Source organism: Cryobacterium glucosi (genome assembly GCF_004402235.1).
GTDB lineage: Bacteria > Actinomycetota > Actinomycetes > Actinomycetales > Microbacteriaceae > Cryobacterium > Cryobacterium glucosi.
Genome location: NZ_SOFS01000018.1, coordinates 112890 through 170560 on the forward strand (window position 1 = coordinate 112890; position 57671 = coordinate 170560).

A 57671-nucleotide genomic window follows, 5' to 3' on the forward strand; every position below is an offset into this window, starting at 1 on the left:
TCGGTCGGCGTCGTCGTCATCGATACCGTCCTCAAGTATCAGAGCGCCGAAGCGGCCGGCACCGGAATCGTGCTCACCTCGAACGGTGAGATCCTGACCAACAACCACGTCATCGACGGCGCGACGAGCATCAGCGTGACGGTCGTCTCGACCGGCGTGAGCTATGTGGCGGATGTCGTCGGTACGGACTCCTCGCAGGACATCGCCGTTCTGAAACTCGAGAATGCCTCCGGGCTGGTCCCCGCCACTCTGGACACGACCTCGACCGTCGCGGCGGGGGACGCGGTCACGGGGGTCGGCAACGCCGGCGGAACGAGCACCCTCACCGCGGCGGCCGGCACCGTCACGAGCGTCGACCAGACCATCACCGCGTCGAGCGAGGATGCCACGGACGCCGAAACCCTGACCGGCCTGATCCAGGTTGACGCGGACATCCAGTCCGGCGACTCCGGCGGGCCCCTCTACGACGCCGACGGGGAGGTCATCGGCATTGACACGGCGGCGTCCTCAGGGACCGCGACGATCAGTGGCTTCGCGATCACGATCGACGCGGCCCTCGAGGTCGTCACCCTGATCCACACCGGCGTCGAAACGAGCTCTGTCACGATCGGCTACCCGGCGTTCCTCGGGGTCGCGGTCGGTTCGGGCGCCGCCACCTCGACGGACACGGGCTCTGTCAACGGCCGCAGCTACCGCGGCAGCCTCGGCGCGGCATCCGGCACCACCGGATCGACGGCCACGACCGGTGACTCGGCCGTGATCACGGCGGTCGTCGCCGGTTCGGCCGCCGCCACCGCCGGGATCGTCGCGGGCGACACCATCACCGCCGTCGACGGCACGTCGATCACCTCGGCCGCCGCCCTCACCTCGACCCTCACGGCGTACAACCCCGGCGACTCGGTCACCCTCACCTGGACGGACACCGCCGGGGCAACCCACACCGCGTCCGCAACCCTCACCGCCGGTCCCGCCGACTGACCCGCGCGCGTCTCCTCTCCGCGAGAGCGTAATTTTGGCCCTTAAACCGCCGGTTTAAGGGCCAAAATTACGCTCTCGCGAGGTGGGTGGACGCGTCGACGTGACGGGACGGAGCGGGAAGGGGCGGCATACTGTCGGCATGACCCGGAACTGGACCCCGCTCGCCCTCGTGTACCTCGGCTTGAGCATTGCCGGCCTGATCGGCACCTGGACGTACAACATCCTCTCGATCAGCCAGGCGCGCGACTACCTCGGCGACTGGACCGGAAGCGGCCCCTCGGTGTCATCGCTCACCGTCGACCTGCTTGTGACAGCCGTGGCCGGCAGTATCCTGATCATCGTCGAAGCCCGCCGGCTCGGCATGAAACGGGCCTGGCTCTACGTCGTCCTCGCGTTCGTTCTCGCCTTCGCGTTCAACTTTCCGCTGTTCCTCGCGATGCGCGAGCGTCAGCTGGAGGCGACACGGATGCTGCCGGATCTTCCGCCAGAACAGCTGTCGAAGCCGTGACCCCTGTCGCATGCCCCGCCCGGCTCACGGAGATCGCCGCGGCAGCGAGGCCCGCGATGACGACGGCGATTCCGAGCACGTACCCGGCGACGCTCCCATACCCGCCGGGTCCGGTCGGGTCGAGGAACGGGTAGGTGTAGAACCCGGTGACGGCGCCGCGGATCACGGCGTAGACGACCCACACGGTCGGATACAGGAGGGCGAAGCCCAGGGCCTTCCAGGCGAGGGCCGGCCGCCCAGGGGCGAGGAGCCAATCGACCAGGATGAAGATCGGCGCCCAGACGTGCAGGACCTCGTTCGGCCAGGCGATCCCGGTGAAACCGTCGGACACCACGTTGCGCAACAGTGCGTTGTAGACGACCGCGGTCACGATCGCGTAGCAGAGCCCCGACATCCTGATCCGGGTGAAAAGCTCCGGGTCTGCCCGGAACCGGAGGGCGAGGGAACCGCCCCAGAGCAGCACGACCGCGTTGACCAGGCTCGACTGCACCGTGAAGTACCCGAAGTACTCCGTCGGCACGAAGGCGTCGTGCACAGCCTGGTCGACGACTTGAGTGAGCACACTCGCGAGGAGGAGCATCCCGATCGCGAGGCGGAAGACCCCGAAGACGCGTCGTTGCGTGGTCACCGCTGCTGTTGCCATGGCATCACGATAGCGGTGCGGACGGGCGGTATCGACGGACCGGGCGGGCGCGTTCAGAACGGGTTGAGCAGGCGGTGCAGGAACTGCCGGGTGCGTTCCTCGCGCGGGTTCCGGAGCACCTGCCTGGGGTCGCCGTGTTCGACGATCGTGCCGCCGTCGACGAAGGCGATCTCGCTCGCGACCTCCCGGGCGAACTCCAGTTCGTGGGTGACGATCACCATGGTCCACCCCTCGATCGCGAGTTCCTTGATCAGGCGCAACACGTCCCCGACCAACTCAGGATCGAGCGAGGACGTCGGCTCGTCGAAGAGCAGGAGCTGGGGGCGGAGTGCGAGCGCCCGCACGATCCCGACCCGCTGCTGCTGACCGCCGGAGAGTTCGAACGGAAACGCATCCGTCTTGTCGGCCAGACCCACCCGGGCGAGGAGAGCGAGCGCCTCCGCGGTGACCTCCGCCTTCGGGCGGCGCTGCACGACGACAGGACCCTCGAGCACGTTCTCGAGCACCGTCTTGTGCGGGAACAGGTTGTAGTTCTGGAACACCATCGCCGACCGGTCGCGGAGGGCCGCGAGGCTCTTGTCGCTCGGGCCCTTGACGGCGCCGAAGTCGACCGTGATCGCGGTTCCGGCGAGTGAGGGGTCCCCGGGCGTGGCGGCGACCTGCGTGGCGTCTGCGACCTCGGCGGTGATCGTGATCGTGCCCCCGTCCGCGGTTTCGAGCCCGTTCAGGCACCGCAGAATGGTGGTCTTCCCCGAGCCGGAGGGGCCGATCAGGGCGAGCACCTGGCCCCGGGCGACGGTGAGGTCGATGGACTCGAGCACGCTGGTCGAGCCGAAGCTCTTGCGCAGCCCCCGAACGGTGAGCAGGGCGGCGGATGCCGCGGGCTCTGTCCCTTCGCCGTGCTGCGGCTCGGTCGGCGGGTCGAGCGGGGTATCAATGGGCGACATAACGGTCCAATCGCTTTTCGAGCCTGCCCTGCACGGTCGAGAGCACGAGGCAGATCACCCAGTACACGAGCGCGGCCTCGAGGTAGAGCAGCATGAATTCCTGGCTGAACGCCGCGACCTTCTGGGCCTGCCGGAAGAGTTCGGTGACAAGGATCAGCGAGGCGAGGGAGGTGTCCTTGACGAGGCTGATGAACGTGTTCGACAGCGGGGGGACCGAGACGCGGGCGGCCTGCGGCAGGATGATCCGGGTCAGTGCCTTGCGGCGGGACATTCCGACCATCCAGGCCGCCTCCCACTGGCCCTGGGGCACGGAGAGGATCGCGGCGCGGATGACCTCTGCGGCATACCCGCCGACATTGATCGAGAAGGCGATCACGGCGCTCGGCCACGGGTCGATCAGAAGCCCGAGCGAGGGAAGCCCGTAGAAGATAACGAAGAGCTGCACGAGCAGCGGCGTTCCCCGCACGATCGAGATGAACACCCGGGCGATCGCGGACAACCAGCGCTGCCGGGACAACCTCATGAGCGCGAGGACGAGCGCGAGCACGAGACCGAGCGCGAAGGAGACGAGCGCGAGCGGAATCGTGCCCTGGATGGCGCCCATCAGGATCGGACCCAGTGCGCTGAGGGCGAGGTCCCAGTTCGACTGAGTCATCTGCTGGTTACTTCGAGACGTCGGCCCCGAAGTACTTCTCCGAGATCGAGGTCAGGGTGCCGTCCGAGGCAAGATCGGCGAGGGCGGTGTCGACGGCGGTTGCGAGGGCGGTGCTGCCGCCGGCGAACGCGAGGGCGCTCTCCGACTTGTCGGTCGTGGTCGCGGCGACTTTGAGCCCCGAAGCGTCGTTGTTCTTCTTGTAGTCGAGGAAGGTCAGGTTGTCGTTGATCGTGGCGTCGACCCGGCCCTGCTCGACGAGGGCGACGGACTGCGCCCAGCCCTCGACGGCCTGCACGTTGGCGCCGCTCTGGGTAGCGAGAGTGTTCCAGTTGCTCGTGAGCGACTGGGCGGTGGTCTTCCCGGAGAGGCTCTCGAACGAGGTGATCGAGGTGTTGTCCGACTTCACGACGATCACGCCCGTCGAGTACGTGTACGGGGTGGAGAAGGTGTACTTGGCGGTGCGCTCAGGGGTGATCGAGACCTGGTTGGCGATCGCGTCGAACCGGCCGGCCTCGAGCCCGGCGAAGATGCCGTCCCACTGGGTCTCCTGGAAGGTCGCGGTGACTCCGAGCTTGGCGGCGACGGCCTTGACCACGTCGACGTCGTATCCGGTGATGTCTCCGGCGCCGTTCTCGTGGAACGAGAACGGGCGGTATGTTCCCTCTGTCCCGACCGTGAGTGTTCCCGCCTTCTGCACCTTGGTGAGGGAATCGTCGGCGGTCGTTGCGCCGCTCGTGCTTCCGGCCGTGCCGCCGGTGGCGCACGCGGTGAGGGACAGTGCTGCGAGGGTGACGATGGCTCCCGCGACGAGCGCGGAGCGGAACGTGAGCTTCATGGGAATGCCTAACGCGAATGCAGGGAATCGAACCGCCGGTTTGACGCTTCGGAAGGTGAAAGACCAGGGTGGCGGTCCTTCACGCGAGGGAGTCTCCGGGCCGGGTGTGTTCACCGGGGACTTCCGAAGAATAACAAGGTGCAGGCTTCCCCGACTATTCCCGTGACGCACGATGACGCCCACGCCGGTCGTTCTTGGCCATCGCGAATGCGCGCCACGGGAGGGGGCTGCCGCCTTGTCGGCCGTGCCGCCGGGACGTATGCTGCGCGCATTCGATGTCGTTGCTCCTGCCACGGAGGTCGCCGTGCTCACACCCGAACAGCATGATCGGTCCGGCGCTGTTTTGCTGGGGCTCGCCGCCGGGGATGCCCTCGCGTCCGGCGGTGACTTCGAGTGGTCCGAGCGGACGGCCGCGGCCGTGGACCTCGCGCTGCTCACGGCCGACGGCCTCGACCCCAGGGAGGCCGCGGTGCGGGAAGACCCCGGCCCGGCCGCGGAACCCGACGTCGGCGATCCGGATGCGGCCGGGCTCGCGGCCGGGCGGTGCCTGCTCCGGACGGCCCCCGTCGCCCTCGCCCTGCTCGACGACCCCGTGGCGCTCGCCGAGGCCGCGCGGTTGGTGTCGTCCGTGCGCGGCACCGCGCTGAACCGCACCGCACCGACCGACTCGGGACGCCCCGACGCCGACCCGGGCGCCGGCGACGCGGGCGTCCTCTTCGCGCTCTCACTCCGCGTGGCGGTCCTCGAGGGGCGCCTCGATCCCCGGGCCGGGTTCGAGACCCTGCCCGCAGAGGCGCGTGCCGCCTGGGAGGCCCACCTCGCCGCGGCCGGGCGGGGCCGCACCGTCGACGTGCAGCGTGTGGGTCCGGTCGGCTGGATTCTGCAGGGCGCGTGGGCGATCCTCGGCGACGCGGGCGCCGTGGATGCTTCCCGCGTCGAACCGGTCATCTCCGCTGCCGCGCACAGCGGTGCCGATCCCGCCAGCGTGGCCGCCGCCGGCGCGCTGCTCGCGGGACGGTGGGGACTCGAGGCGGTGCCGGCCACCTGGCGCCGCCGCCTGCATGGACGGCCTGACCTGTTCGGCATCGACCTCGTGCGTCTCGGGATGCTGTCCGCCCGGAGCGAGGTGCCGCACGATCCCGACGACCCGGCCCGGATGGACGTGCTGCGCTGAGGTTCGGTAGCGCTGAGGGTCTGAAGCGCCCGGGGTTTTGTAGACTCGACTGGGCCCCGCTCGCCGAATTCCCTGGGCGTCCCTCGAGAGGACAGCAGTAATGAGCCTGATCAGGCTGAATGACGTCAGTGTTCGATTCGAGAAGACGCAGATCCTGCGCGACGCCTTCTTCCGGCTGGAGCCGGGCGACCGGGTCGGCCTGATCGGCAAGAACGGGTCGGGAAAGACCACGATCCTCAAGCTCATCCTCGACCAGGTGGCACCGGACTCCGGCACCGTCACGCTCGAGAGCGGTGTCTCGATCGGGTACTTCTCGCAGTTCTCCGAACTGGACGGCTCCTCCACCATCACCGAGGTCCTGCACGGCCTCTTCGCTCCGATCAAGGCCATCGAAGCCGAACTCGCGTCGATCGACGCGGCCATCGCCGTGGCCACGGACTTCGACGCCCTCCTGCACCGCCAGGCCGAACTGTTCGAGGACATGGACCGGCTCGGCGGCTGGGATTACCCGCGCCGGATCGACACGGCACTCAGCACCCTCGGTTTCAACGAGGCCCACCGCGTCTGCGCGATCGACGAGCTCTCCGGCGGCTGGCGCAACCGGGCGGCGCTTGCCAAGATCCTGCTCGAGGACCCCGACGTCCTGCTCCTCGACGAGCCCACCAACTACCTCGACGTCGCCGGCGTCGAATGGCTCGAGGCCTGGTTCCGGGACTTCCACGGCGCGGCGATCATCGTCTCGCACGACCGGAAATTCCTCGACGCCGTCGTCACCCGGATCATCGAGGTCGAGAACTTCCACCTGCACGAGTACCCCGGCAACTTCGGCGAATACGTCATCCAGAAGCAGTTCCGGCTCAAGACGCTCGAGCAGCAGTTCGTGCACGAGTCCGAGCTCCTCGCGTTCGAGTCCGAGGGGATCTCCGACCGCAGGGAGGCGGCGAAGGCGGCGAGCCGCACCCTCGACGGCCAGCTGGCGCAGATCAAGAAGGCGAGGGCGCCGCGCCCGGTCGACCAGATCATCACGGAGATCTATCGTGGCCTGCACGTGAAGGACGTGCTCTGCCGGGTCGAGGGCCTCAGCAAGTCCTATGGCGACAAGGCCCTGTTCTCCGACCTGAGCTTCGAGGTCCGGCGCGGGAACAGGATCGTGGTGCTCGGCGCCAACGGCAGCGGCAAGACGACCCTGCTGCGGGTTCTCGACGGCGAGGAGAAGGCCGACTCCGGGTCCGTGACCTGGGCGGGCGGCATCGCGCCGGTCTCCTACAACCAGGTCCTCGCCGAGCTCGACGAGAAGGACACCGTCACGCACGCGGTGAACGCCATGCCCGGCAGCCTCGCGTTCACCGCGACCCGCAAGTCGGTGAACCGCTTCCTCGCGATGTTCCAGTTCTCAGAAGCCGACCTCAAACAGACGATCGGCAACCTGTCCGGCGGGCAGAAGGCGCGCGTCGCCATGGCGCAGTGCCTGCTCTCCGGGGCTTCGGTGCTTCTGCTCGACGAACCGACCAACCACCTCGACCTGTCGAGCACCCAGGTGATGGAGCGGGCCCTCGTGCACTTCCCCGGCGCTGTCGTCGTGGTCAGCCATGACCGGTTCTTCACCGACAAGATCGCCAACCGGTTCCTGGTCTTCGGCAGTGAGGCCGCGGAGCCGGGCGAGATCGAGGTCAGGGTCGCCTGACCCCGCCGGAAACGACCCGCTTACATCAGGCCGAGCGCCCCGAGGGCGAAGCGGATGGCCGGGGCGATGTGGGTCGAATACGCAGGAGTCATGTGCACGGTGTCGTACTTGGTCGGAATCGTGCCCGCGAACGCCGGGCAGGCGCCGTTGTAACAGCTGAACGGCAGCGAGGACACGAAGAAGCTGCCGGATCCGTTTAACGCACTGGTCGCCGCCGCGAAGTCCTGCCAGGCCTGGTCGATGCCCGTGTTGCAGTTCTGCGGGCTCGACACCGGCGAATAGCACTGGCCGAGGCTGGCCCCGAGGGGCGGCGGTGCGAGGTAAACGATCCGGCCGGCGGCGTTGTACACGGCCGCCTCCGCGGCCGTCGACGCGACGAGGGTCTCCGCGGAGAGGGCGGTCCGGTCGGGCGTCTTGCCGAGCGCGTATGCGTTCGAAATCACGACGAGCCGCGGGTTGTCGGCCACGATGCGCTGGGCGACGTCCTGTTTGCGCTGGGGGCAGGCATCCATCACGCCGGCGCCGTCGTTCTGCACGGGCACGGCCGTGAACCGGCAGCCGTACAGGCCGATCGTGGTGATCTTCCACTGCCCGTTGCTGCCCTCCGCGATCACCTTGAACGCGGGGGCATAGGCAAGGGCCGTCGAGTCGCCCACGAGGTACATGTGATTCGGGGCGTCCGAACTGCCCCAGGTGCAGCCGTCGAAGCTCGGCGTGCTTCCGACATCGAAGCAGCCCCTGGCCGGGTTGTTCTTCGACGTCGTCGCGATCGCGTCGTCGAGGGTGGGGGAGAGGTTCCCCGGCCACTCGGTTGACGAGGCAGCCGCGCCGAGATCCGCCTGCAGCTGGGCTGTCGGGTCCTCCACCGGGCCGGGCGCCGCGATGGGTGCTGCCGGGGAACTCGTGCCGTGCAGGGTGACCTGGGCGCTGACACCGATCACGGTCGCGATCACGAACAGGCTCAGCCCGGCAAGAATGAACTGGGAGCCGAACTTCTCCCGCCAGGTGCGCCAGGCGAGGCGGCTGGATTCCGCTGAATCGCCGAACCGGTGCAGCCACGGTGACCGGTGCAGTGGCTGCTCGATGAGGTAGTACGACACGATCGAGAGTGCGAGGATCATGCCGAGGATGACCTGCACGCTGAGTGTGGGGTCGGCCATCAGCAGGAACACCATCACCGGGAAGTGCCAGAGATACAGCGAGTACGAGAGGTCGCCGATCCAGACGCTGAGCGGGTTCGTGAGCGGGAACAGGTAGTGCTGCGGGCCGGTGATGCCGCCGATGATCACGAGGGCGGTCGCGGCGACGGGGACGGCTGCCCAGGGCCCTGGAAAGGCGAGGGCGTCGTCGATCAGGAAGAAGCCGGCCAGGATCCCGAGCAGTCCAGCCCAGCCGAGGAGCCCGCGCAGGGCGACGGGGATCCGGGGGAAGACCGGGGCGGCCGCGGCGAGCAGGGCGCCGACGCCGAGCTCCCACACCCGGGAGAACGTGGACAGGTAGGCGGCGGACGGCGTGGTCGCGCTCTCACCGAGGGCATGACAAAAGGACACGACAATGACGACGACCATCACCAGGCCGAGGACCACCCTGCCGCGGCGGGCGCTCCGCAGGCGCTTCGCGCCCACGGTGAGCACGAGGAGCACCACGATCGGCCAGACGAGATAGAACTGCTCCTCGACCGAGAGCGACCAGTACGGCTGCAGCGGCGAGGCCGGGTCGGTCGCATGGAAGTAGTCCGTGCCGATGGCCGTGAAGTGCCAGTTCGCCGCGAAGACGAAGGCCCAGGCGGCATCCCAGAGCGTGGAGAGCGCCCGCGTGGTGTTGAACAGGAAGTGGGCGAGGACCGCCGTGGCGACCAGTACGGTCACCGCGGCCGGAGCGATCCGCCGGATGCGCCTGGCGTAGAAACGCCGGAGCGAAATCGTGCCCGTCGTCTCATGGTCGCGGAGCAGGATCCCGGTGATCAGGAATCCCGAGATGACGAAGAAGATGTCCACGCCGATGAAACCGCCGGTCGGCCACATGATCACGTGGTTGAGCACGACCGCGACGATGGCGACGGCCCGCAGCCCCTGGATATCCCGGCGCACGGTGGTTTCGCGTGGCGGCGCCGGAGCAGGTCGCTCGGTCTTGAGTGTCGATGTCACGGGTCTCCCTGGTTCTGAATGCCCGGGGAGTTTACCGGAAGGATGTGTCATCGCGGATGCGTGCGCGGCTCCCGGAACGCGCGCGGACTCAGGAACGCAGCGCCAGGGCGAACGGGAGCACCGCAGAGGTGCCCGCCCGGCGCAGCAGCCGCCCGGCGACGGTGAGGGTCCACCGGCTGTCGGCGAGGTCGTCGATCAGCAGGACCGGCTTGCCGGCGAAGGGCGCCAGGGACGCGGCGAGTTCGGGCCCGACCTCGAAACGGTTCCACACCGCGGCGAGGCGATAGGCGCTGTTCCCGCCGCTGCCGCCTTCGGGCCCGCCGCCGACGAGGTCCAGGGAGCCGAGCCAGGGCAGGCGCCCGGCCTCCGACAGGGTGCGGGCGACCGAGGCGACGAGAAGCGGATGCCGCCGCGACGGCATGCTGATCACCGCGGCCGGTCGTTCGTCCCAGTTCCAGTCGGCGAGCACCCGTACGCAGGCGCTTGTCATCGCGGCGGTCGCAGTGGCATCCGCCGCCTGGACGGCGAAGAGGTCACGGAGGGGTCCGCCCCAGCCGAGGTCGGTGAGCCGGGCGAGGGCGCGGCCCGGGGCGAGACGCTCGCCAACCGGGATGTTGCCGCGCACGTCGACCCCGAGGCTCGCGACCCCGGTCGGCCACTGGGCGCGGGGTTCGAGTTCCACGCCGACCCGGTCGAGCGAGGCGGCGGCTGCCGAGGCCGCCGCCACGGCGACGTCGGACGGATACCACGCGGTCGTGCAGGTGTCGCACCGGCCGCAGGGCACCGCGGTGTCGTCGTCGAGGGCGCGCTGCAGGAACTCCATCCGGCAGCCGGTCGTGCGTTCGTAGTCGATCATCGACTGCTGTTCGGCGAGCCGGGCGGCCGCGATGCGCTCGTAGCGCACCTGGTCGTAGACCCAGGGCTGCCCGGTCGACACCCAGCCGCCGGTGACCCTGCGCACGGCGCCGTCGACGTCGAGGACCTTGAGCAGCAGTTCGAGGGGGGACCGCTTGAGGTCGACGCGCGCCTCGAGCGCCGGCGTCGAGAGAGGGCGACCACCCGCGTCGCCGAGGGCGCCGAGCACGGCCTCAGCCTTATGCTCGCTCGGCATCGACGAGGTCGCGAAGTACTGCCAGATCGCCTCGTCCTCGATACCGGGGAGCAGGAGCACGTCGGCGTTCTCGGTCGCGCGCCCCGCGCGACCGACCTGCTGGTAGTACGCGACGGGGGAGGAGGGGGCGCCCAGGTGCAGCACGAAGCCGAGGTCCGGCTTGTCGAAGCCCATGCCGAGGGCACTTGTGGCGACGAGGGCCTTGACCTCGTTGCGCTTGAGCATCCCCTCAGACTCCTCGCGTTCCGCGGTGTCGGTCTGGCCGGTGTACGCGCGCACGGCATGGCCGGCCTCGCGCAACAGGCGCGCGGTGTCCTCGGCCGCTGAGACGGTGAGGGTGTAGATGATGCCGCTGCCGGGCAGCTCGTCGATGTGGCTGAGCAGCCAGGCGAGCCGGGCTCGCGAGTCGGGCAGCCGAAGCACGCCGAGCCGCAGGGAGGCTCGGGCGAGCGGCCCGCGGATGGTGACGACGCCGGGCCCCGCTGCCTGGCCTGTTGCCGGCGCCGCGGGTGCGAGCTGTTCCGCGACGTCCGTCACGACGCGGCTGTTCGCCGTTGCGGTCGTCGCGAGGACCGGCACCCCGGCCGGCATCGTCGCGATGAGGTCGCGCAGCCGCCGGTAGTCCGGACGGAAGTCGTGGCCCCAGTCGGAGATGCAGTGCGCTTCGTCGACGACGAGCAGGCCGACGCGACTGATGAGCGCGGGCAGCTGCTCGTCGCGGAAGGAGGGGTTGTTCAGCCGCTCGGGGGAGACCAGAAGCACGTCGACCTCATCCCTCCGCAGCTGTTCGAGTACCCCGGCCCACTCGTGCGCGTTCGAGGAGTTGATCGACACGGCACGCACGCCGGCGCGCGCCGCCGCGGCGACCTGGTCCCGCATGAGGGCGAGCAGCGGCGAGACGAGGATGGTGGGGCCTGCGCCCTGGCGGCGCAGCAGCAGGGTCGCGACGAAGTACACCGCGGACTTTCCCCAGCCGGTGCGCTGCACGACGAGCGCGCGGCGGCGGTCGTCGACGAGGGTGGAGATGGCCTCGAACTGCCCCTCGTGGAAGTCGGCGTCGTCGCGCCCGACCAGGGTGCGGAGAATCTCACGGGCGGATGCGCGGGTATCGGTCCGGGTGTCGGTCATCGTCCCAGCTTCGCAGGTGCCGCTGACAGTTCTGCGGGGACGCTCGGTAGGCTCGCAACGTGAAGGTCACCCAGGAACTCGAATCCCGCATGCACCCCGACGCGATCGCCGGCTTCCGGCTCATGCTCGCCGAGGCCCGCGTGAGGGACACGATTCTGCTGCCCGAGCGGGCGATGCAGCGGATGGTGGGACACGTGCAATGGATCCTGCGCCGGGTGGGTGCCGACGGCATCCGCCTCACCGATGCCGGCTACCTGCCGCCGGTCGATGTGCTCGCGGCGACGACGGAGCTCGACTGGGGCTGGCCAGTGACGGTCAACCGTGAGGTGCACATGCTTCCGTTGCAGGAGCTGCGTGACCACCTCCGTCGGGTCGGGCTGCTGCGGGTGAGCAAGGGTCGCCTCATGCTCACGAGCAGGGGTCGGGCACTCGCCGAAAACCCGCGTGAACTCTGGTGGCACCTCGCGCGCACCATTCGCACGAGCCGCTCGCCCGTCGAGGCGGACGCGACGAGCCTCCTCCTGGTGCTCATCGCCCGGCGGGGTTTCACCGAGGCCGCCCTGTTCAAGCAGGCGCTCGCGCTCGGTCTCGAGACCATCGGCTGGGGGCAGAAGAACGGCGAGCGCCTTTCCGCGGATGCCGCGTTCCAGGTCGTGCTCCCCAAGTGGCGCCTCTTCAACCACCTCGGCGTCTTCGAACGGAAGCCCCGCGACTACCTGAACTGGACGATCACCCCGGGCGGGGCCGCCTTCGCCCGCGCGGCCCTGCAGAGCGAGGTCTAGCCGCGGAACACCCGCGCTCGCCGGCTGCCGCTCAGGCCGCGATGCCCGACCCGATCGTCGTGAGGAAGAGCGGCACGAGGGCGGCGAACTTGGCGAAGGTGACCAGCGTCGTGACGACGACGATGCCGGTCCAGACCCAGATCGGGGTCAGGCCGCGGCCCGCCTGGTTACGCACGACGATCGAGCGGCCGATCACGTAGATACCGGAGGAGAGGAAGGTCCAGGCCCAGTGGAACGGGCGGGTGAACCCGTCGGCGAGCAGCCGGCGCCGGTCGAAGTAGGCGAGGGTGACCGACGCCGCGTAGACGGCGATGCTGAGGAGCTGGCTGAGGACATCCGTCGCCGACGTCGTCGTGCCGGTGGAGCCCTCCGACAGCCCCCGGTTGAAGTCCGCGGTGAGGTCGGTCGACGCCACGTTGATGAGCGACAGGAGCGGCAGCAGCGTGATGATCCAGATGGCCGCGGTGTAGACGGGCGTGTCCGGTGAGAGGACCCTGGTCGGAGCGAGGCGCCCGTAGACGGGAGGCTCGGGATAGTGCAGGTCCATGGTCCAGGCCGCGCCGTTCCACCAGCGCTGGCGAGGGGAGCCTGCGGGGTCCGGATACCAGCCCGCCGCGGGAGCCGCCGCGGGCATCGGAATGTAATTGCCTGATCCGTCGGTCATTGTGCCCCCACCTAGTCGATTGCGGTCAGTCTAGGGCCTCCGCTACGGGACCAGGGGGAAATCGCGGACCTGGCCCGGGGCGAGCCAGGCGTCCTGGCCCTCCACCCGTACCCGGATCGGCGGGGCACCGCCGGCGCTGAGTGTCACGCGCAGGTTCGTCGACGTGAGCTCGAGCCGGATCGGGTGGTCCCGGTAGTTGATGCTGAACGAGAACGCACCGAGCTCCGCGGGGAGTACGGGGTGGAGCCAGAGGATGTCGTCGCGGATCTCGAGGCCGCTGTAACACCGCACCATCATGTCCACGGACCCCGCCATCGCGCCGAGGTGGATGCCCTCGTGGGTGGTGCCGCCCTGGATGTCGGCGAGGTCGCTGTCCAGGGCCCTGGTCAGGAACTGCCAGGAGCGCTCCCGGTCGCGACGGGCCTCCACCCAGGAATGCACGACGTTGCTCAGGGTCGACCCGTGCGTGGACCGGGACCCGTAGAAGTCCACCGTGGCGACGACGGCCTCCGGCGGCAGCGGGTACCCCAGCCCGTGCAGCAGCCTCCGCAGTTCCTCGGCCGAGAACAGGTAGAGCAGCATCAGCACGTCGGCCTGCTTGGACACCCGGTAGTTGTTCGTGCTGTCGCCCTCCGCGTTGAGGATCAGGTCGAGCCGGCCGAGGTCGCCGTAGCGGGCGCGATACCCCGCCCAGTCGAACTCGGGGAGCGCCTCGTATCCGTCGAACTGGCTGGGCACCCCTCCAGCCAGGAACGACAGCCGGAGCCGGCTGCCGATGTGCCGCCAGCGGTCGACCTCGCCCGGGCGCAGGCCGAGCCGGTTCCAGAGCGGCCGGCAGCTGCGCCCGTTCAGCACGGCGACCATGTCGACGGCCCGCGCCATCAGCCAGGCGGTCATCACGTTGGTATAGGTGTTGTTGCGCAGCCCCGTTCCCGGCGCTCCGGGGGCTCCATCGTGGAATTCGTCCGGTCCCATGACGCCGGTGATGTCGAAACGGTCGGCGCTCTCGTCGTACGTGGCCAGGGCCGCGAAGAACCGGGCGACCTCCAGCAGCAGTTCGGCACCCTGGTGGACGAGGAAGTCGACGTCCCCTGTTGCCTGGTAGTACGTCCACACGCTGTACGCGACGGCCAGCCCGACGTGGCGCTGGTTGTGGGAATGATCGGGCATCCACTCGCCGGTGCGCGGGTTGAACAGTTCGGCCGGGGTCACCTCCCGCCCGTCGATGCCGCTCTGCCAGGGGAACATCGCGCCCTCGAGACCGGCGGTTCTCGCGGCCGCCCTGGCCTCGGCGAGGCGCCGGTACCGGTAGCCGATGAGCGCCCGGCTCAGGTCGGGGCGGCGCAGGGTGAGTACCGGGTAGACGAAGACTTCGTCCCAGAACACGTGCCCCCGGTAGCCCTCCCCGGTGAGCCCACGGGCGGGGACGCCGGCGTCGAGGTCGGCGTCGACGCCGGCGAGGGTCTGCAAGACGTGGAAGGTGTTGAGGTTGAGCGCGAGGGACTGGTGCTCGTTGTCGTCGAGGTTCACCGCGAACTCGTCCCAGAGCCCGCGCCATTCACGTTCGTGCGCGATGAGAAGGTCCGCCGGGTCGGCGACTCGGCGCATCCACGCGGTCACGGCGAAGGGCGCCGACACGACGGCACGGTCCCTCGACGTGCCGACGATGACGGTCTTCTCCACCCGGACCGGGCGTCCAGGCTCGAGGTGCAGCTCGAACTCGTGCGCGACGGAGCCGGGTTCGCTCAGGAATCGTCGGGCCACCGTGATCTCCTGGGGTGGGCCTGGCCGATCCGCGCCCGCAGGGTCGGCCTCGAAGACCCGGGTGCGCGCGGCCATCGCTATGTGCACGCCCGAGACGGTGGTTTCCATTTCGAGCAGCACGGTGCGGTCGTCGACCTCGGTGCGGGCACGTGGCATCAGGTGCCTGTTCGTGAGCGCGGCATCGGCCGCCACATTGCGGTTCGCGACGCGGCCGTCGACGGCCGAGCGCACCGTCACAGGGCCGGACCAGCCCTCAGCCTCAAAGGTCGTCTCGAGCACGGCGACGTGCGGGTCGGACTGGGACACGAAACGCCGCGAGGTGACCGTTGTCGTGTGCCGGTCGGCGTCCCGAAAGCGGATGACCCTGGTCAGCAGGCCGCGCCGGAGGTCGAGTTCCTGCCGGTAGTCCAGGACTCCGGGATCCTCTGGCCGGAACCAGTCCGCGGTGCCGATGCGGAACGACAGGGCGAGCCAATTGGGGGCGTTGACCATGTGCTCATCGTCGCGGGAATGGCTGCCGAGCTCGGTGTGAACCGGGTTGTAGACGCCGGCGAGGTAGGTGCCCGGGTAGTGCACGGCATCCGCCGAAGCCTCTGGGGAAGCGCCCCGCGTGCCCCAGTATCCGTTGCCGAGGGCGCAGAGTGCTTCGCGGACGCCCTCGGTGGCCGGGTCGAAGCCCTCGAAGCGCAGCACCCAGGCGTCGGCAGCCGCGTCGCCGCCCGCGACGGCATCCGCGACGGTGCTCGGCGGGCGCCTCGGAACGGTGCTCGCATCGGCGGTGTTGCTCGGCCGGACGGTCGGGACCATGGCGCACCCTTCTGCGGTCATCCGTCCGGCGAAAGCCCTCGTGCATGCCCGTCGCCGGCCGGTGCTTGGATAGGGGGATGACCTTTGCACCGGATTCGCACCCAGAGTACATCGACGACCTCGCCGGCTTCATCGCAGCGTCGCCGTCCTCGTACCACGCCGCCGCGGAACTCGAACGAAGGCTCGAGGCCGGTGGATTCACCCGGCTCGACGAGCGCGATGAGTGGCCGGGCAGCGCGGGCAGCACGGTCGGCGCGAACGCGGCCGTGGCCAGGCGGCACTTCATCGTGCGCGACGGCGCGGTCGTCGCCTGGGTGCAGCCGGCAGGGGTCGGCCCGGTGTCGCCGTTCCGCATCCTCGGTGCGCACACCGATTCGCCCGGCTTCAAGCTCAAGCCGAAGCCGACCATCGGCAACCGGGGCTGGCTGCAGGCCGGCGTCGAGGTCTACGGCGGCCCGCTGCTCAATTCCTGGCTCGACCGCGAGCTCGAACTCGCCGGGCGCCTCGTCACCCGAGACGGCACGGAGCACCTCGTGCGCACCGGCCCGTTCCTGCGCATCCCGCAGCTCGCCATCCACCTCGACCGTGACGCCAACAACGGCCTCACCCTCGACCGCCAGCGCCACCTGAACCCGGTCTACGGGGTCGGCGACCTCGATGCCGCGGACCTGCTCGCCCACCTCGCCGGCCTGGCCGGGCTCGAGGCGGCGGATGTGGCCGGTTACGACCTCCTGACCGCCGACTCCGCGGCCCCCGCGCGCTTCGGCCTCGGCAACGTGCTTTTCGCCGCCGGACGCCTCGACAACCTGTCGTCCGTGCACGCGGGACTCGTCGCGCTCCTCGCGGTCACGGACGACGACACGGCCGGTCTCGACGCCGCCGCGGGCGTGGTCCAGAGCACGAGTGTCCTCGCCGCCTTCGACCACGAGGAACTCGGTTCCCAGACCCGTTCCGGCGCGAGCGGACCGCTCCTCGACGATGTCCTGACCCGGATCGGGGCCGGACTCGGCGCATCCGCCTCGGACAAGCTGCGTGCGTACGCCACCTCGTGGTGCCTCTCGGCCGACGCCGGACACCTCGTGCACCCGAACTACCCAGAGAAGCACGACCCGGTGAACCTGCCGGTCCCCGGCGCGGGCCCGCTGCTCAAGATCAACGCGACGCAGCGCTACGCCACGGATGCCGCCGGTGCCGCCCTCTGGGCCCGCACCTGCGCGCAGGCGGGCGTTGCCTACCAGGAGTTCGTCTCGAACAACACGGTCCCGTGCGGCTCGACGATCGGCCCGCTGACCGCGACCCGGCTCGGTATCCACACGGTGGACGTCGGCATCGGGCTTCTGTCGATGCACTCGGCCCGCGAACTCTGCCACGTGGCCGACCCGGTCGCACTGAGCGCGGCGATCGGCGCCTTCTTCGCTCCCGGGGAGTGACGGCGGCCCGACGAGGGGGTAGCGGATACTTCCACTATCGGATATTCTCACTATCAGATAGTTCATGTATCTGATCGGATGGTCGTGTGCCGTCCCGAAGGAGAATTCCATGGCCACCCAGCTTGTCGTCGGCGCCGGTTATCTCGGCAGTGCCCTTGCCCGTGCCCTTGTCGAGCGCGGAGACACCGTCGCTGTCGCCACCCGTTCCGGCACCGCCGTTGCCGGCGCGACCGCCCGCATCCTGGACGCCGCGGACGCCGAGGCCTTCGCCGCGGCGGCCGAGGGCGCGGCCACGATCTTCCTCACGACCGGACCGCGTCAGTACAACCGTTGGCCGGAGCTCTGGCCGCCGATGTTCCGGGCCGCCATCGTTGCCGCGCGCCGATCCGGGGCCCGGCTCGTGCTGATGGGCAACCTCTACGGCTACGGAGAGGGCAGCCCGATGCCGATGACCGAGGCGACGCCGCAGCATCCGACCGAGCCGAAGGGCCGGGTGCGCACCGAGGGCTGGGAACTCGCCCTCGCCGCCGCGAAGCGCGGGGAGATCCAGGTCGTGGAGGTGCGCGCGAGCGACTACTTCGGCCCGGGCGCGGGCAGGACCTCCCAGCTCGGGAGCGCCTTCTTCGGTCCGCTGATCGCCGGAAAGACCGCGCGCGTGTTCGGGAGCCCCGACGCCCCGCACAGCTGGTGTTATCTGGCCGATATCGTCGCGACCCTCCTCGCGGCGGCGGACTACCGGGGGTCGTGGGGTCGCGCCTGGCACGTGCCGGCGGCCGAACCGCTCTCTCGCACAGAGCTCGCCGCCCGCGTCAACGCACTCACGGGCAACCGCGGGAGCCTGGCCAGGCTCAGCCCAGCGATGTTGCGCGTTCTGGGGATGTTCGTGCCGTTCATCCGCGCCGCCAACGACTCCGACTACCAGTTCACCGCCCCCTTCGTCGTCGACGCCGCAGAGACCGAACGACTGCTCGGTGTGGCTGCGACACCCTGGGAGGAGTCCCTTCCCGAGGTCATCGCGAGCTACCGTGCCCTCGAGGCCGCCGGACTGCAGGCCCAGGACGAGCGATGAGAATGGCAGAGCTGAGCACCCGGAGCGGGACCGCCGTCGCGACGATCAAGTATTACCAGCGTGAGAACCTCCTCGCCGGCGGGGAGCGTTCCGGACCGAACCAGGCGCTGTACGCGGAGTCGCACCTCGAGCGCATCCGCCTCATTCGCGGCCTCACCGAGGTCGGCGGGCTGAGCGTCGCGGCCGTCCGGCGGGTGCTCGAGGCCATCGACTCCGAGCTGTCGCTGCCGGAGACCTTCGAGATCGCCCAGCACTCGGTGTCGGCGACGATCGATGAGTCCGCGGTGAGCGCGAAAGCCCTGGCTCGGGTGGACGCCCTCACCGCCGGCTGGCATGTCTCGGCGGCGAACCCCGGCCGACTGGCCGCGGCCCGGGTCGTCGACACCTTCGCCGAGGTCGGCCAGACCGACGCTCGCGGCTGGTTCGACCGGTACGCCGCCGCCGCCCTGCTGGCCGCCGAGGCCGACATCGACGAACTGGATGCGCGGGTCGACCGGGCCGCGAAGGGCGAGACCGTCGTGGTCGGCACCGTTCTCGGCGACAAGCTCTTCTCCGGCCTGCGCCGCGCCGCGCAGGAACACATCGCCGCCCTTCGCTACGGCATGCCTCCCGAAGCGGCGCCCGAGCCCGCGCCGGGGTCCGCACCCGAGGCTGCACCCGACCACACCCCCTGAACATCGCACGAGAGCACGAGAGCACGAGAGCACGAGAGCACGACAGCACGAGCTACCGCACCGCCACGCCCGACCGACAGAACAGGGAGCGCCCCATGAACACCCCCGAGTTTCCAGAGACCCCGGCGTCAGGCACCACGGCACCGCCGGCATCCGCCGACAACCGGCGAGCGATCACCGCGTGGCCCGCGCTGCGCACCCTGGCCTGGCATCGACCGCTGCTCGCGGCGACCGCGGCCATGGCGGTGCTCGTGGTGGTCTGCCTGGTCGGCCTCCTGGTCGATCCGCGCAGCCTCACCGGCGCGCCGGTCTGGGCCAAGCCGCTCAAGTTCTCGATCAGCGTGCTCGTCTACGCGGCGAGCCTCGCCTGGCTGCTCGGGATCCTTTCGGCGCGTCGTCGCCGACTGGCCTGGTGGATCGGCACGGTGTCGACGATCGCACTTGTCATCGAAATGGTGATCATCGTCGGCGACGCCGCCCTCGGCATCACGAGCCACTTCAATGTGTCCACCCCGGTGTCCGCGACGCTCTGGTCGGTGATGGCATTCTCCATCGTGCTCGTCTGGATGGCCGCCCTCGTCACGGCGCTCCTGCTGTTCCGTACGGACCTCGGCGATCCGGCCCGCGCGCTCGCGATCCGGGCCGGCACCGTGATCGCCGTGCTCGGGATGGGCCTCGCCTTCCTGATGACCGGGCCGACCGCCGCGCAACTCGACCACTTCCAGGGCATCGCCGGCGCCCACACCGTCGGCGTCCCTGACGGTGGCCCGGGGCTGCCGCTCCTCGGCTGGAGCACCGTCGCGGGTGACCTGCGGATTCCGCACTTCGTCGGCATGCACGCCCTCCAGGTGATCCCCCTCACGGCACTGCTCCTCGAGGTGCTCGCCCGACGGGTGGCGCTCGTGCGCCCGCCGACCGTGCGGTTCCGGCTGCTCTCTGTCGTCATCGCGCTCTACGTCGGAGTTCTCGCGATCCTCACCGGCCAGGCGCTCGCGGGCCAGTCGATCGTGCGCCCCGATGCGCTCGTGACGACCCTCACCATCGCGCTCGTCGCTGCCGTCGCCGTGGCGGCGACGCTCGTGCTGTCCGCAGCCTCCCGCGCCGCGATTCCGCCCACGGATGCCGCCGTGCCGTGAGGTGTCGCAGATCGAGGTTAACTGGGCCCGGGAACGTCGATCTGCGACACCTCAGCGTCGGGCTCTGGCGCGACGCGAGCACGGGCGATGCGGTCGATGCGGGTCCGGGCCGCGTCCTCCGACGTCGACGACGCGCCGAGCAGCATCCGCACGATCCCGAGAACCGCCCCGGTCGCCCACACGACGGGGAACACCGAGCGGCGCAGCCCGAGCAGCCGCCGGTACTCGCGGGGGAGCGATGCGACCGCACCGGCGAACATCACCCGGTAGAACGGCAGCATCCCGCGCCGCAGCGGCGGATTGCGGATGAAACGCACCGCCTCGGCGACGCGCTCGTCGCTCTTCAGTACCCCGGCATCCGTGAAGGCGGCCAACTGGGCGGCGAGCTCCGCCGCCGACCGCGGCGGGTGCTGCACTCCCACCAGCTCGCCGGCCTTCGCCCACTCGCGCACGTACCCGTCAGCGCCACCCGGGATGCTGCCTCCCCACAGCTTGTGGGACTCGAGGAAGGCATCCGTGAAGACGATGTGCACCCAGGAGAGCAGCTCGGCGTCCCCGGCGGCGTAGGGCCGCGAAACTCCCGCCGCATCGAGGTAGGTGCCCGTCACCCGGTCGTGGAAACGCCCGACCCGCGTCGACTCGTCGGTCGCGACGGTCGTGTCGGCGAAGGTGACCGTCACAAGCCACTGGATCGTCCCGGAGAGGCGCCCGAGCGGGTCCTCCCGGTACCGCGACCAGTCGTGCACCCCGGCCATCGCGCCCGGGTGCAGGGTCTGCATCAGCAGCGCGCGGATCCCGGCGACCATCGTCGCCATCCCGCCGTGCACCGCCCACGCGGCCGACCCCGGTCCGAAGAAACCGGCGTCCTCGCCGAGTTCCATCTTCTCCACCCACGAGGGCCGTCCCTCGGAGTTTCCGGACAGCGTCGAGAGGAGATGCGACCGCCAGCTGTCCGTGAACCTGCCCATACCCGAGGTTAACCGGCGCCGGCTGGGCATCCGCCCCGAACGGCACGACCGGCGGAATCTGATGCGCTTGCCCGGCTCTAGAATCACGACCATGCCGGTGCCCCGATTCCTGTTCGCCGACCAGCTCGGACCGCATTTCGATGACGGCGGACCGATCGTCCTGGTCGAGGCCGTCGGGGTCCTTGGCCGCCGGCCGTACCACCGGGCGAAGGCGCACCTGATCCTCAGCGCACTGCGGCACCGGGCGCGGGAACTCGGCGATCGGGTGGAATTCCTGCGCGCGGAGCACTATCGCGACGTGCTCTCCGGACGCCCGCTCGAGGTGATCGATCCCACCAGCTGGGGGGCGCGGGCGCTCGTGGCCGAACTCGGGGCCGACGTGCTGCCCAGCAGGGGTTTCGTCACGAGCGAGGCCGACTTCGCGGACTGGGCGGCGGGCCGACCGGCCTCCCGGCTGGTGCTCGAGCAGTTCTACCGCTCGGTGCGCGCCCGGACCGGCGTCCTGATGCGCGGCCCAGACCCCGAAGGCGGCCGGTTCAACTTCGACCACGACAACCGCCGCCCGCCGCCCCGTGGGGCCGTCGGCCTCGGCCTGCCCGACCCGTGGACCCCGGTCGAAGACGAGATCGACGCCGAGGTGCGCCGCGACCTCGACCGGCTCCAGGCGGATGGCCGGATCACCCTGATCGGCCGGGACGGACCGCGACGCTTCGCCGCGACCCGGGCCGAAGCCCTGGCCGCCCTCGACGACTTCATCGAGACCCGGCTGAACGACTTCGGTCCCTTCGAGGACGCGTCGCTGCGCGGAGACGATGCGATGGCGCACTCCCGGTTGAGCGTTCCGCTGAACCTGGGGCTGTTGCACCCGCGGGAGGTGATCGATGCGGTCGTCTCGGCCCATGCGAGCGGCGCGGCGCCGCTGCAGAGCGTCGAGGCGGTCGTCCGCCAGCTGATGGGCTGGCGGGACTGGGTATGGCACCTCTACTGGCACCTCGGACCCGACTACGTCGGCGACAGCAATTTCCTGGGCGCCCACGAGCCGTTGCCCCGGTCGTTCCGTGAGCTCGACGGCTCCGGCGTGCGCGCGGCGTGCGTCAGCCACGTGCTGAACGCCGTTGCCGACACCGGCTGGGCCCATCACATCCAGCGCCTGATGATCCTGGGCAACCAGGCCATGCAGCGCGGCTATCACCCGGGCGAGCTGAACGACTGGTTCATTGCGGCGTTCGTGGACGGCACACCGTGGGTGATGCCGGCCAACGTCGTCGGGATGTCCCAGCATGCCGACGGCGGCATAGTCGCGACCAAGCCATACGCGTCGGGCGGCGCATACATCTCGACGATGAGCGATTTCTGCGGCGGCTGCCCGTTCAACCCGAAGAAACGACTCGGCGAGGATGCCTGCCCATTCACGGCCGGCTACTGGGCCTTCCTCGACAGGGTCGAGCCGCGCATCCGCGGCAACCACCGGATGAGCCAGCCGCTGGCCGGACTGCGACGTCTCGCCGACCGTGAGGCCGTCGTCGCGCAGGAGCGCTCTCGCACGGTGTGGTGAGCTCCCGGGTTCTTTCGAAGCGTTAGATTCAGGGGGAGGGCGCTCGTGGCCGGGGCGCGAGACGGAGGAAACCGGGATGAAGATCGAGAACATCGAACTGCGTCGGGTGCGCCTGCCGCTCGTCAGCCCGTTCCGTACCTCCTTCGGCTCGGTGTCCGAGCGCGAGGCCCTCCTCGTGCACGTGACAACGGCGGATTCCGAGGGCTGGGCCGAATGCGCCGCGGAGGCCGAGCCCCTCTACAGTTCGGAGTTCCTCGACGGCTGCGAACTCGTGATCCGCGACCACCTCGCCCCGCGGCTGAACGCGGCCGGCGAACGCCTCACCGCCGAGCGGGTCGCACCGGCGCTCGCCGCGGTCAAAGGGCACCGGATGTCGAAGGCCGCCCTCGAGACCGCGATCCTCGACGCCCAGCTCCGCACCTCGGGAGTCTCGTTCGGGGGCTACCTCGGAGCGGTGAGCGACCTCGTCCCCGCCGGGGTCTCCGTCGGGATCATGGACTCGATCGACCGGCTCCTCGCCGCCGTCGAGGGCTACCTCGACGAGGGGTACCTCCGGATCAAGCTCAAGATCGAGCCGGGCTGGGATCTCGCCCCCGTGCGTGCCGTGCGCGAGCGCTTCGGGCCCGACGTGCTGCTCCAGGTCGACGCGAACACCGCATACACACTCGCTGACGCCCGCCACCTCGCCAGGCTCGACCCCTTCGACCTGCTCCTGATCGAACAGCCGCTCGCAGAAGACGACATGCTCGGGCACGCCGCCCTCGCGACCCTCATCCAGACCCCGGTCTGCCTCGATGAATCGATCGAGTCGGCCAGGGACGCCGCCGCAGCGATCACCCTCGGCGCGTGCAGCATCATCAACGTCAAGCCCTCCCGGGTCGGCGGCTACCTCGAGGCCAGGCGGATCCACGACGTCGCGGCCGCCCACGGCGTTCCGGTCTGGTGCGGCGGCATGCTCGAGACCGGCATCGGCCGGGCGGCGAACGTGGCGCTCGCCGGGCTGCCCAACTTCGTTCTTCCGGGGGACACCTCCGCCTCGAGCCGCTACTACGCCCAGGACCTGACGAAGCCGTTCGTGCTCGAGGACGGCCACCTCCGGGTTCCGACCGGGCCGGGCATCGGCGTGGAGGTGCTGCCCGACGTGCTCCACGACCTCACCGTGTCGAGTTCGGACATCCGTTTCTGATCCAGCGGCACGAGAAGTCCTCGACCTGCGCGGTCAGGCGGAGTAGCGTGAAATCGGGGGCGGGTCCACTGCCCCAGAAGCCGGAGTCGCCATGTCCTCGCTCTCGAACTACGGGCAGGTGATCGCGGCCACGACTGTGGCGCTCCAGTCGATGCTCGCCGGGTCGCCCTTCGGACTGAACGTGACGGCGCGCAGCCTCGACGTCGCACGCACCGGGGTCACCGGGTCGTCGATCAACCTGTTCCTCTACAGCGACAGCCTGATCAGCTATCGCGAGGCGAGCGCACAGCATGGGCCCAGCCGGGTCATCGCGGAGTTGCGCTATCTCGTGAGCGCCTTCGCGGCCGACATCGAGGACACCGACGCGGCAAGCCACCGCGACTTCGGCACCGCACAGGCCGCGATCGAACGGCATCCGGTACTCACGGTTCCCGTGACGTCGAGCGAGAAACTCCAGGTCTGGCTCACCCCCTCTCCGCTCACGACCGAGGTGCTCACCTCGCTCTGGCAGGCATCCGCCGCCCCCCTGCGCGTTTCGTTCGCGGTGATGGCGTCATTCACACTCGACACGACGGAACGGGTCACGAAGCTCGGAACGATCCGGGACGTCGTGAAGCTCGCGGGCGCCGGGGCGATCGCCGTGTTCAGCGGCACGGATGCCGGTGCGAAGGCCGCGGCGGCGGCATCCGCTGCGAGCGAGCTCGGCAAGGCCCTCGTCACCGTCGGGCTCGACAGTGTCGTCGCGTCGTCCCCCGAGGAGACCGATGCGACGCTCGATCGGCTGTTCGAACGGGTGAAAGAAGAGGGCGCCGTACTCCTGGTCGACGACGCCGACGCCGTCTTCGGCGTGCGCCCCGAGGAACTCGACCCCGACGACCCGTACGCCGCGATCGACGTGGGAGCGGTGCTCGACCGGCTCGGGAACGCCCCGAGCGTCGTGATCATCGCGCTAACGGATCTCTCCGGCGACGAGCTCGCCGATCGCGCCCGGGTCGAGGTGCGGTTCCCCGCTCGCTGAAGCCCCGCTTACGCTGAGGGAATGCCCTCGTTCCGGATCACCATGACCATCGGCAGCCTGCAACCCGGGGTCGCCCCCGACTCCGTCCTGCCGGCTGCTGCGGCCGCCGCGGCCGAGCTCACGACCGTCGAGGCGTCCGACCTGGCCGTCGTGGCCGGTTCGGCGCGCGCGACCGTGCGCTTCACCGCGGACGATGCGGCCTCAGCGGTCCGAATCGGCGCGCACACCCTCGCGGGCACCCGCGTCCGCGCGGGAGTGATCACGTGGCAGGTCACCGAGCGCGTCCACGGCCGCTGGCTGCCCGTCCACTGACCCCGCTAGATCAGGGTGCGGAGCGCGTCCTCAACCGTCAGCCCGAGGCGCGCTGCGTGTGCGGTGAGGCGGGCGTGCTGCTCGGCGGTGAGCGTGAGGGAGACCTCATGTGCGGCGGCGGGGTCTGCGGCGTCGTCGAACGAGAACAACTCCGGATGCGCCGCGCGCGCGGGCGGAGCGGAAACGGCCCGGCGCACGGCCGGCTTCGGCTCTCGCGAGGCGGCACCGGCTGCAGGGCCGACCGCAGGAACCGCAGGGGCCGTCTGGGCCGCCGGTGCCGCCGGGGTGCCCGCCCGCACGAACCCGGGACCCTTCGGGATCGGCCCACCTCGCTGGTACGCCTCGGAGACGGCCCTGGCCCGGGCATCCGCTGCCTCGTTGAGCGGATGGTTCGCGTGTCCCTTGACCCATTCGAACCGGTAGCGACGGCCGGCGAGCGCCGCGTCGATCTCCTGGAGCAACTCGAGGTTCAGCACCGGCTTGCCGTCGGCCTTGCGCCAGCCCTTGGCCTTCCAGCCGCGCATCCACTTGGTCACCGAGTTGATCACGTACTGGCTGTCGCACAGCACGAGGAGGTCCTCGTCGAGGTGCGCGGTCGCGCGGAAGAGCTCGAGGACGGCCTTGAGCTCGCCCTGGTTGTTGGTGGCGTGCTTCCAGCCGCCGGCGTCCCAGCAGGAGTCGTCGACGTACCAGGCCCAGCCGGCCGGTCCCGGGTTGCCGAGGGCCGAACCGTCGGCGGCAGCGGTGATGGTCATGGTGGCCTCTCCTCGGGGAGCGGTCTCGCTCCCCGGTGTTCTTCCCTATTTTCGCATTGACCGGGTGGAGCTAGCCGACGACGCAGTGCCCGGGCTCGACGGAGTCTGTGAGCGATGCGGCCTCTGCGGCGACGGGGGTGACGGACTCCATCGCGAGGGCGTAGCCGATGTTGGCGGTGACCGTCGACTTCGCGAAGACGACGCCGACGACCTTGCCGTCCTGATTGAGCAGCGGCCCGCCGGACTCGCCGTGCTGGATGTCCGCCGCGAGCGTGTAGATCGACCGGGAGGTCGGATTGTCGCCGTAGATGTCACCGACGACAGCCGGTGCGACCGCGACGACCTCCGCGGGTCCGGTTTCGAACGGTCCGCCGTACGGATAGCCGTCGCTCACGGCCAGGCTTCCTGTCGCGAGGTCCGCACCGAGGCCGAGAGGTTCGGCATCGAGCCCAGCGACGGCGATGACGGCGAGGTCGGCCGCCGGGTCGAAGTACACGACGTTTCCCGCGCGGGCCGTGCCGTCAGCCGACTCGACGACGGGCTCTGAGACGCCCGCGACGACGTGCGCGTTGGTCAGCACCCGGCCCGGCGCGATGACGAAGCCGCTCCCGGACTGGTTCTGCCCGCAGGTATATGCCGTCCCGACGATCTTGAGCACGGAATCCTGCGCGGCGAGCAGTTCGGCGCTCGTGCCGGTGACGACGGGAACCGTGGGCACCGGCCCGTTGAAGGCCTCGATGACCCGAGGGATGCCCTCGGTGACGACCATCGCACGCAGCTGGGCGAGGAAGGCCTTGACCGGATCGGGCGTGAGCGAGTCGATCGACCGCACCACCGTCGACGAGGCGATCGCGGGCGACAGGACCGGCACCCCGAGCGACCCGATGCTGAAGGCGAGCATCGACACGATGCTCGCTGCGACGACGACGGCGATGCCGGCGCCGAACACCCGGTCGACGACGAGCAGCCGTCTTCGGGCCGCTCGGGGACGGAGCACCCTGCCGAGGGTTCCGCCGATCGACAGGCCGCCGAGCAGGAGGACGGCGGCGGTGGCGAGGGTCGCTGCGGTGCGCCACTCCGCTGCAGGCACCCAGGCTCCGACGAGCGGAACGAGGAAGTATGCGGCGATACCGCCGGCGACGAGGCCGGCGATGCCGCTCAGGCTGCCGATCAGGCCGCTGCGGTAGCCGGAGACGACATAGCCCAGCAGGAGCAGGACGAGGAGGACGTCCACGATGGTCGAAATGGGCATAGCTCCAAGACTACGTGGGGAGTTATGCACAGGTTGCGTTCCTTGCGCGAGTTATGCACCGATCCCCAGCGAGCGCACCCGGGGAGGGAACGCCCCGGGAGAGTGTCCGCATGACACCGACCATCGTGAAGACCAAGGAAGCCCACGACTTCCTCGCCCTCGTGCCACAGCTCGCCGGGTTCCAGCCCGAGCGCAGCGTGGTCCTCGTCGCCTTCCGCGGCAACCGCACCTGCGGAGTCCTGCGCTTCAACCTGCCGGAACCCGACCTCGCACGCACGGTCCTCCGCCGCGTCGCGACCACTCTCGTCGGCACGCTGTGCAAGATCGAGGGGGTGGACGCCGTCGTACCCGTCCTCTACACCGACGAACGGTTCGCGGACGTGCCGGGCATCCCCGGTGAGCGCTTCGCGGAAATCCTGGGCCGCCGGGCCGAACTGTCCGGCTTCCTCGTCCGGGATTCCCTGTGCGTCGCCGCAGACGGCTGGGGTTCCTATCTCGACCCCGCCTGCCCGGCGGGCGGGCGGCCGCTGTCCGAGATCGCGGAGTCCCCGGTGAACCGCGACCTGCCGCCGGAGGCCCGGCGTGAACTCGGGCACCTCGTGAGCCGGGCCGACCTGCCGAAGGTCGACCTCGCGCTCCGGGACCGCTGCGCCAGGAGGCTGACCCGGTACGAATGCCTCGGGTCCCAGGTTCCCGACGCGCCCGACCTGCCCGAACTCGTGGCCATGGTCGGGGACATCCTCGACCCGGTGTCGACAACGGAGGCCGCGCTCGAACGGGACCCCTCCGCTCTCGACGCCGAACAGGCAGCAACCCTGCTGTTCCTGCTGAAGAGCCCGGCCCGGCGCGACCAGGTCATGCTGCAGATCGCGTTCGGCGAGGAGATCGGGCGGGTGACGCACGAACTGAACGAACGGTATGCCGCGATCCAGCGCGAGACCGGCCGCAGCATGGACGACATCGTCGCAGAGGAGCAGGCCGGATCCGGCGCAACGGGGGACCTCGCGCAGACCGGCGACCTCATGCTCGGATCCGTCTCGCAACGTCCTGACCCTGAACGGATCGAACGCGGTATCGACCTCCTGAAGACACTGGTCGCGCTAGCTCCGAAACGAGTGCGCCCCGCGCCACTGTGCATGCTCGCCTGGCTGTCGTGGGCGCTCGGGCGCAGCTCGGTCGCCGGGATCTTCATCGACCAGGCCCTGGCGATCGACCCGGAATACGGCATGGCCAGGCTGCTGCTCACCGTCGTCTCCGCCGGGCACCTGCCCGAGTGGGCGTTCGCGGTGCCGGCGGATGACGCCGGTGACACCTGATCGACCACGCGAGCGGCACTGCGGGGTCGAACGCTGGTGCTCCGCCGTTCCGCCGGTGGTGCACCACAAGCGAAACGGCGGAACCCCAGCGCTCGGTGTCCTGCCCGCGACTCCTACAGGTACTTCGGGGCCTCCGCGAGCACGCCGTAGAGGATGTCGCCGATCTCGCGGAACTCGGACGGACCGATGGTCAGCGGGGGAGCGAGCTGCACGACGGGGTCGCCGCGGTCGTCGGCGCGGCAGTACAGCCCGGCGGAGTAGAGCGCCTTGGACAGGTAGCCGCGAAGCAGGCGTTCGGATTCCTCGTCGCTGAACGTCTCCTTCGTGCCCTTGTCCTTGACGAGTTCGATCCCGAAGAAGTAGCCCTCGCCGCGCACGTCGCCGACGATCGGCAGCGCGAGCAGCTTCTCGAGCTCGGCGCGGAAGATCGGCGAGTTCGTGCGGACGTTCTCGTTGAGCCCTTCTTCCTCGAAGATGTCGAGGTTAGCGAGCGCGACCGCGGAGGAGACCGGGTGCCCGCCGAAGGTATAGCCGTGATAGAACGTCGTGTCGCCGTGCTTGAACGGCTCGTAGATGCGGTCGGAGACGATCGTCGCGCCGATCGGCGAGTAACCGCTCGTCATGCCCTTCGCGCAGGTGATCATGTCCGGTTCGATGCCGAAGGTCGTCGAGGCGAACATGTTCCCGATCCGGCCGAACGCGGTGATGACCTCGTCGGCGACGAGGAGCACGTCGTACTTGTCGCAGATCTCGCGCACGCGCTTGAAGTAGCCGGGGGGCGGCGGGAAGCATCCGCCGGAGTTCTGCACGGGCTCGAGGAACACGGCGGCGACCGTCTCAGGCCCCTCGAACTGGATCATCTCCTCGATCCGGTTCGCTGCCCAGAGGCCGAACTTCTCGATGTCGTCGCCGAAGCCGGAGCCCATCTCGTCCGCCCGGTAGAAGTTCGTGTTGGGCACCCGGAGGCCACCGGGGGTGACCGGTTCGAACATTTCCTTCATCGCGGGGATACCCGTGATCGCGAGGGCTCCCTGCGGCGTGCCGTGATAGGCGACATTGCGGGAGATGACCTTGTGCTTGGTCGGGCGGCCCTGAAGCTTCCAGTAGTACTTGGCGAGCTTGAACGCGGTCTCGACGGCCTCGCCGCCACCTGTCGAATAGAAGACGCGGTTGAGGTCGCCGGGAGCGAACGAGGCGAGCCGGTCGGCCAGCTCGATCGCGTTCGGGTGCGCGTACGACCAGATCGGGAAGAACGCGAGTTCCTCCGCCTGCTTGGCGGCCGCCTGGGCGAGGCGCTTGCGCCCGTGCCCGGCATTGACCGTGAAGAGGCCGCTCAGGCCGTCGATGTACTTCTTTCCGTTCGAGTCCCAGATGTGGTGTCCGAGGCCCTTCGTGATGATCGGAACGCCCGCGCCGGATTCGACGACCGACTGGCGTGAGAAATGCATCCAGAGGTGGTCCTTGGCCTTCTGCTGCATGGCCGCGTTCTCGGCGTCCGTGTAGACGGTGGGCCCGGCATCCTCCGGCGTAGCGGCGGCATCCGCACCGGTCGCGTCAGCGCTGACGACCGCGGGCGAAGCGGGAACGGATTCGAGCAAGGGTTCTGAGAGTGTCATTTTTTACCGTGTTCCCCAGTTGTAGAACTGTTTGTGGAGTTTGAGATAGACGAATGTTTCAGTGGACCTGACCCCGTCGAGGTTGCGGATCTGGGAGTTGAGCAGGTCGAGGAGCTCATCGTCGTCCTCGCAGACGACCTCGACGAGGATGTCGAAGGAGCCTGCTGTCAGCACGACGTAGTCAACGGCCGGCATCGCGGCGAGCAGTTCCGCCAGTATCCGGGTGTCTCCCGAGGCACGGATGCCGATCATGGCCTGGCGGAAGAAACCGAGCTGCATCGGGTCGGTGACGGCCACGACCTGCATGACCCCGCCATCCGTGAGCTTCTGCACCCGCTGGCGCACGGCGGCCTCGCTGAGTCCGACGGCCTTGCCGATCTCCGCGTACGACCTGCGCCCGTCGACCTGCAGCTGCTCGATGATTTTCTTCGAGACGTCATCGAGGGGTACCGGCTTGCCCGGCGTGGTACGTCCGTTTGCGACCATCCAGCGATTATGCCAGCGAGACCCTCCCTCGGCAAGCGATTCCGCAGCTTTTTACGGCAAATGCTGCGGATTCCATATCTCGGAGGGTTTTGCCGGTGCGTGGGGTCTCCCCGCGCCGCACGGCGGATCCGCGTACTCGGGATACGGTGAAGATCCTAGGAGGACGAAGGGAGTCCCATGGACCCAGAGTGGATGTTCGTGGCCGGCCGCTCCTTCGTCGCCGCGGTCCCGACCGACGCGCCCCGTGGCCTCGTCACGGCGCTCTCGAGCAGGGCCGGAGACGCCAGCGTCTCGGCAGAGGCCCTCGTCGGACTGTTGCCGCTCGGTGGCTCCGATGCACTCGAGTCCTTCGCGCTCGTGATCCGTGCAGCAGCGGATGAGTCCGCCGTGACCGTCGTCGTGCGCGGACAGATCGCCGTCGACGTGTTTTCGGTCGGCGGATCACGACGCTTCACCGACCAGGGCATCCGGCCCTGGAACCTCGCCGATTTCTCCGCAGTGACCGTCGTCGTGATCGGTTCCCCGGACACGGCGGCGCCCGCCGCCGTACCCGCTGGAAGCGGAACCGGGAACGAACAGGGCACAGTGGTCGGCCGGACGGCGCGCTGGTCGCCAGGCGGCCTGGCGGCCGAAACGGACGACACCGCGATGCGCCTGCCGAATGACACGGTGATCCGCAGGCCGGACGACACGGTGATCCGCGGGGCGGACGACACGGTGATCCGCAGGCCGGACGACACGGTGATCCGCGGGGCGGGTGACACCGTGATCCGCCAGCTCGAGGAGACCGAGGACACCGAGGACACCGAGGACACCGAGGACACCGAGGACACCGAGGACACCGCGACCGGCGCAGCCCTCCGTCCGCCACTCGCCCGGTTCCGGCTGTCCGACGGCCGTGAGTTCCCTCTCGACCGTCCATATCGGCTGGGCAGGCGCCCCGCACAGCCGCGCATCCCCGTCGGGCCGGGCATCACTCTCGTGGCCGTCGTCTCTGCCGGCTCGCTCGTGTCCGCGACCCACGTCGACATCCGGCAGGTGGGGGACGTCATCGTCGTCACTGACGCGGGCTCCCGGAACGGCACCATCGTGGTCTCCGCGGACGGGCGCAGGGAGCGGCTCCGTCCCGGCGATTCCCGAACTGTGCCTCCGGGTACGAGAATAGACATCGGGGACGATAACATCATCGAGATCATCCCGGCGAGCGGCACCGAGTCGGCTCCGTATTTCCCAGCACATCGTGGAAGGCACCACCCGTGACCCAGATTGGTCAAGGCTCAGGCGGATTCGAGGTCGCTTTCCCCTCGGTGAAGAAGACGGTCTCGCTCGCGTGGGCCGCACTCACCGACACCGGGCATCGCCGCGAAGTCAATGAAGACAGCCTGATATCCGCGCCGCCCATATTCGCGGTCGCGGACGGCATGGGCGGGCATTCCGCCGGCGACGTCGCGAGCGCGGCCGTCGTGCACCGGCTCGCCGAACTTGCCGGGCGGGACTCGCCGCAGAATGCGGCCATCAACGCGGCGCTCGGCCTCGCGGTCACGGACATGGCGTCCGGAGTCGGCGTGACCGACCTCGGCACCGGGACCACGGTGACGGGAGCCGCACTCACCCTCGTGTCCGGCGCTCCCCAGTGGGTCGTGTTCAACATCGGCGACTCCCGGGTCTACCTGCTCACCTCCGGTGTGCTCGAACAGATCACCATCGACCATTCCGTCGTGCAGGAACTCGTCGACGCGGGCCGGATCACCCGCGACGAAGCGGATGTCCATCCGCACGGCAATATCATCACCCGCGCCGTCGGGTTCCACGAGGCGCCGATCCCCGATTACCGTGTGCTGCCTGTGCACCCGGGGATGCGCCTCCTGATCTGCTCCGACGGGTTGACCAAGGAACTCACCGCATACGGCATCCGGCATTTCCTGATCTCGAACCCGGACCCGGACGACGCCGCGAAGGCGCTCGTCGAGGCCGCGCTCGAGAACGGCGGTCGTGACAACGTGACGGTGATCGTCCTCGACGTCCTCGATATCGAAGACAGCGAAGACAGCGAAGACCGTGAAGAGGACCTGGGAACCGGCGGCCCGTCCGCCTCGCAGGACGCCGACACCGGCCCGCTCGACATCGGCCATCTCGACACGCACTGATTTCGACACCCCCTGAGTTGGGGGAGCAGCATCCCGGACACGTGCGGGGCAACTGCCTAAACTTGAGTGACGCCAGTCGTGATACCCGTTCGATGCGCGTTCACGGACCAGTCCAGGGACCATTGGCGAGAGCGAGACGGGGAGGCCGCGATGCAGCGACGATTACCGTCGACGCCCCCGAACCTGCCGGGGTTCTCCTACCTCCGGGTGCTCGGCTCCGGAGGCTTCGCCGACGTCTTCCTCTACCAGCAGGACCTTCCGCGCCGACAGGTCGCGGTCAAGGTGCTCCTCGCCGAGGTCGTCAACGACCAGGTCCGGCAGCTGTTCCAGGCCGAGGCCAACCTGATGGCCTCGCTGAGCTCGCACCCGTCGATCCTGACCGTTTTCCAGGCTGGCGTCTCGGCCGACGGACGCCCATACCTCGTGATGGAACAGTGCTCTCCGGCGCTCAGCCAGCGCTACCGCACAGAGCCTCTCGGCGTCCCTGAAGTGCTCCAGGTCGGCATCACCATCGCGAACGCCGTCCAGGCCGCGCACCAGGCCGGCATGCTGCACCGGGACCTCAAGCCCTCGAACATCCTCGTCACCCGCTACGGGCATGCCGTTCTCGGCGACTTCGGCATCGCGGCCACGGTGAGCGAGGCCAGAAACGTCGAAGCGGTCGGGCTGTCCATCCCCTGGTCCGCTCCGGAAGTCCTCCTCGACGAGGTCTCCGGCTCCGTCGCCTCCGAGGTCTGGTCCCTCGGCGCCACCCTGTACTCCTTCCTCGCCGGTCATTCGCCGTTCGAGATTCCCGGCGCCGAGAACAGCTCGGCCCAGCTCATCTCCCGCATCAACAAGGCCAGGGTCCCGGCGATCGGCCGCTCGGATGTCCCGGGCAGGCTCGAGCTCATCCTCCAGCGCGCGATGTCCCGGCGTCCGGAGTCGCGCCAGGGCAGCATGCTCGAGCTCATCAGGGAGCTGCAGTCCGTCGAGGCCGAACTGGGCCTCCTCCCCACCCGGCTCGAGGTCGCCGACGAGGACTGGGCCGCTGAGAACGGCGTCGACGACGACGACCGCACCCGCATCTCCGCCGTGAATTCGATCAATGCGTACCAGGAGCCGCGCCGCCGCCGGGTGCATCAGGCGCCACGAGGGCGCCGTTCGGCGGCCGGCGCGCTCGCCGACACCTCCGGCGCGCGCAGCCCCTCTGGGTTCGACGGTTCGGCGGGGACTGCGGGCAGCGCGGGCACGGCCAGGGGCAGGTCCCGCGGCACAGCCAGGGGCTCGGTGCCGGGGGTCTGGCGGCGTTCGGTGCTCGTCTGGGCGCTCGTTGCGGCATCCGTCGTCATCGTCGTTCTCGCCGTCGTGACGGCGTCGGCGCTCTCGCACCAGGCGACGCCAGGGCTGCCGACCGTGAGCAATGTCTCCGGGGAGCTGCGGGACGGCATGGTCGTGTTCGGCTGGGCTGACCCGGGCATCGCCCGGGGGGACAGCTACGTGATCACCCTCCGCACCGGTGAGAGCAGCATCCAGAAGGGCACTGAGTTCAGCGTCGACCCGCACGGACAGGCCAGGGTCTGCGCAAGTGTCGCCGTGAACCGGGACGGGCGCACCGGGGGCGCGAGCGGCGAGAAGTGCGTCGACGCCGGCGGGTCCGTGACCGGAAGCACGCGCGGTGACCTGACCAGAGGCGGCGACGCTTCGTGATCCGTCTCTGGGTCTCCCGCCAGTTCGCTGCGCACCGCTCGGCGTGGGCGACGGCCCTCGGCGGAACGCTCGTCCTGGCCCTCGTCGTGACGACCGCTGTCGTGTCCGGCGGGTACACCGCCCAGCGTCTTGACCTCGGCGATGCCGCCGTCTGGGTCACGAACGAGACCCGCCAGGCTGTCGGCCGGGCGAACACGGCGGTGATGGAACTCAACACGGTCGTGACGAGCGAGAGTTCCAATCTCGACGTGCTCCAGTCCGGAGCGACGGTCCTCGTGCTCGACACCGGCAACAGCTCCCTCGACATCCTCGACCCGGCCACGGCAACGATCGTGCGCAGCGTTGCACTGCCGCCCCGGGCGCCCGCCGTGTTCCTCGCAGGAACCCGCACCCTGATCGCCTCGAACGGCGAGGTCTGGGAGACCCCGACGAGCCGGCTCGCGAGCTTCGACACGGCGACCGCGCCGACCCTCTCCCTCGGCGCCGGCTCGGTCGTGAGCGTTGACGACACCGGAACCCTGGTCTCATTCACTCCCGCGACGGGCGCCCTCGCCCAGGCGCCCTCCGGAAGCGGAACGGTCACCTCGAGCCAGACGCTCAGCGCGGGGTCGCCGGGCGACGATTATCAGCTGACGAGCGTGAACGGCGCCTGGGCGCTCCTCAACGCGACCTCGCGGCACCTGTTCCTCGATGGCAGGGACGTCGACCTGTCCGGGTTGATCGTCGACGGCGGCGCCCCCGCCCTGCAGCAGCCGAGTCTCTCCGGCTCCCGCGTGCTGATCGCCCACGAGCAGGGGCTCGTCGCCGTCCCGCTCTCCGGCGGCGCCCCGACCGTGCTCGTCAGCGGCCGGAACGGCACAGCGGCGGCCCCGGACACCGCCGGACAGTGCGCCTATGCCGCCTGGTCGGATGGCACGGCCTGGCGCGACTGCGGCGACGCCGGGTCCGGCGGCTCGGCGTCGGGAGCGTCCGGAGGCTCCCGTGGAACGCAGTCCGGCACGACGACGACCCTCACCGGGCTCAACGACAACGCCAGGCTCGCCTTCCGGCGCAACGGCACCGGGCTCGTGCTGAACGATGCGCACAACGGTTCGACGTGGGCGGTCCAGCGTGACAACCAGCTGATCGACAACTGGGCCGACCTGATCGACACGACCCCGGACACCCAGCGCATCGAGACCAACGGCGACGACACCCCTCCGGTCTACGACAAGGTGCAGGCCCCGCCCGTCGCCGTGGACGACTCCTTCGGAGCCCGGCCCGGCCGGATCGTGACCCTCCCCGTGCTTCTCAACGACTCCGATCCGAACGGGGACGTGCTCGTGATCGAATCGGTCACACCGATCGACGCGACCGACGGCCGGCTCGACCTCGTCGGCAACAACCAGCAGGTGCAGCTCACCGTCGCGGAGGCGGCAACCGGTCAGCTTCGCTTCGGCTACACGATCAACGACGGCCGTGGCGGGAGTGCATCCGCAACCGTCACCGTCACTCTTAGGGCGCCGGGGGAGAACTCCGCTCCCCAGCAGGTGCGAACCACCCACGCGACCGTGCGTGCCGGCGGCCGGGTGACAAGCCAGGTGCTCGGCGACTGGATCGACCCCGACGGCGACCCGGTCTACCTCGCCTCAGCGTCCGCCGCGGGCCACGACCTGCTGAGCTTCACCCCCGCGGGCGCCGTCGTGTTCACGGATGCCGGCACGAACGCCGATGACAAACGGGTCGGCCTGAGCGTCTCCGACGGCCGCCTGCTCGGCACGGGCTCGCTGACCGTCTCCGTGCGCGCGAGCGGCGCCGTGCCGATCGTCGCTGACTCCTTCATCGTGCTCGCGACTGCGGGGGCCGAAGTCTCGGTGTCCCCGCTCGACCACGCCCGCGGCGGGTCGGCGCCGCTGCGGCTTTCGAGCGTCCCCGCCAAGCCGGATGCCACGATCACCCCCGACTTCGCCTCCGGTGCGTTCCGGTTCCTGAGCAGCACCCCGGGGGTCCACGAGATCGAGTACTCGGTCACCGACGGGCAGCTCACCGCGACGGGAAGGGTGCGCGTCGACGTCGCTCCCGCCGCCGACGCCAACAGCACCCCCGTCACCGTTCCCCACACGGCCTTCATCCGAGGCCAGCAGGCCACCCTCGTCGACGTGCTCGCGAGCGACTTCGACCCTGCGAACGGAGTGCTGCTGATCACCGGGACGATGAACGTGCCGGCGTCCAGCGGCATGCGGATCGAGATCCTCGACCAGCGGATCCTCCGGGTCACCCTGACCCGTCCGCTGCCGGACGGCGGGCTCAGTTTCGGGTACCGGATCAGCAACGGGCTCGCCGATGCCGAGGGCACCGTCACTGTCGTCGAAATCCCCGCGCTCGGTCAGAAACAGGCCCCGATCGCCGTTGCGGACACCGCGACCGTCCGGGTCGGCGACACCATCGACATCCCGGTCCTCGCGAACGACGAACAGCCGGACGGTGACTCGCTGACCCTGGACCCCGTCCTCGCCTCCGGCCTGTCCCCGGGCGCAGGCCTGCTCTTCGCCGCGGGAACCGTGCTGCGTTACCTCGCGCCGGCCACCCCCGGCACGTATACCGCGGTGTACCGGGTGAACGCCCCCGACGGCCAGTATGCCAACGCGGAGGTGCGCATCTCGGTGCGCGAAGCCGACCCGAGCACCAACAATCCGCCCGTCCCGAAGACGGTGACCGCGCGGGTGCTCTCCGGCGGCACCGTCGAAGTGTCGATCCCGCTCACCGGGATCGACCCTGACGGCGACTCGGTCCAGCTCGTCGGCCAGGAGACCAACCCGGAGAAGGGATCCGTCACCGCGGACGGGACGGACACGTTCCGGTATCAGGCCGGGGAATACTCCGCAGGAACCGACACGTTCAGCTACGCCGTCGTCGACGCCCTCGGCGCTCGGGCGATCGGCACCGTGCGGATCGGGATCAGCCCGCGCCTCGACGGCGCCCGCAACCCTGTCGCGGCCCCCGACGACGTCGTGGTGCGTCCGGGAAGCACCGTCTCCGTTCACGTGCTCGCCAACGACTCGGACCCCGACGGCGGCCGGCTCACGATCAGCGCCGTCGAACCGAGCGGCACCCCTGCCGACCTCGCGGCCGACCACGGCACGGCCATGATCGCCGGGGACACCATCGCGGTCACGGCTCCCGCGACACCCGGCCGGTTCGGCTTCATCTACGAGATCAGCAACGAGCGCGGCGGCACCAGCTCGACATTCCTCACCGTCGTCGTGCGTGCGGATGCCCCGCGTGCCAGGCCAGAGGCCAGGGACACCCACCTGACCCTCTCCGACGTGCTCGCGGGCGGCACCGTCGACGTCGACGTTCTCGCCAACGTGACCTTCGCCGACGGGCCGGCCCGCGGCCTGGCGCTGAGCGTCCCCGAGTCCTGGGCCGACTCCGCGAGGGTCACAGACGCCAAGCGCGTCCGGGTGACCGTGCACGCCACGAGCCAGATCATCCCGTTCCAGGTCGCGAACCCCGACGACGCGAGCATCACCGCCCTCGCGTTCATCTGGGTGCCGGGGTACACCGACGCCCTGCCGCAACTGCGGAAGGGCGTTCCCGCGCTCACCGTCGCGAGCGGCGCCAACCTCACCATCCCGATCAACGACTACGTCGTCGCCGTCGGCGGCAAGCAGGTGCGCCTCACCGACCGGAGCCTCGTGCACGCCACCCGGTCCAACGGTGCAGACCTCGCCACCTCGGACACGAGCATCGCCTTCACGAGCGCGGACCAGTACTACGGTCCGGCCTCGGTGTCGTTCGTCGTCACGGACGGCACCGGCGCAGGAGACCCGGATGGCCACACGGCCACGATCGTTCTCCCGATCACGGTGACGCCGCAGGCGAACCAGCCGCCGGCCTTCGACGGCGCCGTACTCGACTTCGAACCCGACCAGACCAAGGTCATCGACCTGTCCAAACTGACGTCCTACCCGTACCCGAACGACCAGGCCTCCCTCGTGTACTCGGTGCTCGACCCGAAACCGGTCGGATTCGACTACTCGCTCGATGGCCAGCAGCTGACACTGCACGCCAGGACCACGACGCTGCCGGCCTCGGGTGGGCAGGGCGGCCACGGGTCCATCACGATCGGCGTCTCGGCCGGCGGTACGCCCGGTCGGGCCGGGCGCATCGAGATGAGTGTCGTCGCGTCCACCCGGCCGCTCGCCATCCCGGCGGCGGATGTCGCGATCGCCCCCCGCGGCCAGACGACCGTCGTCGACGTGCTCGCCAACGACGGCGCGGCCAACCCGTTCCCACAGGTCCCGCTCCGGGTCGTCGCCGTGCGCGGACTCGGCGGTGCCGGCATCCCTGCCGGGGTCAGGATCACCCCGAGCGCCGACAACAGCACACTCAGCGTGCAGGTCGCAGCGAACGCCGCTGCGGCGGACACGAACCTCGAGTACGAGGTCGCCGACGCGACGAACGACCCGAACCGGTACGCCTGGGGCACCGTGCGGATCTCGGTTCAGGACCGGCCGGACCCGGTGACGAGCCTCTCCGTGACCGGGTTCTCGGACACCCGTCTCGCGGTCGCCTTCAACCCCGGCGCCGCCAACAACTCCGCCGTCACCGGCTACGAGATCACCCTCGTGAATGCCGTGACGGGCGCAGCGATCAGCACCACCACCTGCCAGGCGACCTCGTGCACGGTCCCGACCGGCGGCAACGGGCGGGCCAACGCTGTCCGCGTCTCTGTCGCAGCGCGCAACGGCCTCGGCCTCGGCGCGACGACCGCGCTCGCCGACACCGTCTGGTCCGATGTCGTGCCGTCGGCGCCCGGAAATCTCGCGGCCGCGCCGCTCAACGGCGGCTTGACGATCAGCTGGGCACCCGTTCCGAACGGTGCGGGTTCCCCGATTACGGACTACCTGGTCACCGTCAACGGCACGGCCCAGCCCGCCGTGAACGCGACGGGTCCTGGCTGCGGGGCCACCCGGTGCTCGCTCACGGTGAACGGCCTCGCCAACGGCGCGTTCGTTCCGGTGAGCGTGAGCGCCCGCAACGAGTCATATCCCGCCCTCTCAGCGTGGACATCCGCTTCGACCCAGGGCACGCCTTACGGTGCGCCGACGGCCGGCGCGGTCTCCGCATCGGCCGGTGCCGCCGGCACCGTCCACGTCGCGTGGGATGCCTTCTCCGGTTCCGGCGACCCCGTCGGCGGATACTTCGTGCAACGCCTCACGAACGGAACGGTGCCGACGGGGAACCAGGCGTGCACGGTCACCTCCCCGGCCCCCGGCACCGTCGTCGTTCCCCACACCGGCGCGAACGTCGCCGAGCTCAGGAACCTCGGAGCAGGCGCCACGAGCGTCGACTTCACCGGACTCACCTCGGACACCGCGTCGTACTCCTTCGTGGTCTGGGCATACAACAGGGCCGGCTGCACCAACAGCCAGGTCACCACCGTTCAGGTGCAGTCGACTCCCGGCGCGGTCACCGACCCGGGAGCCTCGATGGGGATGCACGACACGGCATACGACCTGCAGATCACGCCGGTCAGCCCGGGCGCCGGCGTCACGGGCTATGAAGTCCGGGCCGTCGACGCCGCGACGGGGACCCCCGGCGCGAGCGCGACCTTCACCGCGACCGCCCTGCCACGCCAGCTGCTGACCCCGACGGTCTTCGGCGCACCGTTCAGCTACCAGGTGCGCGCGTGCGACACCTCGGCCACCTGGGGCACGTGTGGGGCCTGGTCCGCGACGATGACGGCACCGGCGGCATCCGTCAGCCTCGCCGTGACCGGCCTGGCCTACGACCCGGCAACCGGCGTCTTCGGCTGGACGAACGGTCCGGACAACGGCGCATACACGACCGGATACAGCTGTTCGGTGCCGACGGACCCGGGTACGGCGCCCGTGGCAGGTGGCCCCACCAGCTGCACTCTCGCCGCTCCCGCAGCAGCAGGCACGGCCCGCCTCGCTGTTTCCGTCGACCTCGGGCTCGGCACGGGCAACCCGGTGTACAACTACGACCGATGAGATCGATGAAACTGTTGAGACTGTTCCCATGAAGACCCGAAAGACACTGAGATGACTATCCCAAGGACCGGCCCGATGAATGCCCCGACGAACTCGACCGAGCAGGCGGCCGCCGCCACGATGACCGCAGGGGAGGCCGCGCAATTCGCCGAGGTCTTCGAACGGCTCGTCTCCGGGGTCGAACGGGTGCTGCTCGGCAAGCACCACGTCATCCGGATGGCTTTCACCGCGCTGCTCAGCGGCGGTCACCTGCTGCTCGAAGACGTGCCTGGCACCGGCAAGACGAGCCTCGCCAGGGCGATCGCGCAGAGCGTCCAGGGCACCAGCAACCGGATCCAGTTCACCCCGGACCTGCTCCCCGGCGACATCACCGGTGTCAGCATCTACGACCAGCGCAACGGCGCCTTCGAATTCCACCGCGGTCCCGTGTTCGCGAACATCGTGCTCGCCGACGAGATCAACCGCGCGAGCCCGAAGACCCAGGCGGCGCTGCTCGAGGTGATGGAGGAGGAGCAGATCACCGCGGACGGTGTGACGCACCCCGTTGCCGAACCGTTCATGGTGATCGCCACCCAGAACCCGATCGAGCAGGCGGGCACCTACCGGCTGCCAGAAGCCCAGCTCGACCGGTTCATCATGAAGGCCTCGATCGGCTATCCCGACCACGCCTCGACGATCCGGATCCTCGAGGGTGCCGGACGGCGTGCGCACGCGGTCGTCATCCCCGCCGTCGTCTCTGCCGCGACGGTCGTCGAACTCGCCGCGCTCGCCAGGACGGTCCACGTCGACCCCTCGATCAACGACTACGTCTCCCGCCTGGTCGACGCGACGCGCACGACCACCGAGGTGCGCCTCGGCGCGAGCGTGCGCGGGGCGCTTGCCCTCATCCGCACAGCGAAGACCCTCGCCGCGGCCAACGGGCGGCACTACGTCATTCCCGACGACGTGAAGCAGCTCGCAGAGGCGGTCCTCGCGCACCGGCTCCTGCTCGATCCGGAGGCCGAGTTCGACGGTGTCACACCCTCGAGCATCGTTGCGCGCATCCTGATCGAGACGCCTCCGCCGGGAGACCGGCAGGCCGCGTGAGCGATCTGGGCGGCGCACGTCCGAACGGCCTCGGCGAGGACACCGCCGACGGTCGTCTCGCCGTGCTGCTCGTGCACTCGGTCCGTGCCGTCCTGGCGACCGGTGCGCTGCTGACGACGACCTGGCGGCTCGCCACTGCCGTCGTCACGGTCCTCGGCTGGAGCGTGCTCGCATCCGCCGCCGTCGCCCTCGCGACCGGCTACCTGCTCGGCTGGACCGAACTCGTGGTGCTCGGCTGGGCTGGACTCGCGCTCGTCCTGGCTTCCTTCGGCTTCCTGTTCGGGCGGACCGCGTACCAGATCCGGCTCAGGGTTCCCGTGGACCGGGTCGTCGTGGGGGAACGGGTTCCCGGTGAACTGATCGTGCGCAACCCGACCGGCCGCCGGCTGCCTGGCGTCGGGGTCGAGGTTCCCGTCGGCCTCGGCCTCGCCGAGTTCGCCATGCCCGGGCTCGCCAGGGGCGCAAGCTTCGAGGACGTCTTCATCGTCCCGACCGTGCGGCGCGGGATCATCCCGATCGGGCCGGTGCGGACTGTGCGCGCGGACCCGGTCGGCCTCGTGCGCCGGGAACTCGTCTGGGCGGAACGTGTCGATCTCTTCGTGCACCCGCGCACCCTCCCGATTCCGAGCATGAGCACAGGGTTCATCCGTGACCTCGAGGGAAACCCCACCCGTGACCTCACCAACCTCGACATGTCCTTCCATGCCCTGCGCGAATACGTGCCGGGGGATGAACGGCGCAGCATCCACTGGAAGAGCACCGCGAAGACCGGCCGCCTCATGGTGCGCCAGTACGAGGAGTCCCGGCGCAGTCACCTTCTGGTCGCACTGAGCCTCGCCGCAGACGACTACGCCGACGACGAGGAATTCGAACTCGCCGTGAGCGTCGCCGGTTCGCTCGGGGTGCGGGCGATCCGCGACGCACGCACGGTGTCCGTCGTCACGAGCACCGTTGCACCCGCCGCAGCCCGCACGGGTGCGGCCGGCCGGGACCAGGTGCAGCACCGGCCGAACCGGGCAGGCACGAAGCGGCGTCCCGCCGCCGAAAGGCTCAGCACCCTGACGATCACCCGCCTGCTCGACGACCTGTGCCGAGTGGATCGCACGGCGGACGCGTTGCCGCTCGGCGCGCTCGCCCAGTCCGCAGCGGATGCCGTCGCCGGTGTTTCCGTCGCCTTCCTCGTGTACGGCTCAACGGTGAGCCTCGCCGAGCTGCGCGCAGCGGCGACGCATTTCCCCGGCGGGGTCGAAGTCGTGGCCGTCGTCTGCGCGACAGAGTCCGTGCCGAGCCTCCGGCGCGTCGCCGAGCTCAGCGTTCTCACCATCGGCTTCCTCGAAGACCTGCAGCAGAGCCTCGCCAAGGGGGTTGCCGCGTGACCGGGAGAGTGCAGCCCCGCGCATCCGCCGCCTTCATCGTCGGGAACACGGCCGCGCTGCTGCTCGCGACGATGGTCGCGGCCGTGACTCTCTGGCCGGTCTACGGGAACCGCGAATTCGTGGTGCTCGTCGTCGTCACCGCGTTGCTCGGTTCCGGCATCGCGATCCTCGGTACGGTGTTCCGCTGGCGGGCGTGGCTGGTCTCGCTCGTCACGATCGCGGTGTATTTCCTGGTCGGCGTGCCGCTTGCGATCCCCGGCGAGGCGACCGGGGGCGTCCTGCCGACCCTCGCCGGGCTCGGGGACCTCGCCGCGGCGACCGCACTGAGCTGGAAGGAGCTCGTCACGATCGTGCTCCCGGTCGGCTCGTACCAGGCCCTGTTGGTTCCGGCCCTCATCCTCGTCCTGTCGAGCACCGTCGCCGGACTCTCGATCGCCCTCAGGGCACGGGTCGGCGAGCTCGGCGCGTTCGGTCCGATCGCGCTCTATGTCGCCGGGATCGGCCTCGGACCGACCGTCGGATTAGCGCCGATCGAGACCGGTCTCGCTCTCTTCGTCGTGCTGCTGTTCTGGCTGCTCTGGCAACGCGCGGCACGCCGGCGGGCGCTCCTCGCCCTCTCCGGTGCCCGGCAGTCCGCGCGCACCCGCGAATCGCGGGCCGGTCGCCGGCTCACCGCGGCCCGCGGGGTGCTCTCGGCCGCGCTGATCGCCGCCCTCGCGATCGGGGTCGGCACCGCGGCGGCCGTGGCCTTCCCTGTGCAGGTGCCCCGGGATGTCGTGCGGGCCCGCGTGCAGCAGCCCTTCGACCCGAATGATTACCCGAGCCCGCTGAGCGAATTCCGCAGTTACCTGCAGCCCGGGCGGTCCGATGCCGTGATGCTGTCGGTGACCGGCCTGCCGGCCGGGGGACGGCTGCGACTCGCGGCCCTCGATTCCTACAACGGAATCGTCTATTCCCTCGACGGCGCAGCGAACTTCTTCACCCGCCTGCCCGACCGGCTCGACCAGAGCGGGGTCTCCGGCGACCCCTCGTCGATCGACGTGACCATCGACGATTACGCGGGCGTCTGGGTTCCGGGTACCGGGCAACTCGAACGCATCCGCTTCAGCGGGGAGACCGGGACGGCCCGGGCCGATGCGTTCTACTACAACGACGGCACGGGGACCGCTGCCGTCCTCGGGGGACTCGCCTCCGGCGACACCTACACGGCCACCGCGGTCGTGCCACGGGTTCCCGGGTCGCTCGCGACGCTGACGCCGGGCACGGCCGCCCTCCCGGCCCTCGAAGCGCTACCCGACTCCGTCGAAGGGGCGCTCGCGGGATACGTTCGCGCCGGGGACCCGCCCGGCGTGCAATTGCAGGCCATGCTGGACGGGCTGAAGGCGAATGGTTACGTGAGTCACGGCATCGGTGAGGACGAGCCGGTGAGCCGGTCTGGCCACGGTCTGGACCGGATCAGTCAGCTTTTCACCGATGAGCCCATGCTCGGGGACGCCGAACAGTACGCCGTCGCGGCCGCGCTGTTGGCGCGGCGGCTGGGGTTCCCGGCCAGGGTCGTCATGGGATTCGCCCCCCAGACGCTCGGAGCCGCCGACGCGTCGGAAACGCCGGTGATCGTGCACGGGGCCGACGTCTCCGCCTGGATCGAGGTCCAGACGGCAACGGAGGGCTGGGTGACGATCGACCCCACTCCCGCCGTGCGCGACGTGCCGGAGAAGCAGCCGGACCGGCCCCAGATCGTCTCGCGACCGCAGACCGTCGTGCCGCCGCTCGTCCCGAGTGTGACGGAGCAGCGGGATCCCGCCGCTCCGGAGAATGCCGCGGAGACGCCGCCGGCACCGCTGTCGCCGTTGCTGGCGCTGCTCGTCACCGTGCTGACGATCACCGGTTGGACGATGCTCGCCGCCCTCGTCATCGCCGGCCCGTTCCTCGTCGTCATCCTCGCGAAGGCCCGTCGGCGCAGGCTCCGCCGCGGGAGGGGCTCAACGCTCGACCGGGTGCGCGGCGGCTGGCGCGAATTCGCGGACACCGCGGCGGACTTCGGCATCGATGTGCCGGTCGGCGCGACCCGCCTCGAACTGGCCGAGGCGGTCGGCGGGGAGCCGCCTGTTGCGGCGGCGGTCGCGGTGGACCGGGCTGTTTTCGCGCCCGGACGGCCGAGCGACGGCGTCGCTGACCAGATCTGGAGAATGGTCGAAGACCTGCGGTCCGCGCTCGCCGCGGGACGCACCCGCAGGGACCGGTTCCGAGCCCTCATTTCGCTGCGCTCGTTCGCTCGCTACGCTGGAAGGGCATCCGTTCCACCTGCGAATCGGGGCACGCCGAGCGGGCACCGGGTTTCCACACCCGACCGGGACCGGCGAAAGGAAGGAGTCGTTTCGTGAATTGCCTGATCTGCGGGGCACCGCTGAGCGCGGGCGCCATGTTCTGCGGTGAGTGCGGCAGTTCTACGAAGGCGACCCCGAAGACCCGCAAGCGTCACGACCCGCGTCCGAACGACACGACGATCATCCAGCCGCTGCGACCCCGCCCGACCGTTGTCTCGATTCCGGTGACCACCGCTGCGGCCGGTCCCGGCGTGCTCGGTGAGCCTGGGGCGTCCGGCCCGCCCGTCGCCGTGCCGGCACCCGAAGCCGAAGCCGAAGCGGAAGCCGAGATCGAATCGTCGTCGCCGTTCGCGCCGGGCCGTCGCCTGCACCCCGTTACCCCCACGCGTCCGTCCCGACAGGGCGCGCACACCCACGGTTCCCACGTCGCCCTCACCGGCGGTGGCGCCCCGACAACGGACGGTGCCTTCGTGCTGCAGTTCAGCACAGGGGAGGACCTCGAAGTGCGCGGCACCGGCCTGATCGGACGCCGGCCGATGCCGCAACCGAGCGAGCACTTCGACCGTCTTGTTCAGATCATCGATCCGGGCATGTCGGTGTCGAAGACCCACCTCGAGTTCGGCCAACATGACGGCGAGCTCTGGGTCAGCGACCGCTTCTCCGGCAACGGCACCATCATCCGCCGCCCCGACGCGACGATGGTGCGGTGCGAGCCCGGCCGCCGCTATCTCGTGCCGCGCGGATCGCGCGTCGAGATCGGTGACCAGTACTTCCAGGTCAGCTGAGACGTCCGGCCAGTCCGGCCTCTCCGGCCTCTCCGGCCTGTCCTCGACGCTCCTCACCACCCGGGCCATCCGGTCCCCGGTGCACGGATGCGGTCGGCCGCCTGTCCTGATCTCGTTCCGGTGCTCTGCTACCCGGGTGACCGACTTCTTCCTCTCCGACGAAACGCTGTCGCTGCCCGCGTCCCCGACGGAACCCGTTCCCGCCGCGTTTCCCCTGATCGCCTCGCTGGCACCCCTCGTGGCGGCCGGCGTGATCTGGCTCGTGACCGGTTCAGCGTTCGTGCTGGTGTTCGCCGTGCTCGGCCCGGTGATCGCCGTGGCGAGCGTGGTCGACGGGCGCCGAGCCGCACGCCGCACCCGCCGCCGCGATGCCGCCGCGCACTCCGCGGCTCTCGCCGAGCTGCGGAACGCGGTCACCGAGCGCCACACCGAGCTGCGGCTGCGGCGCTGGCAGGAGACCCCGTCGGCGGCGCAGCTCCTCGAGACGCCGGACCGGGCATCCCGCTGGAGATCCCGGGCCGGGGGCGCAGTACCCGTGGTGCTGGGATCGGGTAGCACGGCGAGCGGTATCCGTCTCGAGGGAACCGGCTCGGAGCGGGAGCTGCGAGCCTGGGCCGCCACGCTCCTGGACGCACCCGTCACAGCGGATGCCTCTGGCGGCGTCGCGCTCGTCGGGCCCACCGCCCTCGTGCGCGCGTTCGCCCGGGCGCTGCTCGTGCAGCTCGCATTCGCCCTGGCACCCGACCGTTTTGCCCTGGAACCGGTCGTTTCGGATCAACCGGACGACGACTGGGCGTGGACAGGGGCCCTGCCGCACACGACCCGGGCGGGCGGCGTGGCAGACGCGGGTCCCGCGGAGACCGTTGGGCCCGCGGACCGCAGAGGCCCCGGGGAGGCAGCCCGGAAGGTCGTGCTGCTTCGGTTCACCGACATGCCGGTCGCAGGCAACCACGCTCCCACCGTCGAACCGCGACAGGGACACCGGCGGGTGCCGTGGCTGCTGCTGGCCACGGACCTCGTCGACGTGCCGCCCGGTTACGCGACGGTCGTGCGTCTTCACAGTGCAACGAAGGCCGAGGTGCTCTTCCTTGCGGAATCCGAGCACCCGGGGATCCCCGGGAGCCCGGGGAGCTCCGCGGGTCAGGGGTCTCGTCGGGGGTCGTCCCAGCGCCCGGACTTCCGGCCGGAGTTCGTCACGAGGGAACAGGCGATCGGCTTCGCCCGGCTGCTCCGAGAGCGTGCGGCAACGGCGGGTCTTCTCGGTGGGCATCGTTCGCTGCCCGCCCGGGTGACGCGCGCCGAGCTGGCCGCGATCACCGGGCATCCGCTCGCCGCTGTGGCGGCGGACCGGGACGGTCTCGCGTGCGCGATCGGTATCGGCGCCGACGGGCCGGTCACGCTCGACCTCGTCGGCCAGGGTCCGCACGCCGTTGTCGGCGGCACCACCGGGAGCGGCAAGAGCGAACTGCTGGTCAGCTGGGTCAGCCAGATCGCCGCGGATCGCGCGCCGGACGAGGTCACCTTCCTGCTCATCGACTTCAAGGGCGGTGCCGCGTTCCGCCCGCTCGCTGTTCTCCCGCACTGTGTCGGGCTGGTCACCGACCTCGACGGGCACCGGGCGGAGCGCGCCCTCGCGAGCCTCGCAGCGGAGCTTCGTCACCGCGAGCGGGTGCTCGCCGCAGCGGGTGCGAGGGATCTCGCCGAATGGCGTTCGCTCGGCGGGCCGGCGTCGCCGGAGAGGCCCGCGTTGCCGCGGCTCGTGATCGTCGTCGACGAGTTCGCGACCATGCTCGCGTCGTTTCCGGAACTGCACGCGCTCTTCGTCGATATTGCGGCCAGGGGACGCTCGCTCGGTGTGCACCTCGTGCTGTGCACGCAGCGCCCCGCCGGAGTTGTGCGGGACGCGCTGCTCGCCAACTGCACGCTCCGGATCTCCCTGCGCGTCAACAACGCGGCGGACAGCCAGGCGGTGCTCGGGACGGATGCCGCGGCCGCCATCGCCGCCGCCGTTCCCGGTCGCTGCCTGATCGCGCTGGGGGATGGCGGCCCAGAGGCCTGCCAGGTCGCCGTCACCTCGGGCGCGGAGATCGAGGCCCTGGCTGCGGTCGCGGGCTCAGCCAGGGACGGAGGAGTCGTGCTGCCCCGGCACCCTCGCCGACCGTGGCTCGATCCGCTCCCCGCCGTGGTGGCCCTCGCCGACCTCGAGGGGCTTCCGGACCTCGGCAGGCCCGATTCGGAGCTCCATGCGCCGGACAGGACCCCGGGCGGCGAACCGGAATTCCGCTTCGGACTGGTCGACGAGCCGGACCGGCAACGGTACGGCGTGGCCCGGTATGGTCCAGGGGACGGCAACATGTTCGTCCTCGGCGGAGCGCGCAGCGGCAAGACCTCGGTGCTCGCCGTTTTCGCGTCCCAGGCACGCGCCGCGCACTCGTGGGTCGGTTGGCCGAATCCCGACGTCGAAGCGGTCTGGGACGCCCTCACCGAGGCGCGCCGCTGGATCGACCGGGGAGGCGCGGGCCGGGTTCGCACCGCTCAGGCCGGTGCAGGCCCGGACCGCCGCGCCCGCTCGAGGCTCCTGTTCCTCGACGATTTCGATTCGGTCTGCGCCCGCTGGGAGCCCGACCACCGGCAGGCGGCGCTCGAATGCCTCGCGAGCCTGCTTCGCGACGGACTGCCGGTCGGACTGCGCGTCGTGGTCACGGCGCAACGCCTCACCGGGCCGCTTCAGAACCTGGCGGCGCTGTGCCAGGAACACCTGTTGCTGCGCCTGCCCGACCGGGCCGAACACCTCGCCGCAGGGGGACAGGCGGCCCAGTTCGACCCAACCCTCCCTCCCGGCGGCGGACACTGGCGTGGCCGGCGCATCCAGGTGCTCGCTCCACAATCTCCTGTCCCGCACACGGCTGCATCCCCGGTCGCCGGCAGACCGGACCGCGCAGTCCCCGGCCCTGACGCGCGCCCGACCGCGACCGTACTCGCTCTCGCAGCGGGCACATCGATCATCCACGTGAGCGGGTCCCCGGCCCGCTCCGCCGCTCACCTTCGAGCGGATGCCGCGCACCCGGACGTTGTGGAGCTGACCGCCGGTGCCGGTGCCGCGAAACCGGAGGCAGTCCTGGCCCGGCATGGCGCGGCGACCGTCTTCATCGGGGATCCCGAGACCTGGCAGGCCAACTGGTCGCTCCTGGCCGCGCTTCGGGTTCATTCACCCATCGTCTTCGACGGCTGCACCCTCGCCGATTACCGCATGCTGACCCGCAGGCGGGATCTCCCGCCACCCCTGGCACCCGGCCGCGGCCATCTCTGGTCCCTGTCGCCCGAAGGCGACCTCAGCAGGGTGGCCTTCGGTGCGGCGTGATTCCGGTCGGGCCTCGGGCGCCACCCGACCAGCGCAAGCGCCCATTTCGAGTGTCAAACGACGCCGAGACCACTGATTTCGTGACAAGTGCGTTACGTAATCGATGATTTGGTCACTCAGCCGTGACTAACGGCCCGCGCTGTGCGAGTATCTAGCAACTCACCCGTCGTCGTGTGGGTGTTCGCTCGCTGAAACGCAAGGAGACCCCAGACATGATGCCGAGGCCGTTGCCCGCCGACCCGATGATCCGCCAGCTCGTCCGCCAGGCCCAGCATGCCACCCTGGGTCGTCGCACCCTGCTCGCCGGAGCGGGCGCCGGGGCCGCGGCCCTCGCCCTTGCTGCGTGCTCCACCGGTGGAGCAGCCAAGCCCTCCGCGGCCGCCGACGTCTCCGATTCAGACAAAACCATCCGCTGGGACAACTGGGCGCTCTACATCGATGTAGACGACGCCGGCAGCTACCCCACGCTTGCGGCGTTCACCGCCGAAACCGGCATCAAGGTCGCGTACACGGAAGCCGTCGACGACAACAACACCTACTACGGCAAGGTCAAGGACCAGCTCGCCCTCGGCAAAGACATCGGCGCCGATGTCGCGTGCCTCACCGACTGGATGGTGGGCCGGCTGATCCGCTTCGGTTACACCCAGGGCCTCGACCACGCGAACATCCCCAACCTGAGCAACCTGCTCCCGTCCCTCAAGGACGTCGACTTCGACCCGGGTCGCGCGATGAGCGTGCCGTGGCAGGGCGGCTTCGCCGGGATCGCCTGGAACAAGGAAAAGCTCCCCAACGGCTTCACCTCGGTCTCCGAGCTGTGGGACCCGAGCCTCAAGGGCCGCATCGGCGTCCTCTCCGAGATGCGGGACACGATGGGCCTGATCATGCTCGACCAGGGCGTCGACATCTCCGGGAAGTGGGGCGACTCCGAATTCGGCGCCGCGATCGACGAGTTCAAGAAGCAGGTCGCCAACGGCCAGGTCCGCAACATCAAGGGCAACTCCTACAAGGAAGACCTCGTCAACGAGGACACCCTCGCCGCCATCGTCTGGTCGGGCGACATCGTGCAGCTCAACGCCGAAAACGGCGACAAGTGGGGCTTCGCCGTGCCCGAGAAGGGCGGAACGCTCTGGAACGACAACTTCATCGTTCCGATCGGGTCCCCGCGCAAGAAGAACGTCGAAAAGCTGATCAACTACTACTACGAGCCAGAGGTCGCCGCAGAGGTCGCCGCGTACGTGAACTACATCACCCCCGTCGCCGGTGCGAAGGAAGCCGCGATGGCGATCGACCCCGAGCTCGCGAACAACCAGCTGATCTTCCCTGACGCCTCGACCCTCGCGAAGGCGCACGTGTTCCGCACCCTCGACGGGACAGAGGAACAGAAGTACGGCGCCGACTTCCAGTCGATCCTGCTGGGAGCCTAGGGTGGCATCCGGCACCTTCGCCGATTCGGGTGCCGACCTCGAACTGGTCGGAATCCAGAAGCGTTTCCCCGGCTTCACGGCCATCGAACACCTCGATCTCTCGATCCCGGCCGGCTCCTTCTTCGCCCTGCTCGGCCCGTCCGGCTGTGGCAAGACCACGACGCTCCGGCTCGTCGCCGGCCTCGAGGAGCCGACCGCCGGCAGCATCCTGATCGGCGGGGCGGATGTCACGCAGCAGAAGGCCTTCCAGCGCCCGGTCAACACGGTGTTCCAGAGCTATGCGCTCTTCCCGCACATGACGGTCCTCGAAAACGTCGCCTTCGGACTCCGCCGCCGGAAGATCGCCGACCCGGTCGGCAAGGCGCACGAGGCGCTCCGGCTCGTCGAGCTCGACCACCTCGCCGCGCGCAAGCCACAGCAGCTGTCCGGCGGGCAGCAGCAGCGGGTCGCCCTCGCCAGGGCGATCGTGAACAAGCCGGCACTCCTGTTGCTCGACGAACCGCTCGGCGCCCTCGACCTCAAGCTGCGCCGCCAGATGCAGCTCGAACTCAAAACCATCCAGGAGGAAGTCGGCCTCACCTTCCTGCATGTCACCCACGACCAGGAGGAGGCCATGACCATGGCCGACACCATCGCGGTGATGAACAAGGGCCGGATCGAACAGATGGGCGCGCCCGAGCTGCTCTACGAGCTGCCGAAGACGGCGTTCGTCGCGAACTTCCTCGGCCAGTCGAACCTCTTCACCGGGCCCGTCATCGGCAGCACGAGCACCTCGATCACCGTCGACATCGCCGGGCACCGGGTACTGGTCCCCGCCGACCGGGCGCACCGCCACGCCGGCGAGGTCACGATCGGCGTCCGGCCGGAGAAGATGTGGCTGCATCGCAAGGCGCCCGTCGAGGCCGCCGACCGCAATGTCATGGGTCCCGGCCGGGTGATCGACGTGTCATTCAGCGGCGTGAGCACCCAGTATCTCGTCGCCGTGCCGTACATCGGCACCCTGATCGTCTTCGCCCAGAACATGGCCTTCGGCCCGGTGGCGGATGTCGGCGACGAGGTCTGGCTCGACTGGCACGTCGAGCACGGCTTCGGCCTCGAAGATGAACCCGTTCCGGGAGCCGGGCCCCGGTTCGCCGCGGACACCGACACCCGGAGCATCGCGGCGCAGCGCCGCGAGTCCCTCGTCACGGAGCTCGAGGAGGCCTAGTGGCGTTCGCGGCCTTCGCCACCACGACTGCGCAGGCAGACCCGGCCCCGCGGCGACGCAGCCGGGTCGCCATCCTGTTGCTGTTGCCCGGCATCCTCTATCTCGTTCTGTTCTTCCTGACCCCGCTCGTCTCGCTCCTGATCACCTCGTTCCAGGCCCCTGCGGAATTCGGGGACATCGGCCAGTACACCTACGCGTTCAACTGGCAGAACTACGTCGACGTCGTCACCGATTACTGGCCGCACATCGTGCGGTCCTTCGCCTTCGCCCTCGCCGCGACGGTGCTCGCCCTGCTGTTCAGCTACCCGCTCGCGTACTTCATCGGTGTGACCGCGCGGCGCTGGCCGCTGCTGCAGAGCCTGATGCTCGTGCTCGTGATCGCCCCGTTCTTCATCAGCTTTCTGCTGCGCACCCTGGCCTGGAAGCAGCTCCTCTCCGACGAGTCCTTCGTCGTGACGAGCCTCAAGGCCGTCTCGCTGCTGGCACCGGATGCCCACCTCACCGGGACCCCGATCGCCGTCATCTTCGGGTTGACCTACAATTTCATCCCGTTCATGACACTTCCGCTCTACACGACTCTGGAGCGGCTCGACCTGCGCTACCTCGAGGCGGCGAGCGACCTGTACGCGCACCCGTTCGAGGTGTTCCGCAAGGTGACGATTCCATTGTCGATGCCAGGGATCGTCGCGGGCACCCTGCTGACCTTCATCCCCGCCGCCGGCGACTATGTCAACGCGAGTCGCGACTTCCTGGGCGGACCGGACAGCCAGATGATCGGCAACGTGATCGAGGCCAACTTCCTGGTCCTGTTGAACTACCCGGCGGCCGCGGCGCTCTCGATCATCCTGATGAGCGTGATTCTCGTGATCGTCGGAATCTACGTCAAGCGCGCGGGCACGGAGGAACTGCTGTGAAAATCTCCCTCGGCAGATGGCTGCTGCCGGTCTACTCCGCCCTCGCCCTGCTGTTCCTGATGGTTCCGATCGCCTACACGTTCGTCTTCTCGTTCAACGATTCGCTGAAGTCGAACATCACCTGGCGCGGGTTCACCTTCGACAAGTGGCTCAACGTCTGCGCCGTGCAGAACGGCGCGGTCTGCGAGGCGTTCGGAAACAGCCTCGTGATCGGCTCGGTCGCGACCGTGCTTGCGACCGTGATGGGCACCATGATCGCGATCGCCATCGTGCGCTACCGGTTCCGGTTCCGCTCGGCGACGAGTCTCCTGCTGTTCCTGCCGATGGCCACCCCCGAGGTCGTGCTCGGCGCGGGACTCGCCGCGCAGTTCCTGTCGCTCGGCGTCGCCAAGGACATGACCACGATCATCCTCGCGCACACGATGTTCTGCATCAGCTTCGTCGTCGTGACCGTCAAGGCCCGCGTCGCGAGCCTCGACCCCGCGCTCGAGGAGGCCGGGCGGGACCTCTACGGCTCGTCGACCCAGGTCTTCCTCAGGGTGACGCTCCCGCTGCTGGTCCCCGGCATCCTCGCCGCCGCCCTGCTGTCCTTTGCGCTGAGCTTCGACGACTTCATCATCACGAACTTCAACTCGGGCGCGGTGACGACCTTCCCGAAGTACATCTACATCTCAGCGGCCCGCGGCATCCCGGCCGAGGCGAACGTGATCGCCTCCGCCGTCTTCATCTTCGCGCTCGTCGTCGTCGTCACAGCGCAGGTGTCCTCCGCGGCACGGGCGAAACGGCTCGCCCGGCAGGGGTAGTGGGTGAGTCGTCAGCGGTAGCTCGCGTGAATGCGCCCGACCGGGTGGCCGCCGCCGTACACGGCGAGGCCGAGGTCGGGAAGCAGCGCCTCGACATCCGTGTGTGCGATCGCGCCGGCGTCGGCGAGCAGGTTGAGAGCCACGAGCGTCGCCGCGCGCAGGCTGCCGTCCAGGATCTTGAGGGCGACCGTCGTTCCGTTCGGGGCGGCCGCGACCATGATGCCTTCAGCGCCGCCCTTCACGAACAGGCCGAGCCGATCGATCACGAGGGTGTCCGACTTGCCGGGGCCCGCGACGACCCAGCCGTTCTGGCGAACGGCCTCGGAGAGGAAGCCGGCTTCGCGGTAGATCGCGAACGGCGAGTTCGACTTGGACGAGGCGATCCGGCCGATACCGCGCGCCAGCCCGGCGAGGGAGAGCGCGTGCACGGGCGCGCCGCAGCCGTCGACACCCGAGGCGGCCGGGCGTTCGCCGGTGAAGCGTTCGACGACATCGAGAATGCGTTTCTGCAGCGGATGCTCCGGCTCGAGATAGCCGGTCAGCGGCCACTCGTTCTGCACGCACGCCACGAGCATCGCCGCGTGCTTGCCCGAGCACTCCATGTAGATGGGGGCCTGGCCGGCGCCGAGGCGCACGAGCGCGTCGCGGGTGGCGTGGTCGATCGGCCAGGCCGGCGGGCAGGCGAGCGCGGTCTCCGGGATTCCGGCCCGGGAGAGCAGGCCGCGCACGAGGTCGGCGTGCCGCTGGGTGCCGGTGTGGCTCGCCGTCGCGATCGCGGCGTCCTCGCCGCGCAGGGTGACGCCGCTCGCCATCACGGCGACGGCCTGGAACGGCTTCATCGATGAGCGAGGGAAGACCGGACTCGTCACGTCGCCGAGGGAGCGGAGCACGGCGCCCTCAGCCGTGAGCACGACGGCGGAACCGGCGTGCCTCGATTCGACGAAGCCGCTGCGTTCGACGACGGCGAGTTCGACGGCATCCGTCACGGCGAAGGTCTGCACGGGGTGCGGGAGCTGGGTGTGCCCGATTGTGTCCGCGAACGACACTAGAGCGCGGCGATCGCGTCGTCGATGACCGAGAGGGCATCGAGGAGCAGGACGTCGGTGACGGCGAGACTCGGCAGGAAGCGGAGCACGTTGCCGTAGGTGCCTGCTGTCAGCAGCAGAACGCCGTGCTGGGCGGCGTATGCGGAGATCGAGTTGACCGCGGCGGCGTTGGCGACCTTGGTCGTCGCCCCGGTGCCCGGCTGCACGAGCTCGATCGCGATCATCGCGCCACGACCACGGATGTCCCCGATGATGTCGTACTTGTCCTGCAGCTTCCCGAGGCCCGCACGAAGGGTCTTCTCGATCCGCTGTCCCTCCGCGAGGAGGTTGTTCTTCTCGATGGCCTGGAAGACGGCGATCGCGGCCGCGCAGGAGACCGGGTTGCCGCCGAAGGTGCCGCCGAGGCCGCCGGTCTGGGAAGCGTCCATGATCTCGGCGCGTCCCGTGACCGCCGCGAGGGGGAAGCCGCCGGCGATGCCCTTGGCCGTCAGTACGAGGTCGGGGACCCAGCCGAAGTGCTCGCTCGCGTAGTATGCGCCGGTGCGGGCCATGCCGCTCTGGATCTCGTCGGCGATCATGACGACGCCGTTGGCGGTGCACCACTCCTGCAGGGCGGTGAAGTACCCCTCTGCGGCGACCATGAAGCCGCCTTCGCCCTGGATCGGTTCGACCACGAGGCAGGCCAGGTCGGACGCGCCGATGACCTTGTCGAGGTAGGCGATCGTGCGTGCCGCGGCATCCGCCCCGCTGAGGCCGTCGTGATAGGGGTAGGAGCTCGGCACGTGGTAGACGTCGCTCGCGAGCGGGCCGTAGCCGGTCGCATACGGCATGGCCTTGTAGTTCATCGCCATCGTGAGCACGGTGCGGCCGTGGTACGCGTGGTCGAGCACGGCGACGGCGCGGCGGCCGGTGAACTTGCGGGCGATCTTCACGCCGTTCTCCACGGCTTCTGCACCCGAGTTGATCAGCACCGACTTCTTGGCGAAATCACCAGGGGTGTGCTCGGCGAGGAGCTCGCAGACGCGCACGTATTCCTCGTACGGCGTGACCGTGAAGAGGGTGTGGATGAAGTCCTCTGCCTGCCCGACCGCGGCGGCGACGACGCTCGCCTCGGTGTGGCCGATCGTCGTGACGCCGATGCCGGCGCCGAGGTCGATGAACTGGTTGCCGTCGACGTCGACGACGATGGCACCGTGGGCCTTCACGATGTACACCGGGAGAGCGGAGCCGACGCCGCCGGACACCGTCGCGAGGCGGCGCTTCTGCAGTTCGACCGAAAGCGGGCCCGGGACGGCCGTGACGATGCGTCGCTCCTGCGTGACCGAGGGAGCAGTGGACGTGGGGGTCGAGGGCGTCAGCGTGTCAGTCATGATGCGTCCAGTTTACCCAGTGTCGTTTCCCGGTTGGGGTAGCGCCCTGAGAGAATCGGGGAATGAAAATCGAGCACCACTACGACGTGCGGGTGGCCTGGACGGGCAACCGCGGAACGGGAACGAGCGACTACCGGGCGTACGGTCGCGACCATGTGGTTTCGGCGGAGGGCAAGCATCCGCTCGAGGGGTCGTCTGACCGAACGTTCCACGGTGATGCCGACCGCTGGAACCCCGAGGAACTACTGCTCGCGGCCCTGAGCCAGTGCCACATGCTGTCCTACCTGCACGTGGCCGCGCGGAACGGTGTCGTCGTGGTCGGCTACACCGACGACGCGACCGGCACGATGGTACAGACGAGGGATGGCGGCGGTCACTTCACCGAGGCTATGCTGCGTCCGCGGGTCACGGTGGCCGATCCCGGCCAGGTGGAGCTCGCTCACTCGCTGCACGCCGAGGCGGCCCGGGAGTGCTTCATCGCAGCTTCCGTGAACTTCCCGGTGCGCCACGAACCCGAAACCGTCGCCGTTCCCTGACCCTCGGGCCAGGGAACGGGCGAGGTTCACACGCCGGAGAGGGCGCGGAGGGTTTCCTCGATGACGGATGCCGCGTCGTCGATGAGTTCCTCGGAGATGACGACGGAGGGCATGATCCGCAGCACGGAGTCCCAGCTGCCGGCATCGAGCACGATCACGCCGTGCGAGGTCGCGTGCTTGAGGATCGCGGTGAGCGCCTCGGGGTACGGCGTGGTCGTTCCGGGGTGCACCAGCTCGACGCCGAACATGGCGCCCTTGCCGCGCACCTCGCCGACGACGGAGAACTTCTCGGCCCAGTCGCCGATGCGGGCCCAGAGGGCCTTCTCGACGCGCCTGGCTTCGCCGAGCAGGTCGTCGCGTTCGATGATCTCGAGCACCTTGAGCGCTGCCGCGGTCGAAACCGGGTTGCCGCCGAAGGTCCCGCCGATGCCGCCGGGCTGGACGGCATCCATGATGTCGGCGCGACCGGTGACGGCGGCGAGCGGGAAGCCGCCCGCGATGCCCTTTGCCGTGGTGACGAGGTCAGGGACGACGCCGTGGTGCTCGATCGCGTACCAGACGCCGGTGCGGGCGATGCCGGCCTGGATCTCGTCGGAGACGAAGACGATGCCGTTCTCGGTGCAGAACTCGCTGATCCGCTTGAAGTAGCCGGGGGCGGGGATGACGATGCCGCCATCGCCCTGGATCGGCTCGACGAAGAACGCCGCGATCTCGGTGGCGCCGATGTGGGTCGTGATGTAGTCGATCGTCTTCTCGGCGGCTTCCTCGCCGGTCAGGCCGTCGCGGTACGGGTAGCTCGTCGGGACGCTGTAGATCTCGCCGGGGAACGGGCCCATGCCGGCGCGTTCCGGCCAGGGCCGGTACGTCATCGTCATGGTCAGGTTGGTGCGGCCGTGGAAGGCATGGTCGAGCGCGACGATGGCGCGGCGCCCGGTGAACTTGCGGGCGATCTTGACCGCGTTCTCGACGGCCTCGGCACCGGTGTTGACCAGGATCGACTT

At 69.7% G+C, this 57671-nt stretch carries 44 protein-coding genes (2 of these 44 cut by a window edge); 28 read left to right on the forward strand and 16 right to left on the reverse strand.

The window, feature by feature from the left end; genetic code table 11:
• Together E3O46_RS08215 and E3O46_RS08220 are read left to right on the forward strand one after the other, a co-directional pair.
• Window positions 1-978: the 3' portion of a S1C family serine protease gene (locus E3O46_RS08215; RefSeq protein WP_134561498.1), read on the forward strand. It extends 417 nt beyond the left edge of the window; the window shows 978 of its 1395 coding nt (coding positions 418-1395); the start codon falls outside the window, past its left edge; the stop codon is at window positions 976-978.
• A 139-nt stretch (window positions 979-1117) separates the two neighbouring features.
• Window positions 1118-1486, forward strand: coding sequence for a DUF2834 domain-containing protein (locus tag E3O46_RS08220; RefSeq protein ID WP_134561499.1), 369 nt, complete (start codon window positions 1118-1120; stop codon window positions 1484-1486).
• Here E3O46_RS08220 and E3O46_RS08225 read toward each other — a convergent pair.
• Genes E3O46_RS08225 through E3O46_RS08240 form a run of 4 tightly spaced genes read right to left on the reverse strand, consistent with a single transcriptional unit; the run spans window position 1392 to window position 4566 of the window.
• Window positions 1392-2129 (reverse strand): Pr6Pr family membrane protein, encoded by a 738-nt coding sequence (locus tag E3O46_RS08225; RefSeq protein ID WP_134561500.1) that lies wholly within the window; start codon window positions 2127-2129, stop codon window positions 1392-1394. The genes E3O46_RS08220 and E3O46_RS08225 overlap by 95 nt on opposite strands.
• A gap of 53 nt (window positions 2130-2182) precedes the next feature.
• Window positions 2183-3076, reverse strand: a complete 894-nt coding sequence (locus E3O46_RS08230; RefSeq protein ID WP_134561501.1) for an amino acid ABC transporter ATP-binding protein — start codon at window positions 3074-3076, stop codon at window positions 2183-2185.
• Complete coding sequence (locus tag E3O46_RS08235; protein WP_134445903.1) at window positions 3063-3731, reverse strand: amino acid ABC transporter permease; 669 nt, start codon at window positions 3729-3731, stop codon at window positions 3063-3065. Before E3O46_RS08235 ends, E3O46_RS08230 begins: the two co-directional genes overlap by 14 nt.
• Window positions 3732-3738: 7 nt before the next feature.
• Window positions 3739-4566, reverse strand: coding sequence for an amino acid ABC transporter substrate-binding protein (locus tag E3O46_RS08240; RefSeq protein ID WP_134559550.1), 828 nt, complete (start codon window positions 4564-4566; stop codon window positions 3739-3741).
• A 304-nt stretch (window positions 4567-4870) separates the two neighbouring features.
• On the opposite strand from E3O46_RS08240, the gene E3O46_RS08245 reads away from it, so the two are divergent.
• Both E3O46_RS08245 and E3O46_RS08250 read left to right on the forward strand, forming a co-directional pair.
• Window positions 4871-5740, forward strand: a complete 870-nt coding sequence (locus E3O46_RS08245) for a hypothetical protein (protein ID WP_134561502.1) — start codon at window positions 4871-4873, stop codon at window positions 5738-5740.
• 100 nt (window positions 5741-5840) lie between these two features.
• Window positions 5841-7424 carry an ABC-F family ATP-binding cassette domain-containing protein gene (locus E3O46_RS08250; protein WP_134445900.1) on the forward strand — a complete coding sequence of 528 codons (1584 nt, stop codon included), beginning with the start codon at window positions 5841-5843 and terminating at the stop codon, window positions 7422-7424.
• A gap of 20 nt (window positions 7425-7444) precedes the next feature.
• Here the strand turns inward: E3O46_RS08250 and E3O46_RS08255 are convergent, their stop codons facing one another.
• Window positions 7445-9571: an acyltransferase family protein gene (locus tag E3O46_RS08255; RefSeq protein ID WP_241987367.1), complete on the reverse strand. Its 2127-nt coding sequence runs from the start codon at window positions 9569-9571 to the stop codon at window positions 7445-7447.
• Between the two features lie 88 nt (window positions 9572-9659).
• Complete coding sequence (locus E3O46_RS08260; protein ID WP_134559544.1) at window positions 9660-11810, reverse strand: RecQ family ATP-dependent DNA helicase; 2151 nt, start codon at window positions 11808-11810, stop codon at window positions 9660-9662.
• Between the two features lie 59 nt (window positions 11811-11869).
• Between E3O46_RS08260 and E3O46_RS08265 the strand changes: the two genes are divergently transcribed.
• Entirely contained in the window at window positions 11870-12592 is a 723-nt protein-coding gene (locus E3O46_RS08265) for a hypothetical protein (protein WP_134445897.1), read from the forward strand.
• A 31-nt stretch (window positions 12593-12623) separates the two neighbouring features.
• On the opposite strand, the gene E3O46_RS08270 is transcribed toward E3O46_RS08265, so the two are convergent.
• Window positions 12624-13256, reverse strand: a complete 633-nt coding sequence (locus tag E3O46_RS08270) for a DUF2510 domain-containing protein (RefSeq protein ID WP_134559542.1) — start codon at window positions 13254-13256, stop codon at window positions 12624-12626.
• 42 nt (window positions 13257-13298) lie between these two features.
• Window positions 13299-15827, reverse strand: a complete 2529-nt coding sequence (locus E3O46_RS08275) for a glycoside hydrolase family 65 protein (protein ID WP_241987368.1) — start codon at window positions 15825-15827, stop codon at window positions 13299-13301.
• 77 nt (window positions 15828-15904) lie between these two features.
• On the opposite strand from E3O46_RS08275, the gene E3O46_RS08280 reads away from it, so the two are divergent.
• The 4 genes from E3O46_RS08280 (at window position 15905) to E3O46_RS08295 (ending at window position 20136) form a co-directional block, all read left to right on the forward strand.
• Window positions 15905-17257 (forward strand): M18 family aminopeptidase, encoded by a 1353-nt coding sequence (locus E3O46_RS08280; protein ID WP_134561505.1) that lies wholly within the window; start codon window positions 15905-15907, stop codon window positions 17255-17257.
• A 109-nt stretch (window positions 17258-17366) separates the two neighbouring features.
• Entirely contained in the window at window positions 17367-18326 is a 960-nt protein-coding gene (locus E3O46_RS08285) for an NAD-dependent epimerase/dehydratase family protein (RefSeq protein ID WP_166791048.1), read from the forward strand.
• A complete protein-coding gene (locus E3O46_RS08290; RefSeq protein WP_134445892.1) occupies window positions 18323-19000 on the forward strand; it encodes a MerR family transcriptional regulator in 678 nt (225 codons plus the stop codon). The genes E3O46_RS08285 and E3O46_RS08290 overlap by 4 nt, the downstream gene beginning before the upstream one ends.
• Window positions 19001-19095: 95 nt before the next feature.
• Window positions 19096-20136, forward strand: coding sequence for a hypothetical protein (locus E3O46_RS08295; protein WP_198413704.1), 1041 nt, complete (start codon window positions 19096-19098; stop codon window positions 20134-20136).
• Between the two features lie 17 nt (window positions 20137-20153).
• Here E3O46_RS08295 and E3O46_RS08300 read toward each other — a convergent pair whose 3' ends face one another.
• Window positions 20154-21104, reverse strand: coding sequence for an oxygenase MpaB family protein (locus tag E3O46_RS08300; protein WP_134445891.1), 951 nt, complete (start codon window positions 21102-21104; stop codon window positions 20154-20156).
• Between the two features lie 91 nt (window positions 21105-21195).
• Between E3O46_RS08300 and E3O46_RS08305 the strand changes: the two genes are divergently transcribed.
• The 4 genes from E3O46_RS08305 to E3O46_RS08320 all read left to right on the forward strand — a co-directional run bounded on the left by E3O46_RS08305 (window position 21196) and on the right by E3O46_RS08320 (window position 25175).
• A complete protein-coding gene (locus E3O46_RS08305; RefSeq protein WP_134561507.1) occupies window positions 21196-22659 on the forward strand; it encodes a cryptochrome/photolyase family protein in 1464 nt (487 codons plus the stop codon).
• A gap of 76 nt (window positions 22660-22735) precedes the next feature.
• Window positions 22736-23845, forward strand: coding sequence for an o-succinylbenzoate synthase (gene menC / locus E3O46_RS08310; protein ID WP_134445890.1), 1110 nt, complete (start codon window positions 22736-22738; stop codon window positions 23843-23845).
• Between the two features lie 91 nt (window positions 23846-23936).
• Entirely contained in the window at window positions 23937-24863 is a 927-nt protein-coding gene (locus E3O46_RS08315) for a Pvc16 family protein (protein ID WP_134445889.1), read from the forward strand.
• A gap of 21 nt (window positions 24864-24884) precedes the next feature.
• Window positions 24885-25175 carry a hypothetical protein gene (locus tag E3O46_RS08320; protein ID WP_134445888.1) on the forward strand — a complete coding sequence of 97 codons (291 nt, stop codon included), beginning with the start codon at window positions 24885-24887 and terminating at the stop codon, window positions 25173-25175.
• Window positions 25176-25180: 5 nt separating this feature from the next.
• Here the strand turns inward: E3O46_RS08320 and E3O46_RS19010 are convergent, their stop codons facing one another.
• On the reverse strand, window positions 25181-25930 hold the full coding sequence (locus tag E3O46_RS19010) for an RNase H family protein (protein WP_134561508.1): 750 nt from the start codon (window positions 25928-25930) through the stop codon (window positions 25181-25183).
• A 70-nt stretch (window positions 25931-26000) separates the two neighbouring features.
• Entirely contained in the window at window positions 26001-27182 is a 1182-nt protein-coding gene (locus E3O46_RS08330; protein WP_134561509.1) for a MarP family serine protease, read from the reverse strand.
• Window positions 27183-27292: 110 nt separating this feature from the next.
• Between E3O46_RS08330 and E3O46_RS08335 the strand changes: the two genes are divergently transcribed.
• Complete coding sequence (locus E3O46_RS08335) at window positions 27293-28498, forward strand: DUF4192 domain-containing protein (protein WP_166791049.1); 1206 nt, start codon at window positions 27293-27295, stop codon at window positions 28496-28498.
• Window positions 28499-28611: 113 nt separating this feature from the next.
• Here the strand turns inward: E3O46_RS08335 and E3O46_RS08340 are convergent, their stop codons facing one another.
• A complete protein-coding gene (locus E3O46_RS08340; RefSeq protein ID WP_255454089.1) occupies window positions 28612-30114 on the reverse strand; it encodes an aspartate aminotransferase family protein in 1503 nt (500 codons plus the stop codon).
• 3 nt (window positions 30115-30117) lie between these two features.
• Entirely contained in the window at window positions 30118-30600 is a 483-nt protein-coding gene (locus tag E3O46_RS08345) for an Lrp/AsnC family transcriptional regulator (protein ID WP_134445884.1), read from the reverse strand.
• 177 nt (window positions 30601-30777) lie between these two features.
• Between E3O46_RS08345 and E3O46_RS08350 the strand changes: the two genes are divergently transcribed.
• From E3O46_RS08350 to E3O46_RS08410, 13 genes are all read left to right on the forward strand, one after another.
• Window positions 30778-31860 (forward strand): FHA domain-containing protein, encoded by a 1083-nt coding sequence (locus E3O46_RS08350; RefSeq protein WP_134561511.1) that lies wholly within the window; start codon window positions 30778-30780, stop codon window positions 31858-31860.
• Entirely contained in the window at window positions 31857-32747 is an 891-nt protein-coding gene (locus E3O46_RS08355; protein WP_322188211.1) for a PP2C family protein-serine/threonine phosphatase, read from the forward strand. The genes E3O46_RS08350 and E3O46_RS08355 overlap by 4 nt, the downstream gene beginning before the upstream one ends.
• 150 nt (window positions 32748-32897) lie before the next feature.
• Entirely contained in the window at window positions 32898-34436 is a 1539-nt protein-coding gene (locus E3O46_RS08360) for a serine/threonine-protein kinase (protein WP_134445882.1), read from the forward strand.
• Window positions 34433-40435, forward strand: a complete 6003-nt coding sequence (locus E3O46_RS08365) for an Ig-like domain-containing protein (RefSeq protein ID WP_134561512.1) — start codon at window positions 34433-34435, stop codon at window positions 40433-40435. The genes E3O46_RS08360 and E3O46_RS08365 overlap by 4 nt, the downstream gene beginning before the upstream one ends.
• Before the next feature lie 75 nt (window positions 40436-40510).
• Window positions 40511-41521: an AAA family ATPase gene (locus E3O46_RS08370; RefSeq protein WP_241975398.1), complete on the forward strand. Its 1011-nt coding sequence runs from the start codon at window positions 40511-40513 to the stop codon at window positions 41519-41521.
• A complete protein-coding gene (locus E3O46_RS08375) occupies window positions 41518-42897 on the forward strand; it encodes a DUF58 domain-containing protein (RefSeq protein ID WP_134445880.1) in 1380 nt (459 codons plus the stop codon). Before E3O46_RS08370 ends, E3O46_RS08375 begins: the two co-directional genes overlap by 4 nt.
• Window positions 42894-45281 carry a transglutaminase domain-containing protein gene (locus E3O46_RS08380; protein ID WP_134561513.1) on the forward strand — a complete coding sequence of 796 codons (2388 nt, stop codon included), beginning with the start codon at window positions 42894-42896 and terminating at the stop codon, window positions 45279-45281. Before E3O46_RS08375 ends, E3O46_RS08380 begins: the two co-directional genes overlap by 4 nt.
• The gene (locus E3O46_RS08385; protein ID WP_134561514.1) at window positions 45278-46009 is read left to right on the forward strand and encodes an FHA domain-containing protein; all 732 of its coding nucleotides are present in this window, start codon (window positions 45278-45280) and stop codon (window positions 46007-46009) included. Before E3O46_RS08380 ends, E3O46_RS08385 begins: the two co-directional genes overlap by 4 nt.
• Window positions 45984-49370 carry an FtsK/SpoIIIE domain-containing protein gene (locus E3O46_RS08390; protein WP_134561515.1) on the forward strand — a complete coding sequence of 1129 codons (3387 nt, stop codon included), beginning with the start codon at window positions 45984-45986 and terminating at the stop codon, window positions 49368-49370. Before E3O46_RS08385 ends, E3O46_RS08390 begins: the two co-directional genes overlap by 26 nt.
• A gap of 212 nt (window positions 49371-49582) precedes the next feature.
• Window positions 49583-50794, forward strand: a complete 1212-nt coding sequence (locus tag E3O46_RS08395; RefSeq protein ID WP_134445876.1) for an ABC transporter substrate-binding protein — start codon at window positions 49583-49585, stop codon at window positions 50792-50794.
• A gap of 1 nt (window position 50795) precedes the next feature.
• Window positions 50796-52001 carry an ABC transporter ATP-binding protein gene (locus E3O46_RS08400; RefSeq protein ID WP_134445875.1) on the forward strand — a complete coding sequence of 402 codons (1206 nt, stop codon included), beginning with the start codon at window positions 50796-50798 and terminating at the stop codon, window positions 51999-52001.
• Window positions 52001-52915 carry an ABC transporter permease gene (locus E3O46_RS08405; RefSeq protein ID WP_134445874.1) on the forward strand — a complete coding sequence of 305 codons (915 nt, stop codon included), beginning with the start codon at window positions 52001-52003 and terminating at the stop codon, window positions 52913-52915. The genes E3O46_RS08400 and E3O46_RS08405 overlap by 1 nt, the downstream gene beginning before the upstream one ends.
• Window positions 52912-53718, forward strand: coding sequence for an ABC transporter permease (locus E3O46_RS08410; RefSeq protein ID WP_174774623.1), 807 nt, complete (start codon window positions 52912-52914; stop codon window positions 53716-53718). The genes E3O46_RS08405 and E3O46_RS08410 overlap by 4 nt, the downstream gene beginning before the upstream one ends.
• 11 nt (window positions 53719-53729) lie before the next feature.
• On the opposite strand, the gene E3O46_RS08415 is transcribed toward E3O46_RS08410, so the two are convergent.
• Together E3O46_RS08415 and gabT are read right to left on the reverse strand one after the other, a co-directional pair.
• On the reverse strand, window positions 53730-54764 hold the full coding sequence (locus E3O46_RS08415) for an asparaginase (RefSeq protein WP_241975397.1): 1035 nt from the start codon (window positions 54762-54764) through the stop codon (window positions 53730-53732).
• Window positions 54764-56134 (reverse strand): 4-aminobutyrate--2-oxoglutarate transaminase, encoded by a 1371-nt coding sequence (gabT, locus tag E3O46_RS08420; protein WP_134561516.1) that lies wholly within the window; start codon window positions 56132-56134, stop codon window positions 54764-54766. Before gabT ends, E3O46_RS08415 begins: the two co-directional genes overlap by 1 nt.
• Window positions 56135-56196: 62 nt before the next feature.
• Here gabT and E3O46_RS08425 point away from each other — a divergent pair, with 62 nt between their 5' ends.
• Window positions 56197-56670 carry an OsmC family protein gene (locus E3O46_RS08425; protein WP_134445872.1) on the forward strand — a complete coding sequence of 158 codons (474 nt, stop codon included), beginning with the start codon at window positions 56197-56199 and terminating at the stop codon, window positions 56668-56670.
• 26 nt (window positions 56671-56696) lie between these two features.
• On the opposite strand, the gene E3O46_RS08430 is transcribed toward E3O46_RS08425, so the two are convergent.
• On the reverse strand, window positions 56697-57671 hold the 3' portion of the coding sequence (locus tag E3O46_RS08430; protein ID WP_134445871.1) for an aminotransferase class III-fold pyridoxal phosphate-dependent enzyme. The gene runs 363 nt beyond the window's last position; only the last 975 of its 1338 coding nucleotides appear in the window; the start codon falls outside the window, past its right edge; the stop codon is at window positions 56697-56699.

Coding starts and splice junctions, on each gene's coding strand:
- E3O46_RS19010 (WP_134561508.1), bottom strand. CDS start 25,930: ATGACCATCACCGCTGCCGCCGACGGTTCGGCCCTCGGCAACCCGGGA.
- E3O46_RS08280 (WP_134561505.1), top strand. CDS start 15,905: ATGACCTTTGCACCGGATTCGCACCCAGAGTACATCGACGACCTCGCC.
- E3O46_RS08315 (WP_134445889.1), top strand. CDS start 23,937: ATGTCCTCGCTCTCGAACTACGGGCAGGTGATCGCGGCCACGACTGTG.
- E3O46_RS08300 (WP_134445891.1), bottom strand. CDS start 21,104: ATGGGCAGGTTCACGGACAGCTGGCGGTCGCATCTCCTCTCGACGCTG.
- E3O46_RS08370 (WP_241975398.1), top strand. CDS start 40,511: ATGAATGCCCCGACGAACTCGACCGAGCAGGCGGCCGCCGCCACGATG.
- E3O46_RS08330 (WP_134561509.1), bottom strand. CDS start 27,182: ATGCCCATTTCGACCATCGTGGACGTCCTCCTCGTCCTGCTCCTGCTG.
- E3O46_RS08360 (WP_134445882.1), top strand. CDS start 32,898: ATGCAGCGACGATTACCGTCGACGCCCCCGAACCTGCCGGGGTTCTCC.
- E3O46_RS08250 (WP_134445900.1), top strand. CDS start 5,841: ATGAGCCTGATCAGGCTGAATGACGTCAGTGTTCGATTCGAGAAGACG.
- E3O46_RS08220 (WP_134561499.1), top strand. CDS start 1,118: ATGACCCGGAACTGGACCCCGCTCGCCCTCGTGTACCTCGGCTTGAGC.
- E3O46_RS08340 (WP_255454089.1), bottom strand. CDS start 30,114: ATGACACTCTCAGAACCCTTGCTCGAATCCGTTCCCGCTTCGCCCGCG.
- E3O46_RS08270 (WP_134559542.1), bottom strand. CDS start 13,256: ATGACCGACGGATCAGGCAATTACATTCCGATGCCCGCGGCGGCTCCC.
- gabT (WP_134561516.1), bottom strand. CDS start 56,134: ATGACTGACACGCTGACGCCCTCGACCCCCACGTCCACTGCTCCCTCG.
- E3O46_RS08275 (WP_241987368.1), bottom strand. CDS start 15,827: ATGGTCCCGACCGTCCGGCCGAGCAACACCGCCGATGCGAGCACCGTT.
- E3O46_RS08260 (WP_134559544.1), bottom strand. CDS start 11,810: ATGACCGACACCCGGACCGATACCCGCGCATCCGCCCGTGAGATTCTC.
- E3O46_RS08285 (WP_166791048.1), top strand. CDS start 17,367: ATGGCCACCCAGCTTGTCGTCGGCGCCGGTTATCTCGGCAGTGCCCTT.
- E3O46_RS08230 (WP_134561501.1), bottom strand. CDS start 3,076: ATGTCGCCCATTGATACCCCGCTCGACCCGCCGACCGAGCCGCAGCAC.
- E3O46_RS08345 (WP_134445884.1), bottom strand. CDS start 30,600: ATGGTCGCAAACGGACGTACCACGCCGGGCAAGCCGGTACCCCTCGAT.
- E3O46_RS08290 (WP_134445892.1), top strand. CDS start 18,323: ATGAGAATGGCAGAGCTGAGCACCCGGAGCGGGACCGCCGTCGCGACG.
- E3O46_RS08320 (WP_134445888.1), top strand. CDS start 24,885: ATGCCCTCGTTCCGGATCACCATGACCATCGGCAGCCTGCAACCCGGG.
- E3O46_RS08395 (WP_134445876.1), top strand. CDS start 49,583: ATGATGCCGAGGCCGTTGCCCGCCGACCCGATGATCCGCCAGCTCGTC.
- E3O46_RS08240 (WP_134559550.1), bottom strand. CDS start 4,566: ATGAAGCTCACGTTCCGCTCCGCGCTCGTCGCGGGAGCCATCGTCACC.
- E3O46_RS08225 (WP_134561500.1), bottom strand. CDS start 2,129: ATGGCAACAGCAGCGGTGACCACGCAACGACGCGTCTTCGGGGTCTTC.
- E3O46_RS08425 (WP_134445872.1), top strand. CDS start 56,197: ATGAAAATCGAGCACCACTACGACGTGCGGGTGGCCTGGACGGGCAAC.
- E3O46_RS08305 (WP_134561507.1), top strand. CDS start 21,196: ATGCCGGTGCCCCGATTCCTGTTCGCCGACCAGCTCGGACCGCATTTC.
- E3O46_RS08335 (WP_166791049.1), top strand. CDS start 27,293: ATGACACCGACCATCGTGAAGACCAAGGAAGCCCACGACTTCCTCGCC.
- menC (WP_134445890.1), top strand. CDS start 22,736: ATGAAGATCGAGAACATCGAACTGCGTCGGGTGCGCCTGCCGCTCGTC.
- E3O46_RS08295 (WP_198413704.1), top strand. CDS start 19,096: ATGAACACCCCCGAGTTTCCAGAGACCCCGGCGTCAGGCACCACGGCA.
- E3O46_RS08235 (WP_134445903.1), bottom strand. CDS start 3,731: ATGACTCAGTCGAACTGGGACCTCGCCCTCAGCGCACTGGGTCCGATC.
- E3O46_RS08350 (WP_134561511.1), top strand. CDS start 30,778: ATGGACCCAGAGTGGATGTTCGTGGCCGGCCGCTCCTTCGTCGCCGCG.